Source organism: Mesorhizobium sp. P2_F7, from assembly GCF_056403695.1.
The window spans coordinates 718641-773829 of the sequence record NZ_JBFUFA010000002.1; the positions used below are offsets into that span (position 1 = coordinate 718641).

Annotated in this window: 56 protein-coding genes and 1 tRNA gene (2 of these 57 only partly in view); 29 read left to right on the forward strand and 28 right to left on the reverse strand. The window is 64.0% G+C overall.

Going from position 1 to position 55189, the window contains the following annotated elements; genetic code table 11:
* From AC1DZ8_RS08875 to AC1DZ8_RS08905, 7 genes are all read right to left on the reverse strand, one after another.
* Positions 1–18, reverse strand: partial view of a 3-hydroxybutyryl-CoA dehydrogenase gene (locus AC1DZ8_RS08875; protein ID WP_477305633.1) — the 5' end (the start) only. The gene continues 861 nt to the left of window position 1, outside the view; 18 of the gene's 879 nt are visible here — the first part of the coding sequence; its start codon is at positions 16–18; its stop codon lies beyond the left edge, outside the window.
* A gap of 120 nt (positions 19–138) precedes the next feature.
* Entirely contained in the window at positions 139–1068 is a 930-nt protein-coding gene (locus AC1DZ8_RS08880) for an electron transfer flavoprotein subunit alpha/FixB family protein (protein WP_477305631.1), read from the reverse strand.
* Between the two features lie 23 nt (positions 1069–1091).
* Positions 1092–1841, reverse strand: a complete 750-nt coding sequence (locus AC1DZ8_RS08885; RefSeq protein ID WP_477305629.1) for an electron transfer flavoprotein subunit beta/FixA family protein — start codon at positions 1839–1841, stop codon at positions 1092–1094.
* Between the two features lie 216 nt (positions 1842–2057).
* Positions 2058–2858: a rhomboid family intramembrane serine protease gene (locus tag AC1DZ8_RS08890; RefSeq protein ID WP_477400715.1), complete on the reverse strand. Its 801-nt coding sequence runs from the start codon at positions 2856–2858 to the stop codon at positions 2058–2060.
* 31 nt (positions 2859–2889) lie between these two features.
* A complete protein-coding gene (locus tag AC1DZ8_RS08895; RefSeq protein ID WP_477305625.1) occupies positions 2890–3471 on the reverse strand; it encodes a cob(I)yrinic acid a,c-diamide adenosyltransferase in 582 nt (193 codons plus the stop codon).
* Positions 3472–3490: 19 nt separating this feature from the next.
* Entirely contained in the window at positions 3491–3682 is a 192-nt protein-coding gene (locus AC1DZ8_RS08900; protein ID WP_477305623.1) for a twin transmembrane helix small protein, read from the reverse strand.
* A 23-nt stretch (positions 3683–3705) separates the two neighbouring features.
* Positions 3706–4572: an SDR family oxidoreductase gene (locus AC1DZ8_RS08905; protein ID WP_477305621.1), complete on the reverse strand. Its 867-nt coding sequence runs from the start codon at positions 4570–4572 to the stop codon at positions 3706–3708.
* Between the two features lie 60 nt (positions 4573–4632).
* On the opposite strand from AC1DZ8_RS08905, the gene AC1DZ8_RS08910 reads away from it, so the two are divergent.
* Entirely contained in the window at positions 4633–5484 is an 852-nt protein-coding gene (locus AC1DZ8_RS08910; protein ID WP_477305619.1) for a YihY/virulence factor BrkB family protein, read from the forward strand.
* On the opposite strand, the gene AC1DZ8_RS08915 is transcribed toward AC1DZ8_RS08910, so the two are convergent.
* Positions 5481–6356 carry a DMT family transporter gene (locus tag AC1DZ8_RS08915; RefSeq protein WP_477400718.1) on the reverse strand — a complete coding sequence of 292 codons (876 nt, stop codon included), beginning with the start codon at positions 6354–6356 and terminating at the stop codon, positions 5481–5483. The two genes, AC1DZ8_RS08910 and AC1DZ8_RS08915, sit on opposite strands and share 4 nt — an antisense overlap.
* Positions 6357–6491: 135 nt before the next feature.
* On the opposite strand from AC1DZ8_RS08915, the gene AC1DZ8_RS08920 reads away from it, so the two are divergent.
* A complete protein-coding gene (locus AC1DZ8_RS08920; protein ID WP_477305615.1) occupies positions 6492–6869 on the forward strand; it encodes a hypothetical protein in 378 nt (125 codons plus the stop codon).
* On the opposite strand, the gene gluQRS is transcribed toward AC1DZ8_RS08920, so the two are convergent.
* Positions 6870–7745, reverse strand: coding sequence for a tRNA glutamyl-Q(34) synthetase GluQRS (gene gluQRS, locus AC1DZ8_RS08925; protein WP_477305613.1), 876 nt, complete (start codon positions 7743–7745; stop codon positions 6870–6872).
* Positions 7746–7820: 75 nt separating this feature from the next.
* Between gluQRS and AC1DZ8_RS08930 the strand changes: the two genes are divergently transcribed.
* Together AC1DZ8_RS08930 and AC1DZ8_RS08935 are read left to right on the forward strand one after the other, a co-directional pair.
* Positions 7821–8462, forward strand: a complete 642-nt coding sequence (locus AC1DZ8_RS08930) for a DNA-3-methyladenine glycosylase family protein (protein WP_477305611.1) — start codon at positions 7821–7823, stop codon at positions 8460–8462.
* A 128-nt stretch (positions 8463–8590) separates the two neighbouring features.
* A complete protein-coding gene (locus AC1DZ8_RS08935) occupies positions 8591–9148 on the forward strand; it encodes an HNH endonuclease (RefSeq protein WP_008874122.1) in 558 nt (185 codons plus the stop codon).
* Between the two features lie 152 nt (positions 9149–9300).
* On the opposite strand, the gene AC1DZ8_RS08940 is transcribed toward AC1DZ8_RS08935, so the two are convergent.
* Together AC1DZ8_RS08940 and AC1DZ8_RS08945 are read right to left on the reverse strand one after the other, a co-directional pair.
* Positions 9301–9819, reverse strand: coding sequence for a disulfide bond formation protein B (locus AC1DZ8_RS08940; RefSeq protein ID WP_477305609.1), 519 nt, complete (start codon positions 9817–9819; stop codon positions 9301–9303).
* A gap of 62 nt (positions 9820–9881) precedes the next feature.
* Entirely contained in the window at positions 9882–10466 is a 585-nt protein-coding gene (locus AC1DZ8_RS08945; RefSeq protein ID WP_477305607.1) for a YqaA family protein, read from the reverse strand.
* 205 nt (positions 10467–10671) lie between these two features.
* Between AC1DZ8_RS08945 and AC1DZ8_RS08950 the strand changes: the two genes are divergently transcribed.
* A tRNA-Leu gene (locus AC1DZ8_RS08950) sits at positions 10672–10756 on the forward strand.
* 406 nt (positions 10757–11162) lie between these two features.
* Positions 11163–12986 carry an adenylate/guanylate cyclase domain-containing protein gene (locus AC1DZ8_RS08955; protein ID WP_477305605.1) on the forward strand — a complete coding sequence of 608 codons (1824 nt, stop codon included), beginning with the start codon at positions 11163–11165 and terminating at the stop codon, positions 12984–12986.
* A gap of 157 nt (positions 12987–13143) precedes the next feature.
* Here the strand turns inward: AC1DZ8_RS08955 and AC1DZ8_RS08960 are convergent, their stop codons facing one another.
* From AC1DZ8_RS08960 to AC1DZ8_RS08985, 6 genes are all read right to left on the reverse strand, one after another.
* Entirely contained in the window at positions 13144–14301 is a 1158-nt protein-coding gene (locus tag AC1DZ8_RS08960) for a YncE family protein (protein WP_477305603.1), read from the reverse strand.
* A 108-nt stretch (positions 14302–14409) separates the two neighbouring features.
* Positions 14410–15690, reverse strand: a complete 1281-nt coding sequence (locus AC1DZ8_RS08965) for a GNAT family N-acetyltransferase (protein WP_477305601.1) — start codon at positions 15688–15690, stop codon at positions 14410–14412.
* Positions 15690–17093, reverse strand: coding sequence for a lipopolysaccharide biosynthesis protein (locus tag AC1DZ8_RS08970; RefSeq protein ID WP_477305599.1), 1404 nt, complete (start codon positions 17091–17093; stop codon positions 15690–15692). The genes AC1DZ8_RS08965 and AC1DZ8_RS08970 overlap by 1 nt, the downstream gene beginning before the upstream one ends.
* 270 nt (positions 17094–17363) lie before the next feature.
* Entirely contained in the window at positions 17364–17867 is a 504-nt protein-coding gene (locus AC1DZ8_RS08975) for a hypothetical protein (RefSeq protein ID WP_477305597.1), read from the reverse strand.
* Positions 17868–18040: 173 nt separating this feature from the next.
* A complete protein-coding gene (locus AC1DZ8_RS08980; protein WP_477305595.1) occupies positions 18041–18340 on the reverse strand; it encodes a hypothetical protein in 300 nt (99 codons plus the stop codon).
* On the reverse strand, positions 18318–18590 hold the full coding sequence (locus AC1DZ8_RS08985) for a DUF4242 domain-containing protein (RefSeq protein WP_352557606.1): 273 nt from the start codon (positions 18588–18590) through the stop codon (positions 18318–18320). Before AC1DZ8_RS08985 ends, AC1DZ8_RS08980 begins: the two co-directional genes overlap by 23 nt.
* Positions 18591–18830: 240 nt before the next feature.
* Between AC1DZ8_RS08985 and AC1DZ8_RS08990 the strand changes: the two genes are divergently transcribed.
* Positions 18831–21419 (forward strand): helix-turn-helix transcriptional regulator, encoded by a 2589-nt coding sequence (locus AC1DZ8_RS08990; protein WP_477400723.1) that lies wholly within the window; start codon positions 18831–18833, stop codon positions 21417–21419.
* Positions 21420–21503: 84 nt separating this feature from the next.
* Here the strand turns inward: AC1DZ8_RS08990 and AC1DZ8_RS08995 are convergent, their stop codons facing one another.
* Positions 21504–22076 (reverse strand): TetR/AcrR family transcriptional regulator, encoded by a 573-nt coding sequence (locus AC1DZ8_RS08995; RefSeq protein ID WP_477305759.1) that lies wholly within the window; start codon positions 22074–22076, stop codon positions 21504–21506.
* Between the two features lie 239 nt (positions 22077–22315).
* Between AC1DZ8_RS08995 and AC1DZ8_RS09000 the strand changes: the two genes are divergently transcribed.
* Positions 22316–23278 carry an alpha/beta fold hydrolase gene (locus AC1DZ8_RS09000; protein WP_477305590.1) on the forward strand — a complete coding sequence of 321 codons (963 nt, stop codon included), beginning with the start codon at positions 22316–22318 and terminating at the stop codon, positions 23276–23278.
* Positions 23279–23346: 68 nt separating this feature from the next.
* Here AC1DZ8_RS09000 and secA read toward each other — a convergent pair whose 3' ends face one another.
* Positions 23347–26079 carry a preprotein translocase subunit SecA gene (gene secA, locus AC1DZ8_RS09005; protein ID WP_477305588.1) on the reverse strand — a complete coding sequence of 911 codons (2733 nt, stop codon included), beginning with the start codon at positions 26077–26079 and terminating at the stop codon, positions 23347–23349.
* A 243-nt stretch (positions 26080–26322) separates the two neighbouring features.
* Between secA and AC1DZ8_RS09010 the strand changes: the two genes are divergently transcribed.
* Positions 26323–27240 (forward strand): peptidylprolyl isomerase, encoded by a 918-nt coding sequence (locus AC1DZ8_RS09010; protein ID WP_477305586.1) that lies wholly within the window; start codon positions 26323–26325, stop codon positions 27238–27240.
* A gap of 72 nt (positions 27241–27312) precedes the next feature.
* Here the strand turns inward: AC1DZ8_RS09010 and AC1DZ8_RS09015 are convergent, their stop codons facing one another.
* The 3 genes from AC1DZ8_RS09015 to AC1DZ8_RS09025 form a co-directional block, all read right to left on the reverse strand.
* Positions 27313–28257, reverse strand: a complete 945-nt coding sequence (locus AC1DZ8_RS09015; RefSeq protein ID WP_477305584.1) for a glycosyltransferase — start codon at positions 28255–28257, stop codon at positions 27313–27315.
* Between the two features lie 25 nt (positions 28258–28282).
* Positions 28283–28867 (reverse strand): TetR/AcrR family transcriptional regulator, encoded by a 585-nt coding sequence (locus tag AC1DZ8_RS09020; protein WP_477305757.1) that lies wholly within the window; start codon positions 28865–28867, stop codon positions 28283–28285.
* A gap of 112 nt (positions 28868–28979) precedes the next feature.
* Positions 28980–30128: a caspase family protein gene (locus AC1DZ8_RS09025; protein ID WP_477305582.1), complete on the reverse strand. Its 1149-nt coding sequence runs from the start codon at positions 30126–30128 to the stop codon at positions 28980–28982.
* Here AC1DZ8_RS09025 and AC1DZ8_RS09030 point away from each other — a divergent pair.
* The 6 genes from AC1DZ8_RS09030 (at position 30115) to AC1DZ8_RS09055 (ending at position 33532) form a co-directional block, all read left to right on the forward strand.
* Positions 30115–30432, forward strand: a complete 318-nt coding sequence (locus AC1DZ8_RS09030; RefSeq protein ID WP_477305580.1) for a hypothetical protein — start codon at positions 30115–30117, stop codon at positions 30430–30432. The two genes, AC1DZ8_RS09025 and AC1DZ8_RS09030, sit on opposite strands and share 14 nt — an antisense overlap.
* Positions 30374–31615, forward strand: a complete 1242-nt coding sequence (argJ, locus tag AC1DZ8_RS09035) for a bifunctional glutamate N-acetyltransferase/amino-acid acetyltransferase ArgJ (RefSeq protein ID WP_477305578.1) — start codon at positions 30374–30376, stop codon at positions 31613–31615. The genes AC1DZ8_RS09030 and argJ overlap by 59 nt, the downstream gene beginning before the upstream one ends.
* 29 nt (positions 31616–31644) lie before the next feature.
* Positions 31645–32394, forward strand: coding sequence for a GNAT family N-acetyltransferase (locus AC1DZ8_RS09040; RefSeq protein ID WP_477305755.1), 750 nt, complete (start codon positions 31645–31647; stop codon positions 32392–32394).
* Positions 32391–32810 (forward strand): 8-oxo-dGTP diphosphatase MutT, encoded by a 420-nt coding sequence (gene mutT, locus AC1DZ8_RS09045; protein ID WP_477283384.1) that lies wholly within the window; start codon positions 32391–32393, stop codon positions 32808–32810. The genes AC1DZ8_RS09040 and mutT overlap by 4 nt, the downstream gene beginning before the upstream one ends.
* Positions 32811–32907: 97 nt before the next feature.
* Positions 32908–33222, forward strand: a complete 315-nt coding sequence (locus AC1DZ8_RS09050) for a hypothetical protein (protein ID WP_477400726.1) — start codon at positions 32908–32910, stop codon at positions 33220–33222.
* Between the two features lie 127 nt (positions 33223–33349).
* Positions 33350–33532 carry a Flp family type IVb pilin gene (locus tag AC1DZ8_RS09055; RefSeq protein WP_477309668.1) on the forward strand — a complete coding sequence of 61 codons (183 nt, stop codon included), beginning with the start codon at positions 33350–33352 and terminating at the stop codon, positions 33530–33532.
* A 12-nt stretch (positions 33533–33544) separates the two neighbouring features.
* Here AC1DZ8_RS09055 and AC1DZ8_RS09060 read toward each other — a convergent pair whose 3' ends face one another.
* Positions 33545–34417, reverse strand: a complete 873-nt coding sequence (locus tag AC1DZ8_RS09060; RefSeq protein ID WP_477309649.1) for a methyltransferase domain-containing protein — start codon at positions 34415–34417, stop codon at positions 33545–33547.
* Positions 34418–34472: 55 nt separating this feature from the next.
* Between AC1DZ8_RS09060 and AC1DZ8_RS09065 the strand changes: the two genes are divergently transcribed.
* From AC1DZ8_RS09065 to AC1DZ8_RS09085, 5 genes are all read left to right on the forward strand, one after another.
* Positions 34473–35258 (forward strand): ComF family protein, encoded by a 786-nt coding sequence (locus tag AC1DZ8_RS09065; RefSeq protein WP_477309669.1) that lies wholly within the window; start codon positions 34473–34475, stop codon positions 35256–35258.
* A 28-nt stretch (positions 35259–35286) separates the two neighbouring features.
* Entirely contained in the window at positions 35287–35565 is a 279-nt protein-coding gene (grxC, locus tag AC1DZ8_RS09070; protein ID WP_477309650.1) for a glutaredoxin 3, read from the forward strand.
* A gap of 2 nt (positions 35566–35567) precedes the next feature.
* On the forward strand, positions 35568–36434 hold the full coding sequence (locus AC1DZ8_RS09075) for a carbon-nitrogen hydrolase family protein (RefSeq protein WP_477309651.1): 867 nt from the start codon (positions 35568–35570) through the stop codon (positions 36432–36434).
* Positions 36431–36856, forward strand: coding sequence for a DUF1178 family protein (locus AC1DZ8_RS09080; protein ID WP_477309652.1), 426 nt, complete (start codon positions 36431–36433; stop codon positions 36854–36856). Before AC1DZ8_RS09075 ends, AC1DZ8_RS09080 begins: the two co-directional genes overlap by 4 nt.
* 131 nt (positions 36857–36987) lie before the next feature.
* Entirely contained in the window at positions 36988–37533 is a 546-nt protein-coding gene (locus AC1DZ8_RS09085) for a hypothetical protein (RefSeq protein WP_477309653.1), read from the forward strand.
* A gap of 4 nt (positions 37534–37537) precedes the next feature.
* Here the strand turns inward: AC1DZ8_RS09085 and AC1DZ8_RS09090 are convergent, their stop codons facing one another.
* Positions 37538–38023, reverse strand: a complete 486-nt coding sequence (locus AC1DZ8_RS09090) for a MarR family winged helix-turn-helix transcriptional regulator (RefSeq protein ID WP_477309654.1) — start codon at positions 38021–38023, stop codon at positions 37538–37540.
* Between the two features lie 117 nt (positions 38024–38140).
* Here AC1DZ8_RS09090 and AC1DZ8_RS09095 point away from each other — a divergent pair, with 117 nt between their 5' ends.
* On the forward strand, positions 38141–39031 hold the full coding sequence (locus AC1DZ8_RS09095; RefSeq protein WP_477309655.1) for a DMT family transporter: 891 nt from the start codon (positions 38141–38143) through the stop codon (positions 39029–39031).
* Between the two features lie 5 nt (positions 39032–39036).
* On the opposite strand, the gene AC1DZ8_RS09100 is transcribed toward AC1DZ8_RS09095, so the two are convergent.
* On the reverse strand, positions 39037–39378 hold the full coding sequence (locus tag AC1DZ8_RS09100; RefSeq protein WP_477309670.1) for an MmcQ/YjbR family DNA-binding protein: 342 nt from the start codon (positions 39376–39378) through the stop codon (positions 39037–39039).
* A gap of 20 nt (positions 39379–39398) precedes the next feature.
* Positions 39399–40148 (reverse strand): bifunctional 2-polyprenyl-6-hydroxyphenol methylase/3-demethylubiquinol 3-O-methyltransferase UbiG, encoded by a 750-nt coding sequence (gene ubiG, locus AC1DZ8_RS09105; protein ID WP_477309656.1) that lies wholly within the window; start codon positions 40146–40148, stop codon positions 39399–39401.
* A 373-nt stretch (positions 40149–40521) separates the two neighbouring features.
* On the opposite strand from ubiG, the gene AC1DZ8_RS09110 reads away from it, so the two are divergent.
* Positions 40522–42750, forward strand: a complete 2229-nt coding sequence (locus AC1DZ8_RS09110) for a diguanylate cyclase (RefSeq protein WP_477309657.1) — start codon at positions 40522–40524, stop codon at positions 42748–42750.
* Here AC1DZ8_RS09110 and AC1DZ8_RS09115 read toward each other — a convergent pair.
* Complete coding sequence (locus tag AC1DZ8_RS09115; RefSeq protein ID WP_477309658.1) at positions 42747–43043, reverse strand: hypothetical protein; 297 nt, start codon at positions 43041–43043, stop codon at positions 42747–42749. The two genes, AC1DZ8_RS09110 and AC1DZ8_RS09115, sit on opposite strands and share 4 nt — an antisense overlap.
* On the reverse strand, positions 43040–44878 hold the full coding sequence (locus AC1DZ8_RS09120; protein ID WP_477309659.1) for a CHASE3 domain-containing protein: 1839 nt from the start codon (positions 44876–44878) through the stop codon (positions 43040–43042). The genes AC1DZ8_RS09115 and AC1DZ8_RS09120 overlap by 4 nt, the downstream gene beginning before the upstream one ends.
* Positions 44879–45125: 247 nt before the next feature.
* On the opposite strand from AC1DZ8_RS09120, the gene AC1DZ8_RS09125 reads away from it, so the two are divergent.
* From AC1DZ8_RS09125 to AC1DZ8_RS09155, 7 genes are all read left to right on the forward strand, one after another.
* A complete protein-coding gene (locus tag AC1DZ8_RS09125; RefSeq protein WP_023685777.1) occupies positions 45126–46379 on the forward strand; it encodes an aspartate kinase in 1254 nt (417 codons plus the stop codon).
* An 83-nt stretch (positions 46380–46462) separates the two neighbouring features.
* Positions 46463–48733, forward strand: coding sequence for a phosphoenolpyruvate--protein phosphotransferase (gene ptsP, locus AC1DZ8_RS09130; protein ID WP_477309660.1), 2271 nt, complete (start codon positions 46463–46465; stop codon positions 48731–48733).
* 9 nt (positions 48734–48742) lie between these two features.
* On the forward strand, positions 48743–49822 hold the full coding sequence (gene prfA / locus AC1DZ8_RS09135) for a peptide chain release factor 1 (RefSeq protein ID WP_477309661.1): 1080 nt from the start codon (positions 48743–48745) through the stop codon (positions 49820–49822).
* Positions 49815–50693 (forward strand): peptide chain release factor N(5)-glutamine methyltransferase, encoded by an 879-nt coding sequence (gene prmC / locus AC1DZ8_RS09140; protein WP_477309662.1) that lies wholly within the window; start codon positions 49815–49817, stop codon positions 50691–50693. Before prfA ends, prmC begins: the two co-directional genes overlap by 8 nt.
* Positions 50694–50997: 304 nt before the next feature.
* Positions 50998–51990 carry a DUF4167 domain-containing protein gene (locus AC1DZ8_RS09145; protein WP_477309663.1) on the forward strand — a complete coding sequence of 331 codons (993 nt, stop codon included), beginning with the start codon at positions 50998–51000 and terminating at the stop codon, positions 51988–51990.
* Between the two features lie 209 nt (positions 51991–52199).
* The gene (gene clpB / locus AC1DZ8_RS09150; RefSeq protein ID WP_477309664.1) at positions 52200–54806 is read left to right on the forward strand and encodes an ATP-dependent chaperone ClpB; all 2607 of its coding nucleotides are present in this window, start codon (positions 52200–52202) and stop codon (positions 54804–54806) included.
* A gap of 71 nt (positions 54807–54877) precedes the next feature.
* Positions 54878–55189, forward strand: the 5' portion of a protein-coding gene (locus AC1DZ8_RS09155) for an MmcQ/YjbR family DNA-binding protein (RefSeq protein WP_477309665.1). Its footprint extends 45 nt past the window's final position; the window shows 312 of its 357 coding nt (coding positions 1–312); it begins with the start codon at positions 54878–54880; the stop codon falls past the right edge of the window.

The window sequence follows — 55189 nt, forward strand, 5'->3', positions numbered from 1 at the left end:
CGTCTCGATCTTGGCCATTTGCAGCGATCCCGTCGAAAAGGCCTTTGCGGCCTGCTTTTTGTGCAGTGCAAACTAAAAGGGTGGGGCAGCTTCGTCTACCCCACCCTTTCACAATTTAATACGCTTTGGCAGATAGCGTCAAAGCGCCTTTTGCAGCTCCGGCAGGATGACGAACAGGTCGCCGACCAGGCCGTAATCGGCAACCTGGAAGATCGGCGCCTCTTCGTCCTTGTTGATGGCGACGATGACCTTTGAATCCTTCATGCCGGCAAGGTGCTGGATGGCGCCGGAAATGCCGACGGCGATGTAGAGGTCAGGAGCGACGACCTTACCAGTCTGGCCGACCTGCCAGTCGTTCGGCGCATAGCCGGCATCGACTGCAGCTCGGCTTGCGCCGACGGCGGCACCGAGCTTGTCGGCGACCGGCAGGATGACTTCCTGGAACTTCTCCGCCGAACCCAGCGCGCGGCCGCCCGAGATGATGATCTTGGCCGAGGTCAGCTCCGGACGATCGGTCTCCGACAGCTTGTTCTCGACGAAGGTGGAGAGGCCCGGATTGGCCGCTGCCTTGACGGTCTCGACCGACGCCGAACCGCCTTCGGGCGCCGCCTGGAAGGAAGCCGTGCGCACGGTGATCACCTTCTTGGCGTCGCTCGACTGCACCGTCTGGATGGCGTTGCCGGCATAGATCGGCCGCTTGAAGGTATCGGGCGAAACCACTTCGATGATTTCCGACACCTGCGCGACGTCGAGCAGGGCCGCCACGCGCGGCGCGACGTTCTTGCCCGACGAGGTCGCCGGCGCGATGATGGTGTCGTAAGCGCCGGCCAGCGAGACCACCAGAGCGGCGGTCGGTTCGGCGAGACGCTCGGCCAGTTCGTCGGCTTCGGCGAGCAGCACCTTGCTCACACCCTTGAGCTTGGCGGCGGCGTCGGCAGCGCCCTTGGCGCCCTTGCCAGCAACCAGCACATGCACGTCCGAGCCGATCTGCAAGGCCGCCGAGAGCGCCTTGGCGGTCTGGTCGGAAAGGGTTGCGTTGTCGTGTTCTGCGATGAGGAGAATGGTCATTTTTCTGTTCCTTTCCCGATCGCTTACAAAACGCCGGCTTCGTTCTTGAGCTTGTCGACCAGTTCGGCGACGCTCTTGACCTTGACGCCTGCCTTGCGGCCGCTGGGCTCCTCGGTCTTGATCACCTTCAGGCGCGGCTTGACGTCGGCGCCGTAATCGGCCGGGCTCTTTTCGTCGAGCGGCTTCTTCTTGGCTTTCATGATGTTTGGCAGCGAGGCGTAGCGCGGCTGGTTGAGGCGCAGATCGGCGGTGATGATCGCCGGCATTTTCAGTTCGACAGTCTGCAGGCCGCCATCGACTTCGCGCGTCACCTTGGCCTTGTCGCCTTCGAGCACGACCTTGGAGGCGAAGGTGCCCTGTGCCCAGCCGAGCAAAGCGGCCAGCATCTGGCCGGTCTGGTTCGAGTCGTCGTCGATCGCCTGCTTGCCGAGGATGACGAGGCCGGGCTGTTCCGCGTCGACGACGCCCTTCAGCACCTTGGCAACGCCGAGCGGCTCGGTCTGCTCGTCGGTCTTGACCAGGATGGCGCGGTCGGCGCCCATGGCGAGCGCGGTGCGCAAGGTTTCCTGCGCCTGCTGCGGGCCGATCGACACGACGATGATCTCTTCGGCCTTGCCGGCTTCCTTCAGCCGCAGCGCCTCTTCCACCGCGATTTCGTCGAACGGGTTCATCGCCATCTTGACGTTGGCGAGTTCCACCGCCGAACCATCAGCCTTCACACGAACCTTGACGTTCGCATCCACAACCCGCTTCACGGGCACAAGGATCTTCATTTGCCTGTCACCTCTCCTGAGATATTCGGGCGCGCTATAGCAGCGTGCGCCACTGCAGAGTTGTCGAAAGCCGACATTCCTGACTGAATTCCGGCCAAACGGAATTCTGGCCGGACGGAATTCCTGTCTTCTGCCGCCTAACGGTGGCGTCCTCCGTAGTTGTGGCAGCGCAACACGTCAATATGCCACGGCAGCGGCCAAACCACTCAAATCGGTTCAGTTCTGACCGGAAGCGCCACCCCGGCCCCAGCGCGTCTCCGGTTGCGTGGGTGCGGGATCGGTCGGCGCCGGCGCGGTGGATACGGCGGGCTGATCGGCGGGTTCGGGCTCGCCGTCGTCGCCGGCAAGCAAGGGCACGCCGCGGCTGCGCATAATGAGCACCAGCACGCCGCCGGCAATGATGCCGCCGATATGGCAGGCCCAGGATATCTGGTTTTCGCCGCCGGCGGCAAACATCACCACCTGGAAGCCGATCCACAGGATCAGCGGGATGAAGGCCGGGATGCGCAACGGAATGCGGGCGAAGACCAGCACCCATACCTTCACCCGGGGGTAGAGGACCAGATAGGCGGCGACGACGCCGGCGATGGCGCCGGAGGCGCCGATCAGCGGCGTTTCAGAACTCCAGGCGACGAGTCCCTGGAAGAAGGCGCCGGCAATGGCGCACAGCAGGTAGAAGATGAGGTAGCGAATGTGGCCGAGCGCGTCCTCGACATTGTCGCCAAACACCCACAGGAACAGCATGTTGCCGCCGAGATGGAAGATATCGGCATGCAGGAAGGCATAGGTGATGTAGCTCAGGCTCTCCGGAATGATGACGAACTGGGGCGAGAGCTCGGCCGTGTCGTGGACGACCGAAGGAATGAAGCCGAGGCCGAGCACGGCGGCGTTGTTGAAATTTTCGCCGCCGATCGTGGTGATGAGAAAAACCAGCGCGTTGGCCGCGATCAGGCCGATCGTCACATATTGCAGCCTTATGTGGCGCAACCTGTTGGTGTCGTAAAGCGGGATGAACATGCCCCGGTCCCTCGTCCGCTTTCGAGCAAATTCAGCGGTTCTTGCCGGGCACCCATAACACGTCGGCATTTCCGTTGTCATTGACCGCACGGGCGGCGACGAACAGAAAGTCGGAGACGCGGTTGATGTATTTCAGGCCCTCGCGGTTGACGTGCTCGGCCGGGTCCTGGGCCAGCGCCACCATGATGCGCTCGGCTCGCCGCGCCACGGTGCGGGCAAGATGAAGGGCGGCTGCCGCAGGCGAGCCGCCGTTGAGCACGAAGGATTTCAGCGGCTTAAGCTCCTTGTTGAGAAGGTCGATGTCCTTTTCGACGCGGTCGGTCTGCGAGGCGATGATGCGCAGCGGCTCATAGCCGAGCGGCTTGCCGTCGTCGGGAACGGCGAGATCGGCGCCGAGATCGAACAGGTCGTTCTGGATGCGGGACAGCATGGCGTCGATCGCGGGATGGCTTGCCGCGGTGTGCAGGCGGGCGATGCCGATGCAGGCGTTGGCTTCGTCGACCGTGCCATAAGCATCGACGCGCAGGTCGGATTTCAGCCGGCGTTCGCCGGTGCCGAGGCCGGTGGTGCCGTCGTCGCCGGTGCGGGTGTAGATCTTGTTGAGCTTGACCACGTCGCCTCCCGAACGGCCGTCACTTGCGGGTGAAATACACCACCAGCAGGATCAGCGCCAAGGCCACGGCCTGCAATAGCACACGGGCCTGCATCAGCTTGTTGGAGGTGACGCCGTCGCCGCCGCGCATCATGTTGATGAGGCCGCGAACCAGCACGATCAAGACCGCGGCCATGGCTACAACGGCGAGGATTTTGAGGACGGTGACCATCTGGCGGCTCCAGTTCGTTTCGCTCAGGCGCGCCTGGCAAGCACGCGATAGAGCATCGATGCCGGCAGGATGCGCTTGAGCATGACGCCGATCTTAGCCGGCACTGTTACCACATAGTGCGGGCGTGGGCGCCGCGACAGAAGTGCATGGCGCAAGGCGGCATAGACCACCTCCGGCCCCTTTTTCAGCCGCGAAGAGCTGCCGCCGGCCCGAAGCCGCGCCAGTTGCGCCGCATAGGCGACATGGTGGACGGAGTTCTCGTGGTCGATGTTCTTCAGGAACCAGAACAGCCCGTTGCTGGCGATCTTCGACGTCACCGGCCCCGGCTCGATCAGCGAGACGTGGACGCCGCTGCCGCTAAGTTCCTGCTGCATGCACAGCATCAGCCCTTCGAGCGCGTGCTTGGAGGCCGAATAGGCGCCGCGAAAGCGCACCGGCGCCAGCCCAAGGATCGAGGAACAATGAACGAGGCGGCCGTGTCCCTGGCGGCGCATTACTGGCACGATGCGTTGGGTCAGGTCGTGCCAGCCGAAGAAATTGGCCTCAAACTGCTCCCGCAATGCCGCAACCGGCAGGTCTTCGACGGCGCCGGGCTGTGCATGGGCACCATTGTTGAACAGGGCGTCGAGGCGTCCGCCCGTACGTTCCAGCACCGATGCCAAAAGGGCTGCGATGGAGTCCGGCTCGCGGTAGTCGAGATAAAAGGCCTCGATGCCGTCGGCCTCGAGTGCAGCGATGTCTTCGCGCTTGCGCGCCGTCGCGAACACCCGCCAGCCATCCGCCTTCAGCGCGCGGGCGCAATAAGCGCCGATTCCGGACGAGGCGCCGGTGACGATGATGGTCCGCAACTCTTTCGCCGGCGGCATCGTGGTTTGAGCAAGGGTTGCCATTTGCCACAATCCCTTCCCATATTCGCGGCGTCGAGACAATCGAAGGGAACGCGGCTCTTGATGCGGAATATCGTCGTGCTGCGCCGCGTGCTCTATGACGCGCTTGGCCATTTCAACACCGACGACGGCTGGGCGATGGCCAGCCATCTGGCGATCACCTCGCTGATGGCGCTGTTTCCGTTCCTGATCTTTGCCACCACGCTGGCGAGTTTCCTCGGCGCGCAGGCGTTCGCCGATACCGCCGTGCACCTGGTCTTCGACACCTGGCCCGAGCAGATCGCCAAGCCGATCGCACGCGAAGTGCTCAACGTGCTGACCGTGCGGCGCACCGATCTTTTGACCTATGGCGTGCTGCTTGCCGCCTATTTCGCCTCCAACGGCATCGAGGCGCTGCGCACCTCGCTCAACCGCGCCTACCGCGTCGCGGAGACGCGCGGCATCATCTACCGCCGGGTGCAGAGCATCATTTTCGTGCTGATCGCCACGGCGGGTTTCCTGGCGATCAGCGTCCTTCTGGTGTTCGCGCCGCTGCTCGCGCGGCTCGCGGAAGCCCATATCGAAGGGATCAAACCCTATATGGGCACGATCACGCTGTGGCGGTTCGTCATCGCTTCGACCGTCATTGTCGGCGGGCTGTTTGCCGTGCATTTCTGGCTGCCGGCGGGCAAGCGCCGCCTGGTCTCGATCGTGCCGGGCATCCTGTTCACGCTTGCCGCTTGGCTTATCGGTTCAACCGTCTTTGCCACCTATCTCGATCACTTCTCGTCCTATGTGACGACCTATGCGGGGCTCGCCTCGATCATGATCGCGGTGGTTTTCCTCTACATGCTGTCGGCGATCTTTATTCTCGGCGGCGAGCTGAATGCCGCGATCAGCCGCTATCTCGAAGCGCGCGCCCGGGTCGGGAGTTAAGCTTTGGCTGGCCGAGCCGTGGCCAACCCAACGCCCAATGTCGCGATCGCCATGCCGACAATCTGCACAAGGCTGAGCTGCTCACCGAACAGCGCCCAGGCGATCACAGCGGTGACGGCCGGCACCAGGTAGAACAGCGAAGCGACCTTCGACATCTCGCCGTCGCGGATCATCACCATCAACAGGAAGATGGCGCCGATCGACAGCACCAGCACCAGCCAGGCCATGGCAAAGATCAGCTCGCCATTGATGACGACCGTACGGGTCTCGAGGGCTAGCGAGGCCAGGATCATCAGCGCGCCGCCGCCGATATACTGCCACATCGTCGCCGCCACCAGGTCGCCGCCCGAGGCATAGCGCTTCTGCCAGATGGTGCCGGCGCTCATGCCCAGCACTGAGACCAGCGAAGCGGTCAGCGTTTCCGGCGTAACGCCGCCGCCGAGCGCGCCGAGCTTAGGCCACAGCACGATCACGACGCCTATCAGGCCGACGGCCAGACCGGCCCAGTGCCGCGGCAGGATGGCCTCGCCGAGAAACTTGCCGGCAAGCACGGCGGTGATCAGCGGCTGCAGGCCGACAATCAGCGCCGAAAGCCCGGCCGGCATGCCTCTGTGGATCGCCCAGAACACCGCGCCGAGATAGACGCCATGCATGAGGATGCCGGCGACGGTGGCGTGAAGCGCTTCGGCCCTTGTGGCTCGCTTCGAGCCAAACACGAGCATCAGGCCGGCGAGCAGCAAGGCGGCGATGACAAAGCGCACCGCCAGGAAAGTGAAGGGTTCCGCCCAAGGCATGGCATAGCGTGCGCCGATGAAGCCGGTCGCCCACAGGACGACGAAGGAGGCGGGGATGAACCGCTTGAGACTGTGCATTTTGGGGGAAGCCGTTTCGTGTCCGGGGAGGAGGCCCGATTGGGTGAAGAGTCAACTACGGCAATTGCTCTAATGCGGTTCAATCCGGCAAGCAAAGCTAAACAATTGATCCATAAGCTTATTGGAATGTAATGGGTGGCCGAATTCAAAGGGCGGCGTCGGGGCAATCGACTTCTGTCGACCGATCCGGCGACACGGCGTTTCGGCTTCGACAGGGAAGCGCGCATGCTGTTGCATCTCGACACAAGCTGGCTGTTGATGACGGTCGCAAGCGTGGCCGTGTTCGGTTTCTTCTTCGGCTCAGCGCTCGACGCCATCATGCAGGAGGACGGTTTTGGGTCGACCGGCAACACGCTGCTGTTCACACTTGGTTTTTTCGTCGCGATCATGGTCGCGAACGAGCATGGCATCGTCCTTAGAGATCTGAAGCTCGCGGTTGCCTGGGGACTGGGCGGCGCCTTCGCGTTTATCGGCGCGTTGGCGCTGCTCAAGGCGGGGCTGGCACGGTTATAGCTAGAGACCGACGAGCCGCCTGACATCGTCCGGCGAAGCGCCGGCCTGCCTGAGCGCGGCGATGCCGGTATCGCCAAAACTCTTCGACAATTTACGCCCATCTGGTCCAAGTACCAGTCGGTGGTGGAAATAGTCCGGCTCGCCGAGACCGAGCAGTTCCTGCAGCAGGCGCTGGATGCCGGTCGCCGAATACAGATCCTGGCCGCGTACGACATGGCTGACGCCTTGCAGCGCGTCGTCGACGACGACGGCCAGGTGATAGCTGATCGGGATGTCGCGGCGGGCCAGGATGACGTCGCCCCAGTCCTGCGGACGCGCCTCGACACTCTGCGTCGCCGACAACGTCTCGTCGGTGAACTCGCGCCAGGACAAATCCGTGCCGAGGCGTGCCCGTGCCGCTTCGACGTCGAGGCGCCAGGCGAAGGGCGCATTGTCGGCGATCCGCCGGTGGCGTTCGCTGATCGGCAGCGCCTTGTCGGCGGCGGGATAGAGCGGCACGCCGTCCGGGTCGCGCGGCCAGTCGCGGCCGCGCTTTTCACTGTCGGCGATGAAGGCCCTGATCTCGCCACGGCTCATGAAGGCGGGGTAGACGAGCTCTTCGCGGATCAGCCGGTCGAGCACGGCCTGATAGTCGGCGAAATGCTTGGCCTGACGCCGCACCGGTCGTTCCCATTCGAGACCCAGCCATTCGAGGTCGCGAAAAATGCCGGCCTCGAACTCCGGCGTGCAGCGCGTCGTGTCGATGTCCTCGATGCGCAGCAGCAGGCGGCCGCCGGCGGCGCGCGCCAGCCGCTGGTTGAGCAGCGCCGAATAGGCATGGCCGAGATGCAGTTCGCCATTCGGGCTCGGCGCGAAGCGAAATGTCAGGAGCGTCATGTCTCAGGTGGCAATCGGGTTGTGCAGCGGTTTTGCCAATTGCTACTTTGCTGCTCATCGGCGGACAAGGATACTATGCAACGCATCGCGACACTGGACGACATTGCGCGGGGGCTGGATGCGCTTTGCACAATCGATCCGCGGCTGGAAAAGGTGCGTGGCATGGCCGGCGAAGTGCCGCTGCGGCTGTCGGAGCCAGGCTTCAAAAGCCTTGCCTCGATCATCGTCTCGCAGCAGGTCTCCCGCGCCAGCGCCGATGCCATTTTCGGCCGGCTGGTCAAACTGGTCGATCCGTTGACGCCGCAAGCGATCCTTGCCGCCAGCGAGGACATGTTTCGCGAGGCCGGGCTGTCGCGGCCAAAGCAGCGCGGCCTGATCGCGGTTGCCCAGGCCGTGGTCGACGGGCTTGACCTGCATCACCTTTGCTCGCTCGACGCCGAAGAGGCGATCGCTTCGATGACAGCGGTGCCGGGCATCGGTCCGTGGACGGCGGAAGTCTATCTTCTCTTTGCCGCCGGTCACCCCGATATTTTCCCCGCGCGCGACGTCGCGCTGCAGAGCGCGGTCGGCCATGCGCTGGGCATCGAACCGCGTCCGCCGGAGAAAACACTCATCGCTCTGGCCGAATCATGGAGCCCGTGGCGAGGTGTCGCATCGCGGCTTTTCTGGTCCTATTATCGCGAAACCAGGGGCAGGGACGCCGCGCCACCGGCCTGAAACCGCAAAAAAGCATGAAAATTCTGCATTTTTGCCGCTTTTGACGAGCGACAATCCGCTTCACATCCCTGTCATGTCGGGCTTACAGTATCCGCGCCGATCGGTTCTAGAACGAGGAGGTCAACAAGGTGACGGTTGCCGTATCTCCGGATGGGCTTCCTGCGCTGGTGCTGAATGCGGATTACCGTCCGCTCAGCTATTACCCCTTGTCGCTCTGGTCCTGGCAGGACGCCATCAAGGCGGTGTTCCTCGACCGGGTCAACATCGTCGCCGAATACGAGCACGCGGTGTCTTCGCCGACCTTCTCGATGAAGCTGCCCAGCGTCGTCAGCCTGAAGGCCTATGTGAAGCCGTCGAGGCATCCGGCGTTCACCCGCTTCAACGTCTTCCTGCGGGACCGCTTCCAGTGCCAGTATTGCGGCACGCCCGAGGATCTGACCTTCGACCACGTTATCCCGCGCCATCGCGGCGGGGCGACGACATGGGAAAATGTCGTTGCCGCCTGTTCGCCCTGCAATCTCAGGAAGGGCGGCATGATGCCGGCGCACGCCAAGATGTGGCCGCTGCAGAAGCCCTACCAACCGACGGTGCACGATCTGCACAACAACGGTCGCCTGTTCCCGCCCAACCATCTGCATGAAAGCTGGATGGATTATCTTTACTGGGATGTCGAACTGGAGCCATAGAGTTCGGCAGAAATCCGCCATGCTGGCCGCCTGACGCAGCTTTCTGCGCTTCCGGTGCTCACGTACTCAAGTACGCTCCGCTCCGGTTCTCGAACGCCGCGCCATCCGACTCAGCCTGACAAATTTCTGGACGAACTCTGCGTCGCGCTTGATCAGTCTCTCGCCAAGGCGCCGCGGAAGGCGACGGCGGCGAGGATGAAGCTGGCGATGGCGTTCCAGCCGGCCAGCGACAGGCCGAGGATGCGAAGGGCTGCCTTGTCGCAGGACGGCGGCACGAATTTGTCGAGCGCGTCGAGCACGCCCTTGCCGCCGGTGTCGACCGGGCCGGCGCCGGCGGTGCAGTCGGCCGGACCTTGCCACCAGGCCCATTCGACGCCCGAGTGATAGACGCCGAGATAAAGCCCGTAGAGCATCAGCAGGCCGCCAATGGCGAGCAGGCCGCGCGTCAGCCAGGCGGGCGCGCTGAGCATCGAGGCAATCACGGCCAGCAGCATCAGCGGCGCGCCGATATAGTAGGGCGTGCGCTGCTCTAGGCAGAGATGGCAGGGGATGTAACCGCCAACGTGCTGGAAGGCGAGCGCGGAGCCGACCGTGGCGGCCATGGCGACGGCGAGAAACAAGGCGGTGCGCGTCCGCTGGCGTCCGGTGTCGGCTGTCATCGTAGCTGTCATGTTTCGTCCGTTGAATTCGCCGTCCGCCGGCATAGTCCTGAACCACCGCCCGCCTTGGGCGGTCAGAACGCGTATTTGACCACGATATAGAGCAAAATCAGGGCGGCGGCGCCGGCGCCGACGATCAATCCCAAACGCTTCTCGATGAATTCCTTGATCTCCTCGCCATAGCGGCGCAGCAGCCAGGCAAGAAGCAGGAAGCGAGCGCCGCGCGCCAGGATGGCCGAGACGATGAAGACAAAAAGATTGACGTGAAGGGCGCCGGCCAGAATGGTGACCACCTTCATCGGCGGCAGGTGGGCAGCACCGGATGTGACGAGCAGCACCAGCATCAGCCCGGTGCCGGACGACTGCCACCTCTCGAACGTGTCGAGGCCGCCGAAGTGCTCCAGCATCGGCCGCGCTATCGTGTCGTAGGCATAGTATCCGATCAGCCAGCCGGCAATGCCGCCCAGCACCGACGCAACGGTGGCGGTCAGCGCGTAGCGATAGGCGCGTTCAGGCCGCGCCAATGCCATGGGCAGGTACAGGACGTCGGCAGGTATGAAAAACACCGAGCTTTCGACGAAGGCGATGAAGGCCAGCCACCATTCGGCGGATTTGCGGGCCGCAAGCGACAAGGTCCAGTCGTAAAGTCCGCGAAGCATCGGCTCTCCTAATGCATGTCGCCCAGACGCAACGCGCTTTGATACGGGCCTGTCTAGAAAGATTTTCCGCGCCGCACAATGGCAGGAGCTTCAGGAAACCGAAAGGCGGGCTTTTGCCGCAAGCAGGGCGGGGCGGCGCATTTGGCCAGTTGACGAACAGGCCTCCAACCGTATAGTCCGCGCCCATCCAGGCCCTGCGGCCTGAGCCCCTATGGCGGAATTGGTAGACGCGCTCGACTCAAAATCGAGTTCCGCAAGGAGTGCTGGTTCGATTCCGGCTAGGGGCACCAATTCTCTCCTGGAATTTCCAGTATTGGCACCCACTATGAGGGGTCGCGTCGAGCCTGTGCCTTGGCCGACAGGGCGAAGGCATCCGTCATCAGATTGACCAGTCCGGCTTAGCCCACTTGCCGACCTCATCACCCTCCAAGCGCAAGCGTCTGGGGTGATGCCCGATACAAAAGCACCGCCACGGTGACGTCAGCCGGTTACAAAAACAGGAAATATCTCCAGCCTTCTGGGAGTGGCGTGTCAGCGTCCCCAGAGGCTGCGTGAGCGTGTCGTCGGCTGGCTGTTAGCCTCGACTGGAACGCTCCCGCCTGGCAAGCGCATAGCGAAATCTCGTGAAGGCAACGTCAAGCTGCGTTTCTCCGTTCTGTGTCGGCAACGGGCGGAGACAGGGAGAGATGGGATACCATGCACGTGAGGCGTCTGGAGGTTGGCGGGACATCGACGCGGGGCGGTTCCCGTGCAGGCGCTCGGCTGAGCGGTACAATAGCCACGCAGCGCCACCTCGCAGCGATTCTGGCTTGCGACGTGGTCGGCTATTCGCGCCTGACGGAGCGCGACGAGCGCGGCACGCTCGAGCGATTGAAAATCTACCGCAAGGACCTCCTCGAACCACTGGTCTCCGGGCACCATGGTCGGATCGTCAAGCTCACCGGCGATGGCATGCTGTGCGAGTTCGCGAGCGTCGTTAACGCGGTGACCTCGGCGATGGCGATCCAGCAGGCTCTGGCAGAACATGAGGCGGAGACGCCCAACGACGAGCGGATTCGCTTCCGCATCGGCGTCAATCTCGGCGACGTGGTCTGCGAGGAGGACGGCGACCTTTACGGCGACGGGGTCAACATCGCCGCCCGACTCGAAAGCATCGCCGATCCGGGCACCGTGATCGTCTCGGGCACGGCCTACGACCACCTTCAGGGCAAGCTCGACTTCGGCTTCACGCCGCTCGGCGAACTGCGCCTCAAGAACATCGAGCGGCCTGTGCGCGCCTATCGCGTCGAGACCGACGCCAGCGCCTCGGTGGCGGCGCCGCCTGCCCTGCCCGAGAAGCCCTCGATCGCGGTCCTGCCTTTCACCAACATGAGCGGAGACCCCGACCAGGAATACTTTGCCGATGGGCTGGTAGAGGACATCATCACGGGATTGAGCCGGGTGAACTCCTTCTTCGTGATCGCCCGCAACTCGTCCTTCACCTACAAGGGCCGGGCGGTGGACCTGCGCCAGGTCGGGCGAGAGCTGGGCGTCCGCTACGTGCTCGAAGGCAGCATCCGCAGAGCAGGATCACGGGTGCGCATCAGTGGGCAGCTGGTGGATGCGATCAGCGGACACCATGTCTGGGCCGACCGCTTCGAGGGCGACGTGAGCGACATCTTCGACCTGCAGGACAAGGTGACCGAGAGCGTCGTCGGCGCTGTCGAGCCGAGCATCCGGCTGGAGCAGATCAAGCAGGCGCGCATGAAGCCGACCGACTACATCAGCGCCTATGACCTCTATCTTCGCGCGCTGCCGCGCTTCTACAGCATGACGCGCGAAGGCTTTGCCGACGTGCGCCGGCTCACCAACGAGGCGCTCAGCATCGACCCTGGCTTCAATCTGGCAAAGGGGCTCGGCGCCTATATCCGCAGCGTATCCGTGAGCCAGTGCTGGCATGAGCCCGACGATGGCCGGGTCGCCGTGCGCATGGCGCGCGAGGTACTGGCCGAAGCGCGCGACGACCCTACGAGCCTACGCTTCGCCGCGCAGGTGCTCGCCTACAGCGCGAAGGACTACGAGATGGCGCTGGGCACGATAGAACGATCCCTGCTGCTCAACCCCAATTCGGCGCAGGGCCATACGAGCAGCGGCTGGGTGAACGCACATTCCAGCCGCCCGCTCGTCGCGATCGAGCACTTTCACAGGGCAATGCGGCTGAGCCCGGTCGACCCGGAGAAGGGCATCGCGCTCTCCGGCATCGGCATGAGCTACCTGATGCTCGAGCGCTATGAGGAAGCGCTGGCATGGGGAGCACGCGCGCTGCAGGAGATGCCGAACTACGGCACCTCCCACCGGGTGGTGATCATGGCGCTGGTCAAACTCAACCGGCCGGACGAGGCGCAGGCGGCGGCGCGGCGTCTGATGGAGGCGTTCCCGACCTACACGCTCAGGCTGCAGAGACAGATCAACCCGTGGCGGGACAAGGTGTTCGCCGAGCGTTACGTCGAGGCGCTGGGCATCTCCGGCGTGCCGGAGTGATCGTCGCGGTTGGACGATGCCCTCTGCTGCGCGTCGCGGCCGGCCAGGCGACGTCCCGAAGCGGGACGATGACATTCATCCATAGCCGGTCCAGCATCAGGGCCACGATAAAGCCCATGGCAGCAGCCGCCGATAGAAAAGGCAGAGCAGACGCACCCTACCGCATATTCCCCGTATGGCCCTGCGAATACCGTCCCGGCTGCGGCCAGACCGTCAGGCCGTGCGGTTCGGCGCCGACGCGGAATTTGGTCACGGCGCCGGATGTCGTGTCGATCATGTAGGCGGCACTGTCGAAGCGGCCGGACAGCCATAGTTGTTTGCCGTCGGCGCTGACATTGCCCATGTCGGGGCTGCCGCCGCCGGGGATCGGCCATTGCGTGACGACCGCGCGGGTGGCGAAGTCGATCACCGTTACGCTGCCCGGTCCCTTCGCCTTGCCCTGCTCCATTTTGTGCGAGCCGCGGTTCGAGACGTAAAGCCGCTTGCCGTCGCGGCTGACGACGAAGCCATGGGCGCCGATGCCGGTGGGGATGAAGCCGATCTCCTTGAAACTGTCGCCGTCGACCAGGAAGACACCGTCATTCATCATGTCGGCGACGTAGAACACCTTGCCGTCGGGGGAGAGGCGGATGTCCTGCGGCATGCCCATTTTCGAGAAGTCGAGATGGCCAAGCACCTTCTGGTTCTTCAGGTCGATCTTGGTCACTCCGCCATTGCCGTATTCGCAGGTGAAGATCGCATAGGAGCCATCGACCGAGAAATCGGCGTGGTTGATGCCGGGGCAGTTGGGCGTGGGCAGGGTCGACTTCAGCGCCATGGTCTGGGGATCGCGGAAATCGAGCTGCTCCAGGGCTTCGTCGACGACGATGGCCGCGCTGCCGTCCGGCATGAAATACAAATTATAGGGATCGTCCACGGCAATCTGCGGGCCGGGCTTGCCGGTCATCGGGTCGACCGGCGTCAGGCTGCCGTTCTTGCCGGTGCCATTGTTGGCGACCCAGAGCGTCTTCAAGTCCCACGAGGGCACGACGTGCTGCGGTTTGCTGCCGACGGAGAACCGGTCGACTTCCTTCAAGGTCAACGTGTCGATCACCGTGACGCTGTTGGAGGAGCGGTTCGGCACATAGACGCGCGGCAGCGCGCCCAGCGTGGCCGGGCTGAGATGGCCGGCGCCGGTGTGGCTGTAGATGTTGACGGCCGGCGCGGGCTCGCTGCAATCCTCGGGACAGCTACCCGCCCAGGCGCGAACGGGCAGCAGTGCAAGCAGCAGGACTGCCGCACAGGGACCGGTGTGACGCAAAAAGGTTCTGATCATCAGGATGGCTTGTCGTGAAGGCCGGCCGAAATTGCCGCCGCGACCCATAGCTTGGGTTTTGCCGCCGATCCAGTGGCTTTTCTCAATGCTTCCCGCGGGGTACACGGCTCAGCGCCGTCCCAGCAAACTCTTCATGCGGTTGCGCAGCAGGCGGGCCATGTTGCGGGTCTCGCGGTAGAGGTGCAGCTGCGAGGCGGCCTGGCGGGCGAGGCGGTCGGCATCCGGCGTCAGCCCGATCACCAGCGAGCCCATCGGCTTGCGCTCGCTCCACAGCCGGCTCATCACCGGATGGTCGGGTACGGCGCAGGAATCGGTCATCATGATGTTGGGGTCGTCGAGATGCTGTTTGGTCACCTCGATCATCAGCAGCGTGCCCGGCGAATAGGTCGCCAGCGTCTCGTCATAGGCGGTCTTCCAGGTGTAGGCGACGCCGGCTTCCACGAAGACCACCAGGCAGGCGATGGTGCGGCCGTCCAGCGTCAGCGAATGGATGCGACACATGTCGTGTTCAGCCAACCGGTGTACGGCCTCGCGGGCGAAAGCGGCGCGGAAGCGGTCGATGGCCATGGCGGTGCGCTCGCGGCCTTTCCAGCCGGACGCTTCCAGCGTCAGAAAACTTTCGATGGCATGGCGGATTTCGTCCGGACCGCGCGCCACGACATGTTCCAGTTTGCCGAGATCGCCCAGGCGCCGCTTCAGGCGGCGGAATTCGCGATGGTGATGCGCGCGCAGCGATGCCTTCAGATAGGCCTCGCCGTCGAGCGTACTTTCGAGCACCGGCCGGTCCGCCTTGCCGGTGGTGACCATTGTCAGGCCGCGCGTCTCGGCAACGGTGGCAAGCACGCTGGCCAACGGGCCGTCGAGCCGCATGTCGGGCAGCACGAAGACTTTCGGCAGCTTCAGGTGCGGCCGTGACAGCATGCCGAAGAAGTCCTCGACGACGCCGATCGGGTCGTCGTGGTCGACCAGCGGCGTGCCGATCGGGCCGAACGGGCTCGACCATGTGCGCATGACGGGAACGCCGAGTGGAATCGCCGGCCGTTCGACCGAGAACGGCACCAGCAGGCGCAGGCGGTTGCGGTATTCGTCGCCGTCGCGGATCACCGCCAGCTTGACCTCGCGATCCTCCAGCCGGGGCATGGCCGGCGCCAGGAAGCGCGGGTTGAAGAAGACGTTCGGTTCGATCGTGCGGGTGCACAGATAGTCGAGTTCTTCGACCAGTTCGAAGCCGGCCGAGGCGGGATAGATCGCCAGCTTGCGCTGCGGCCGGTTGTTGGCGAGGATCTCGAGATGCGCCGGATCCGCGTCGCGCGCCAGGCCGGCAAGGCCCGACACCATGGCGCCGGCGGGACCGCCACTGGTTTCCTCGATCAACGGGATGGCGGCCATCAGGCGGCTCTCTTGGCTGCGGGAACGAAGATCAGCATGACGATACCAAGCTTGCGCCAGACGGTGAAGGACAGAGCACTGGCCTCGAAGACCATGGCAAGGCTGGTGGCGATCGCGGCCCCCCACAGGCCGAAGAGCGGGATCAGCACTATGTTGAGGCCGATGTTGAAGGCCAGCGTCATGGCGTACACGGCGGCGCAGATGTTCTGGTTGCCGCTCATCGTCAAAAGGCTTTCGCACGGGCCGACAGCGGCGCGCGCCACGACACCGAACACCAGCAGGAACAGCAGCGGATAGCCGGCGGTGAATTCGGGGCCGAACAGCACCAGCATCGGCTCGCCGAGCGCCAGCACCAGCAGCGCCATCAGCAGCGACGGCCAGAACGTCCACGACACGGTCTCACGGGCAAAGGCGGCGAGCTTCTCCGGCTCGCCATGGGTGAATTGCGCATAGCGCTGGGCAACGCCGGCCTTGACAGAGAAGTAGACGAAATGCACCAGCGCCAGCGTCTTGACGGTGGCGAAATAGACGGCGACGTCGTTGGGTTGCAGATAGGCGCCGACCATCAGCACATCGGCGTTGGTGAGCAGGAAGAAAAAGCTCTCGACCAGGAAGATCGGCAGCGAGACGATGAACCACTCGGCAAAATGCACCTTCATCGGTCCGGTCGGGATGTTCTTGCCCATGCGCAGGGTGACGCCGATGAGCTGACCGAGCGTGGTGGCGTAGGTGGCGGCGATCGAGGCGAAGATCGCGGTCCGGGCGTCGGGCGCATAGCCCATCGCCAGCATCAGCGCCATCAACGCCAGGATCAGCACCGGCCGCACCAGATAGGTCGGCGACAATGCAAACAGCGCCCAGGAATTGGCCCGCGACTGGCCTTGCAGCAGGTCGCCCATGGCAATCATCGGCAGGCAGAACAGGCCGAGGATGAACGGGATGACATAGTAGCTCTCGATCCAGTCCGCGCACAGCCAGACGCCCAGTGCGCCAAGGCCGGCGATTACGGTCGAGGCGATCAGCACGAACAGGCGGCTGGCGACCACGATGCCGCGCAACTCGTCCAGCATGTTGCGTTCGCGGTATTCGGGGATGAAGCGGATGACGGAGGTGTGGAAGCCGAGGCAGGCAAGATTGCCGACGATGACCATCGTCACCCAGACGAGGACGAAAATGCCGTATTCGAACGAGCCCATCCAGCGCGCCATCAGCACCTGGCTGATGAAGGCGATGACGGCGCTGACGATGCGGATGGCAAAGGCGATGAGCGACATGCGCCCGGCTTCGCCGCGCTCGTCGGCGGTGAACAGCACCGCATCGATGCGCCCAAGCAACGGCCCCATGCGCAGCGCCAAGCGCTGTGGCAAGAACCGCCCGGCCGTCGTCGCCGCGGAAAAGCGCACCCCGATGTCTCTCCGTTTTCCGCCTGTTCCCAAGGTTTCGGTGTAGCCGAAACACCTTAAGAAAGCGTGGGCAGGTGCGGGTACGCCGAGCTGCCAAGGACAGTCGCATGTGCAAGGTACGTCAATCGTATGCCGGTGGCAAAACGAAAGGCGAGCGAACGCCGGGGAAGACTGGGGAGCCGGTCGGCGGTTCGCTCGCCCCTCCCCCCGCCAAGGGGGGAAGGCCGGGCACCGGATGCGTCCGGTGCCCGAGGTGCTACAAGGGGAGCGTTACATCCCCTTCATCGCGTCGCAGGACACGTTCGGGTTCATGTCAGCGAAGGCGCCGGTCGGGTTCTGTTTCCAGGCCCAGACATGCAGTTCGTAGAACGGGCCGAGGCCGTAGCGGTTGGGGGCGCTGTTGAAGTTGAACAGCTGGCCTTCGAGCGAGGCCGGGCCCTTCGAGGTGATGTATTCGACCGCTATCAGCTTCAGGCTGCCGTCGGCCATCGGCTCGTACATCACCGCCTCGGGCTTGGCGACATCGACGGCATCGTCCTTGAGATAGGCGCCGTTGACATAGTGGATGCCCATCGCGCCGCCGGTGATGCCGCTGGCGCAAGGGATCGGGGCGTAACCTTCGGCTGTGGCAGCCGCCACATTTTCGAAACGGCTGTTGGCGGCGCGCACCTTTTCGGCCAGCGCATTGGCGTCGTGCGCCTGGGCGGCGGCACCGGCCGCGATCGAGATGGCGGCCAGGGCCGCGAAGCGTGTCGTCCAAAGAGTTATGGTCATGGTCATTCCATTCGTTTGTTGGCGCTTGAGGCGACGGCGACCGGTCGGGCCTGCCGAAACGCCAGCGGCGTTGGTTTAAGGATTGGGTGAGAGGGCTTGTCCGTCCCGGTTCATGGGATGGTTATGCAACTCCGGTTGCCGAGCTTCCGGCGCCGCTAAAACCCCGTGCAAAATCAACGATCCCAAAAGTAGTATTGCCAATATTCCTGCGGCACTTCCCGTTCCGAGAGCCCGATGTCACGCCTCAGATAATCGCCTTCCGGGGGCAGGCGCCGCCTTTCAGACAGATACGCAGGCAGCTTCGTCGCGAACCGCCATAGACGGCCGAGCAGGGAGTGGCCGGTATGTCCCAGGACAGGCCCGGTTTCACCGACCGGCAGGCCATCAGGCAGTTCGTCATGGCCGCGAACGGCAGTTTGATGCTCATCATTGTCGCGACCGAACGCCGGGTCAGAGGTAAAAGTAAGGGTCAAGAACCCGCACCTCCGTGATCTTGTCGACGGGCAGCGAGTTTTTCTGGGCGGTGCTGCGGATCGCTTCGGGCGAGGGCGCGTCGTAGATGCAGAAGCTGCGCTTCTTGTCGGGCGTGACGAAGGACTGGATCCAGGTGACGCCTTTCTCGGCATTGCGCATGACGACGCCGCCCACCGCGCTGGCGCCGATGTCGGTCATCGGTATGTTGAGGCCGTCCGGAAATGTGCGTTCAATCAGATAGCGAGGCATGGAAGGCTTCCTTTTCCATTGATTCACGCTCGATCGGAGCGCGGCTGGACGTTGACCACGCCGGCCCGGCCCGCGCATCGGAACGATTCCCCATATTTGGCGGGACGATTCCCTATATTGGCGTCGTTCTTTGTGGGAAGAGGCACGGCAATGTGTGCAAAGTCACATTGCGGCGCTCTCTTCACGGGCTATCGTGAGCGGCCCGCCATGGTGGGAAAACTCCGATCATACGAGACGATGATGATGCTTCTGGAACGGCAGATGCAGCTGCAGCAACTGGAGACCTTGCTTGGCGATGCAATCGGCGGTCATGGCCGCGTCGCGGTACTGGCGGGGGAGGCTGGCGCTGGCAAGACGGCGCTCGTCGAGGCGTTCGCGGCCCGTGTCGGGCAGAGTGCGGCGACGTTGCGCAGCGCCTGCGAGGATCTGTCGATCCCCGATCCGCTAGGCCCTCTCTACGATCTGGCCCGCGAGGCGCAATGGGCACTGCCGCGCGCCATCGACGCCCGGCATGGGCAGAGACTGCCGCTGTTTTCAGATGCGCTCGACGCCTTCGCGGCAAAGGGACCGAGCCTGCTGGTGATCGAAGACCTGCACTGGGCCGACGACGCGACGCTCGATTTCGTGCGCTTCCTTGGCCGGCGTATCGCCAACACCCAGATTCTGCTCCTGGTGACCGCGCGCAACGATCGCAGCGAAGCCCAGGTCAGGGTCCGCCGCGCGCTGGGCGAAATCCCGGCCGGCAGCGTGGCGCGCATCGAGGTGCCGCTGCTCAGCGAGGCGGCCGTTCTGTCGCTGGCCGATGCGGCGGGGCGCGATGGCGACGCCATCTACCGGGCGACCGCAGGCAATGCTTTCTTCGTCATCGAATTGCTGTGCGCCGAAAACGAAACGGCGTTGCCGGCAAGCGTGCGCGACGCGGTGCTGGCGCGGGCTGAGCGGCTGTCGCCAGGGGCTCGCGCAATGCTCGACGCGGTGTCGGTGTTTCCGCGTCGCGCCGACGCCTGGGCCTTGCAGGGCCTGTGCGGCGTGGCCAGCGCCGGCCAGCTGGCCGAATGCGTCGCCAACGGCCTGCTCGACGATCTCGGCGACGGCTACGCCTTCCGCCACGACATTGCGCGGCGCGCCATCGAAATGATGTTGACGACGTCGCACAGGCGGCAGTTCAACCAGCGTGCCTTGGCTGCGCTGCTCGAAAATGGCGACGTCTCCACGGGCCGTCTGGTGCATCATGCGGTCGAGGCGCACAATCTGGCGGCGGTGCGCGAACTGGCGCCGATCGCGGCGCGCGAGGCGTCGCGCGTCGGCGCCCATCGCGATGCCGCCGGCTACTACGAGATCGCCTTGCAGCAGGCCGACAGCCTGCCGGCCACGGAACGCGCGGAACTCTACGAACGACATGCCTTCGAATGCCACCTCATCGGCAAGATCGCCGACGCGCTCGCGTCGCAGGAACAGGCACGCCGGCTGCATCAAGCCGACGGCAACAGGCTGAAGGAAGGCGACAGCCTGAGATGGCTTTCGAGGCTGAGCGAAATGGGCGATGACCGCGCCGCCGCTGCCGCCTTCGGCGCCGAAGCGGTGGCGATGCTGGAAGCTGCTCCCGCCGGTCCGGAACTGGCCATGGCCTATTCGAACCTCTCCCATCTGGCGATGCTGTCGGAGAAGGTGGAGGACACGTTTTTCTATGGCGAGAAGGCGGCGGCGCTGGCCGAGCGGATGAACCGGCCCGACATCGCTTCGCATGCGCTCAACAATGTCGGCTGCGTCGAGCAGTGGCTGGATCCGGCTGCCGGACGCCTGCGCCTCGACCAAAGCCTTGAAATCGCACTTCAGGGCAATTTCCAGGAGCACGCCGCGCGCGCCTTTACCAACCGCGCCTGTTTCGAGATCACCCAGATGAGCTACGACGCGGCACGCCCGGTGCTCGAGAGCGGCATCCACTATTGCACCGAAAACGACCTCGGCACCTGGCGTGACTATCTCAGAGGCATGCTGGCCGATGTTCAGCTGCGCCAGGGCCAATGGGACGAGGCCGCCGCGACAGCAACCGACGTCATCGACAATGAGCGGACAACGACGGTGGGCCGGCTCCCGGCGCTGCTGGCACTGGCGAAACTGCGACTGCGGCGCGGCGATCCGTCGGCCGAGCCACTGTTTGCGGAAATGGCGCGGTTTGTCGGGAGTGGTGCAGACCTGCAGATGCTGAGTTCATACGCAGCGCTGATGGCGGAGCAGGCATGGCTGGGGCTGACCGACAAAGAGGAGGCGCTGGCGCTGATCGCCCGCGCCGAAACGCCGGTGCGCTCGCGCGCCCATGTCGGCGAACTGGCGCTGTGGCGAACATTGCTCGCTCCCGACATGCCGGCCGGCGACACTGCCGATATGGCGACCCCCTACCGGCTGCTTTTGACCGGCGACTGGCGTTCGGCTTCGGCACTCTGGGCCGACTTGAATGCCCCATACGAACGCGCTCTTGCGCTCACCCTTGGCGACGAAGAGGGGCAGCGGCTGGCACTGGAGATATTCGATGGCCTGGGGGCAAGGCCGGCTGCGCAGCGGCTGCGCGAAATCATGCGCAGGAGCGGCATTGGCGGCATCGCCCGCGGCCCACGCCGCTCGACGCGCGCGAACCTCGCCGGCCTCACGTTGCGCCAGATGCAGGTGCTGCAGTTGATCGAACGCGGTCTGTCCAACAAGCGGATCGCCGAGCAGTTGACGATTTCGCCGAAAACGGTCGATCACCATGTCTCGGCCGTGCTGGGCAAGCTGGACGCGGTGTCGCGCGGTGAAGCGACGGCGGCAGCGCGCGATTCAGGGTTGTTGTGAGAAGCTTGTTCCAAAGTTTCGACTGAGAGGTCAGCGATCCTTCGCGCCCCCCGACCTAGTCTAGTCGAGCGCGGCCGCAGGCAATCACGGCATGAGGCCGGTGGCGCGATACGCCCTGATCGTTCGATCATAGATGCCGATGTCCTGGCAACCGCGCGCCACGAGCTGTGCTCCCTCGATGGCGGCGAAGATCGCCATCGCGTGGTCGCGCAAATCCTGCTCGCTCGCCGCAGGGTTTGCCTGCGCCAGAACCTGGGTGATCCAGCCGACATTCGTCTCGGCAAACTTGTCGACCTCGGTTCGCACCTCCGTGGGAAGGTCGGCGAGTTCCGCGCTCATCATCCCGCACAGGCACATGCGATTGTCATTGGCCAACGCCGAGCGAAAGATTTCCGTATATCTGTCCATGCGCCAGGTCGCGTCGCTGGAATTTGCAAGCAGCTCCGACAGATAGTTGGCCCCATCCTCGGTATAGCGACGCGCCAGCGCGGCCCCCAGGTCGCCTTTGGTGGGGAAGTGATAGTGCACGCTGGCGCTCTTGATCCCGACCTCTTTGGCAAGCTCGCGAAAGCTGAGGGCGTTGTAGCCATGCGCCTGCACTGTCGCTTTTGCGGCCGCCATAACCGCCTCGCGCATGTCAGTTTTCGTTTTAGCCATCTTCATCCTCTGTCTACCACTCGATAGATAGTTGTTGACGCAGAGAAAGGAAAGGCCTAACTGCTGTGTCGTTACCTACCTATCGATAGACAGCTAAAGGACCTTTCATGACAATCCTTGATCGCCCCGGCTTCTGATTCCACTCCGAACTTTTCTGCCAACCACCGGGCAGACCGGTTCTTCTCCCGACCATTCACCAATCCCGCCGCCGCAAGCGGCCTCTTTTCACGGAGTTCACCATGTCCACGATCTCGACACCTGACAGCGCTTTCCGGCGCAACCTCTTGAAAGGCGTCGCCGCTGGCGTCGGCGTTGCCGCTGCCAGCGCCGGTGCTGCCGGTGCAAAAACCCTGGTGCCGGCAAATGCCGGCGAGCCGACAGCGAACCATCTGACCACCAAGGACGGCACCAGCCTCTACTACAAGGATTGGGGCACGGGACCGGCAGTCGTCTTCAGCCACGGCTATCCACTCTCCTCCGATGCATGGGAGGACCAGATGTTCTTCCTGCTGCAGAACGGCTATCGGGTCATCGCCCATGACCGTCGTGGCTTCGGACGGTCAAGCCAGCCGGCGAACGGTTACGATTACGACACGTTCGCCGACGATCTGGCACAACTGGTCAATGCGCTCGACCTCCGCGAGGCGACCTTCATTGGTCATTCGATGGGCGGCGGCGAAGTCGCCCGTTATGTCGGACGCCATGGCCAGGGCCGCGTCGCCAAGGCCGCCTTTGTCTCCGCGGTGACGCCATTCCTGCTCAAGACCGAGACCAATCCGACGGGGGCGCCCAAGGAGGTGTTCGACGGTTTTCGCGCGGCTGTGCAGGCTGACCGTTCGCAATGGAATCTCGACGTCACCATGCCGTACTACAGCTTCAACCGGCCGGGCGCGAAGATCTCCGAGGGCTTGCGGCGAAACTACTGGCGGCAGGGACAGGCAACCGGGCTGCTCGCCGCCTATCACGCACTTGGTGCCTTCTCGGAAACCGATTTCCGCGAGGACCTCAAGAAGATCACTGTCCCCGCGCTTGTGGTGCACGGCAGCGACGATCAGATCGTCCCGCTGGAGATCTCCGGGAACCTGACCGCCAAGCTCATGCCGCAGGCCAAGCTCGTGGTTTACGAGGGTGGGTCCCACGGCTTGCTTCACGTCGATAAGGACCGACTGAATGCCGATCTGCTGACGTTCCTTCGCAGTTGACGCCGCCTGCCTTCAAAAATCGGGGCCGGCCCATAACCGGCCCCGACACCCTAGTCTAGCGGTCGAAATCAGGCAAACGCGCCGTGGCAGTGTTTGTATTTCTTGCCGGAGCCGCAGGGGCAGGCTTCGTTGCGGCCGACCTTGCCCCATGTCGCCTGGTTGTTCGGGTCGCGGTCTTCGGGAGCGACGATGGCGTTGCTCTCCTGGCGGACCAGAAGCGCGGTCTCGCCGCCGCCGAAATCGTCCTCGCCGGTGGTGCCGTCAATGTGGCTGCCGAACATGTCGGGCGCCTCGGGCGGCGGCGCTTCGGCGGCCTGGCGAACCAGTTCGACGCGCATCAATTGCGCGGTGACGGCCTGGCGCAGATTGCCGAGCAGCGCCTGGAACAGCTCGAACGCCTCGCCCTTGTATTCCTGCAGCGGATCGCGCTGGGCGTAGCCGCGGAAGCCGACGACCGAACGCAGATGGTCGAGATTGACGATGTGCTCGCGCCACAGATGGTCGAGCGTCTGCAGCACCACCGAGCGTTCGACATAGCTCATCACGTCGGGGCCGAAGCGCTCGGCGCGCTCCTTGGCGGCGGCGTCGGCGGCTTCGGTCAGGCGCTCGCGGATGTCGTCCTCGGCAATGCCTTCTTCCTTGACCCAGTCCTCGACCGGCAGGTCGAGATTGAGGAATTCGGCGACCTCGGACTTGAGGCCGGCGACGTTCCACTGCTCGGCATAGGCGTTTTCGGGGATGTTCTTGGTGACGATCTCCTCGATGACACCTTCGCGCATCTCGGCGATCGTCTCCGAGAGGCCTTCGCCGTCCATCAATTCGATGCGCTGCTCGAACACCACCTTGCGCTGGTCGTTCGAGACGTCGTCGTATTTCAACAGGTTCTTGCGGATGTCGAAGTTGCGCGCTTCGACCTTCTTCTGCGCCTTTTCCAGCGCCTTGTTGATCCACGGATGGATGATCGCCTCATCTTCCTTGAGGCCGAGCTTCTGCAGCATGCCGTCCATGCGCTCGGACCCGAAGATGCGCATCAGATCGTCCTGCAGCGACAGGAAGAATTTCGAACGGCCGGGGTCGCCCTGGCGGCCGGAACGGCCGCGCAGCTGGTTGTCGATGCGGCGCGATTCATGGCGCTCGGTGGCGAGCACGTAGAGGCCGCCGGCGGCCAGCGCCTTGTCCTTCAGGCGCTCGACATCGGCGTTGATTTCCTTTTCGCGCGCCTCGCGCTCGGGGCCGGCGGGCATGTCGCCCAGTTCGTCCTCGATGCGCATCTCGGCGTTGCCGCCAAGCTTGATGTCGGTGCCGCGTCCCGCCATGTTGGTGGCGATGGTGATGGCGCCGGGCTTGCCGGCCTGGGCGACGATGGCCGCCTCGCGCTCGTGGTGGCGGGCGTTCAGCACCTCGAAATCCTTGAAGCCTTCCTTGCGCAGGCGCTCGGCCAGCTGCTCGGATTTTTCAATGGATGTGGTGCCGACCAGCGTCGGCTGGCCCTTGGCGCGCGCTTCCTTGATTTCCTTGACGATCGCCTTGTACTTCTCCTCGACCGTCCGGTAGACCTCGTCGTCCTCATCCTTGCGGATAACCGGCAGATTGGTCGGGATCTCGGTGACTTCGAGGCCGTAAATGTTGCCGAATTCCTCGGCCTCGGTCAGCGCCGTGCCGGTCATGCCGGACAGCTTCTTGTAGAGGCGGAAATAGTTCTGGAAGGTAACCGAGGCCAGCGTCTGGTTTTCCGGCTGGATCGCCACATGCTCCTTGGCTTCGAGCGCCTGGTGCAGGCCTTCCGAATAGCGGCGTCCCGGCATCATGCGGCCGGTGAATTCGTCGATGATGACGATCTCGTCGTTACGGACGATGTAGTCCTTGTCCTTCTGGAACAGCCGGTGCGCCTTAAGCGCGTTGTTGACGTGGTGAACGATGGCGACGTTCTCGACGTCATAGAGCGACTCGCCCTTGAGCAGGCCGGCCGCGCGCAGCAGGTTTTCCAGCTTCTCGGTGCCTTCCTCGGTGAAGATCGAGGTCTTCTGCTTCTCGTCGATCTCGTAGTCGACCGTGCCGAGCTGCAGCATGAAGGCGTCGATGGTGTTGTACATTTCCGAACGGTCCTCGAGCGGACCGGAAATGATCAGCGGCGTGCGCGCCTCGTCGACCAGGATGGAATCGACTTCGTCGACGATCGCGTAATTGTGGCCGCGCTGGACCATCTGGGCGCGCTCGTACTTCATGTTGTCGCGCAGATAGTCGAAGCCGAGCTCGTTGTTGGTGGCATAGGTGACGTCGGCGGCGTAGGCGATGCGGCGCTCCTCGTCGGAGAGACCGTGGACGATGACGCCGACCGAAAGGCCGAGGAATTTGTAGACGCGGCCCATCCATTCGGAGTCGCGGGTGGCGAGGTAGTCATTGACGGTGACGACGTGAACGCCCTTGCCGGCAAGCGCATTGAGATAGACCGGCAGGGTGGCGACCAGGGTCTTGCCCTCGCCGGTGCGCATTTCGGCGATGCCGCCATTGTGCAGCACCATGCCGCCGATCAGCTGCACATCGAACGGGCGCATGCCGAGCACGCGGCGCGCCGCCTCGCGGGCGGTGGCGAAGGCCGGTATCAGCAGGTCATCGAGGGTGGCGCCGTTGGCGATGTCCTGGCGGAATTTCTCCGTGCGAGCCTGCAGCTCGGCATCGGACAGCGCCCGCATCTCGTTTTCCATGGCGTTGATCGCCTCGACACGCGGCCGGGTCGCCTTGACGCGGCGATCGTTTGAGGAGCCGAAAACCTTACGGGCGAGACCGCCGAGACTGACCATCCAATGGTCCTTTCGATAGAATTCTCAATCTTGAGACAGGCGCCGGCCGGCCCCATCAATTCCGCGTGAAACGCAGACAAACGCAAAAAGCGCCCGGAAAACGGTTCTGGACGCAAAGTCGTTGGACAGATAAGAGGGGGCTCAACTGATGTCAACGCCGCGTTAGCCCTATGGGCAGCGCCAAATTCCGCCACAATCCGGCTGATCTGCAAGCCCGACCAATCCCCCTTGGAGTTAATCTTGATGTCCTTACTGTTTCGCCGTGCGTCGCTCGCCAGCCTTGGCCTGGTCTTCGGCCTGTCGGCTCTTTCGCTGTCGCCTGTCCTGGCCCAGGAAGCCGCTCCCGCCCCGGCCGATGCTGCAGCGCCAGCCGCCGCACCCGTCGACCCCAATGCGGTGATCGCCACCGTCAATGGCGAGAAGCTGACCGAGGCGGACCTTGGGCTTGCCGAGGGTGAACTGTCGCAGCAATTCGCGCAGTTGCCGCCCGAGCAGCGCCGCGCCGCCGCCCTTTCTGCAGCCATCGAGATCCGCGTCATGGCCGCCCAGGCGGTCGCCACCGGGCTCGACAAGGATCCCGAATTCCAGCGCCGCATGGCGTTCCTGCAGCAGCGCGCGCTGCATGGCGAGATGGTCGAGAAGGGCGTCGTCGACAAGGTCACCGACGCCGAGGTGCGCGCCCGCTACGACCAGGAAATCGCCAGCACGCCGCCGGTCAATGAGGTTCATGCCCGTCACATCCTCGTGAAGACGAAGGAAGAGGCCGAGGCGATCATCAAGCAGCTCGACGGCGGCGCCGATTTCCAGAAGCTCGCCAACGAGCACACCAGCGATCCCTCGGGCAAGACCAATGGCGGCGATCTCGGCTGGTTCGGCCCGGGCCAGATGGTGCCGGAATTCGACAAGGCGGCATTCGCGCTCGACGTCGGCAAATACACCAAGGAGCCGGTGCAGTCGCAGTTCGGCTGGCACGTCATCAAGCTCGAGGACAAGCGCACCAAACAGCCGCCGGCGTTCGACGACGTCAAGGACCAGGCCAAGCAGGCGGTCATCCGCGACAAGTATTTCGCGCTGGTCAAGCAGCTGCGCGGCGCCGCCAAGGTCGAAATCCCTGATGCCAATTTGAAGAAGGCCGTCGACACGATGGAAGCCGGCAAGTAGGCCAGCGTCGAAAAGCATACAAAAGGGCGCCGTTCGGCGCCCTTTTCGTTTCGAGCCTTGGCTGGCGGAAAGTCAGCGATAGTGGGTGGAGGCCTTGAACGTCGCCGGATCGCCTGCGGCAAGGGCACCGGTGAATTCGGGGATGCGCACCAGAAGCATCATCGCCCAGAACAGCGGCCAGTCCGTCCAGCGGCAAAACGCCGTGCCGACGGCCTGCGCCGTCTGGCGGTTCTCCTTGAAGGACGTTTTCACCGCCCGCCAGGCGAGGGCCAGCCTTGAGCGCCGGCCTTTCGTCAGCAGATCCATGCGCGCGTATTGGTAGCCCTTGTTGCGCCTGACATCCCAGACGAAGCCCAGGCCCTCATAGGCGTGGATCGAGACCGCCTCGGGGGCCACTTCCATGGTCACGCCATCCCTCAGCATTGCGTGCTGCCGAAGATGGGAGGAAACGAAGGGTCCATGATCGGCTTCGAAGCGATAGCGTTCGAGAACCGGCCGCCGGTACAAAGCGCCATTGTTGCTGACATGGATGATCTGGCCGCTACGGTTGCGGCGTTCGATGAAGCCGCGGTCGAGCAGCGACATCACCCGCATCATCATGGTGTCCTTGTCGTAAGTGGTGCGGCCGGAAATCGCATCGATCGTCGGATTTTTCACGACCGCTTCGTAAAGGATCGCCAGCCATCCGGGCCGTGTCAGGCAATCGGCCTCGACCACGGCGACGAGGTCCTGGCGGCAATAGGCGAGTGCTGCGTCTTTCAGTTGCGAGGACTCGTCGCTGTCATGCGTCGCGACGATCACCGAAGGGCAGGAAAAGGCCGGTTTTCCAGACAGTTCGGCCTCGATTGCCGATGCGTGGCCATGCGGCAGCATGATGATGATTTCAGCCGGAACGCCGCGCGCATCCTGCGCATAAGCGCGCACTGCCCGGCGCAGTTCGTCATCGCCATCTTGTGTCAGATAGTCGGAAACGATGATCAGGCTGACGGGCAGAACCGGCACGGCGTTTTCGGTCAAGTCGCCCCCCGGCGGTTGTCGGCGATCAGCCCGAGATGCCCGATATCACATAGCGGACGGTGGCACGGATTGTAACCTCGTCTTCGTCGAGACGGTTGGTCAAGAGGTGCTTCCAGGCATAGGAAGCCACGAGGTCGGCGACCAGCGCCGCATCGATATCGGCGGCAACCTCGCCTCGCGCCCTGGCGCGCTCGATGATCCGGGCGGTGTGGGACCGACGTCCATCGGCATAGCCAGTCAAGGCCACGGCCGCCGCTTCATCCGACTGCGCCTCGGCGATCAGCGACCGGAACACGCTGCCCGAGGATGTGTCACGCCAGTGCGCGAAGAGGTTTTGGAGGAAACCGACGAGATCGTTTTCGAGATTGCCGGTATCGGGGACGGCGACGCGCTTTTGCCGCTTGTAGACTTCCAGCAACAAGGCCGCCTTGCTCGGCCACCAGCGATAGATCGTGGGCTTGCCGGCGCGTGCCCGCCGCGCGACGGCCTCAATGGAGAATCCGGCGTAGCCGGCCTCGACCAGCACAGCCTCCGCGGCTTCGAGAATGGCCTCGGCGCTGTCGGGATTGCGCCGCGCCCCGATCGATCTGCGCGCCGGATCCTCGCCCATGTCTGTCCTCGCCAACACTTTCGCCGGCAATATAGGTGAGCCGGAACTCAAACGAAACGGCCCGTTTCCAGCGACTTGTGGAAGCAGGCCCGTATTCGCCCCTGGGGGGACTTCAGTTCATCGCTTGCGAGGTTTCCGAGGCGATCCGCCATTGGCCGTCGCTTTTGACAAGGCCGAGCGTGACCTTTGCCTTGCCGGTCATACGCGCCACCGATTTGTTCTTCGGCTGATAATCATAGCTCATCGCGAACACGGCTTCGGCGCGGTCCTCGCCCTGCGACGTCACGTCGAGGCTGCCGGGTTCGAGGCTGAACGACCAGGAGGCAAATTGCGCGAACCAGTCGGTCTTGAGCTTGATGACGGCGTCGCTGTCGTAGCGCGTGCCGAAGATGGTGGCGGAAGGGGCATAGAGCCGCTTGACGGTCTCGCCGATCGCCGCGGCATCGGGCGCCAGATAGTCATCGCGCAGGAATTTCTCGATCGCGGTCTTGTCGTCGCCGACGGAGCGTTCGAGCGCCACGACCTTTGTCTCGGGTGCCGGAGCGACCGGGGGCTTCTGTGCAACCGTCTCGCCGCCGGGCACGAATTCAAACCGTTCGAGCAGCGAACCCTGTTCCCAGGGGCGCTGCCCCTCGCGGGTTTCGGAAACCACGTCGCGGCGCACCGCGATCATCATGTCGTTGATGCTCTGGCCGGGTTCGGCCATGTGCCGCAGCAATGCGGCGGCAAACGGCGAATTGCGTCCCGTTCCGTCCATGGCGACGGCACCTGGGCCCGTCGAGAAGGCGATGAAGGAGCCGCGCGTCGAGTCGAACTGCGCAAGGCCGGCAATCGCCGTCGCCGAGCGCGTGGTGGCGGTGCGGCTCAGGCTGCGGGCAAAGGGATTGTTGCGGCAGGCATCGAGAAACACCAGGCTGACCTTGGTCTGCTGTTCCATGATGTCGAGGACTTCGTCGATCGGCACGGCTTCGAGTTGCAGCTTGACCGGCATGTCGAGCCGGGCGTCGACCGGGACGATGTAGTTGCGCCCTTCGACCTGCAGGCCATGGCCGGCATAATAGAACAGGCCGACGCCGGCGCCTTGCAGCGCATCGGAAAATTCGCCGATCTTGCGCTCGAGCTCACGCTTGCCGAGGTCGTTGCCCTCGATGACGTCGAAGCCGATCGAGCGCAGCTTGCCGGCAATGTCGAGGGCATCGTTGACCGGATTGGCGAGCGTGCCGGCCTCGGCATAGGTGCCGTTGCCGATGACCAGCGCCACGCGCCGTTCCGGCTGCGCATCGGCGCTCAGGAGCAAAAGCCCCATAAACGCCACCGCCAAGATCACCAGCCTGCCCATGGCCGATATCATAACGCCAGAGGCCCCGGTGACGCCAACGGATTTGAAATGCAAGCTTAATCCAAGCTGGCTTGCCGGTACCGGCGGCCAAGAAAACGCCCTTGCGCCGGGCCGTGGTATCGGGCAAACCGGCCTTCCCCAGCGTTTTCCGTCGCCCGAGGTCCCCAATGTCCGCAACGATTTCGCCGCTCGCGCCGAAGAAATATCCCAAAATGCCTGCCATTGAGGGCGTGCGCATCGCCACCGCCGAGGCCGGGATCAAATACAAGAACCGCACCGATTTGCTGGCCATGGTCTTTGACGCCGGAACTGCTGTTGCCGGTGTCTTCACGAAATCGAAATGCCCCTCGGCGCCGGTCGATTTCTGCCGGCAGAACCTTGGCGCCGGCAAGGCGCGGGTGCTGGTCGTCAACTCGGGCAACGCCAACGCCTTCACCGGCAAGAAGGGCCGCGCCTCTACCCAGCTGACCGGCGAAGCGGCGGCCAAGGCCGCCGGTTGCACGCCAGGCGAAGTGTTCCTCGCCTCCACCGGCGTCATCGGCGAGCCGCTCGACACCACCAAATTCAGCCATTTGCTGGCCGGACTGGTCAAGGACGGCAAGCCGGACCTTTGGACCGAAGCGGCCAAGGCCATCATGACCACCGACACCTATCCGAAAGTGGCGACCGCGACGGTCAAACTTGGCGACACCGACGTCATCATCAACGGCATTTCCAAGGGCGCCGGCATGATCGCGCCCGACATGGCGACGATGCTGTCCTTCATCGCCACCGACGCGCCGATCGCCGCCCCCGTGCTGCAGGATTTGTTGTCGCGCGGCACCGCCAAGACCTTCAATGCGGTCACCGTCGACAGCGACACCTCGACCAGCGACACACTGCTGTTGTTCGCCACCGGCACCGCGGCCAAGCGCGGCGCGCCGGCCATCAGCGATCCCAAGGATGCCCGCCTCGGCGCCTTCCGCCGCGCACTTGGCAAAGTGCTGAAATCGCTGGCGCTGCAAGTGGTGCGCGACGGCGAGGGCGCCCGCAAGCAGGTCGAAGTCACCGTCACCGGCGCGAAGTCGGCGCGCTCGGCCAAGCGCATCGCGCTGTCGATCGCCAATTCGCCGCTGGTCAAGACGGCGGTTGCCGGCGAGGACGCCAATTGGGGCCGCGTCGTCATGGCCGTCGGCAAGGCCGGCGAACCTGCCGATCGCGATCTTTTGTCGATCTGGTTCGGCGACAACCGTCTGGCTCATGAAGGCGAGCGCGACCCCAACTATTCCGAGGAAGCGACTTCGGCCTACATGAAGCGCGACGACATCCGCATCCGCGCCGATATCGGCATCGGCCGCGGCAAGGCGACGGTGTGGACCTGCGACCTCACCAAGGAATATGTCGCCATCAATGGCGATTACCGGAGCTGATGGAATTGGCTTCCAGGCATCCGGCAAGCATGCTCGCCATTGTGCGCCGCTACGAGGCGGCGGGTTTTCGCGCCTGGCCGGCGGCGGCCGTCCACTATGACGGCACCTGGGTGGTGCGGCTGACGGCCGGCCATCCGGCCAAGCGGCTGAACTCGGTCAATCCGCTCGATCCCGGCGATACCCAGCACATTGCCGAGCGCATCGGCCGCGCCAGCCGGCGCTTCGATGCCTATGGCAGGCCGCTGACCTTCCGCATCTCGCCGCTGTCGGGGCCGGACCTGGCCAGGCATCTCGACAATGAGGGCTGGAGCACATTCGACGAATCGCTGGTGATGCGGCTGCCGCTGGCGGACGCGCAACTGGCGCCGGCAATGGACCAGATTCCGCTGAAGGATATCAGCCGCTTTCTTGGTGCGTCGCTCAAGGTCAGCGGCTCGGATCCATCGCTTCGGCCGGGGCTTTCGGAAATCATCGGCGCCATTCAACCCGAGGTCGGGCTGTTTGCGCTCGAAGAGGGGGCCGAGCCGCTGGCTGTGCTGATCTGCGTCCATGACGGCGATCTTGCCGGCCTGTTCGAAATCGCCACCGACAAATCGGCGCGCAACAAGGGCCATGGCCGTAACCTGATCCTGTCGGCGCTGAAATGGGCCAGGCTGCGCGGGGCGCGTGAAGCCTGGCTGCAGGTCGAGGCCGGCAATGCGCCGGCGCTGGCGCTCTATCGTTCGCTCGGCTTCGAGGAGGTCTATCGCTACCACTATCGCCGGCCGCCAGGCGCATGAGCGAGATTGCTAAAGGTAAACGCCTGCTCCTGGTCGCCGCCTGCGCGCTGGTCGATACCGATGGCCGCGTGCTTCTGGCGCAGCGGCCCGAGGGCAAACAGCTTGCCGGCCTGTGGGAGTTTCCGGGCGGCAAGGTCGAGCCCGGCGAGACGCCGGAACAGTGCCTGATCCGCGAACTGCAGGAGGAGATCGGCATCGAGACCGACATACCCTGCCTGGCGCCGCTCACCTTCGCCAGCCATTCCTACGATGATTTCCATCTCCTGATGCCGCTCTTCGTCTGCCGCCGCTTTCGCGGCATCGCGCAGCCGAAAGAGGGGCAGGCGTTGAAATGGGTGCGACCAAAGCAGATGCGCGACTATCCGATGCCGCCTGCCGATGCGCCGCTGATCCAGTTCCTCATAGACCTGTTGTGAGCAGAAGCCATTTCGCGGCCTGATTTAGCCAGCGTTAATGGAAGATTTATCTCGTCGTGAAAAATTGCGGCAAAGCGGATTCGCCGGGAGCGATTGCATGAGCCTCGACAGGGAGTGGGATTCGATCCGGCCGGATCGCAGCTTTCGCGCCGCCAATGCCGGCATGAGCATATTGCGCATCACGTTGCTGTTCGGCTCGGCGGCGGTGGCGCTGACCCTGATTGCGGTCCCCATCCTCGACAAACAGATGCGATCGACCAGCCGCGATGCTGTTGCAAACGGCCTGGACACGATGAGCACCGGTTCGATCGGCTCGCGCGCCACCTATACGCTGCGCAGAAGCGTGCTGCAGCCCTCACCCAGTTCCGTCTGCATCATCCGCGCCGACGGCCGGCGCAGCGGTGACTGCTGACGAAGAAGGTGAACAAAAGCTTATTGATTTCCTTAACGCGGGCCCCGTTTCATCGCCTGTTAAGCTTATGCCGTTAACCTTTCTTAACAGGTCGGCGGTATGGTCGTGGCAAGAGGGATCGACGATCATGAAGACATTGTTGCAGCGTTTCTTGGAAGACGAAACAGGCGCCACGGCCATTGAATATGGCCTGATTGTCGCCGTGCTGTCGCTTGCCATCGTCGGCGGCGTCGGCAAAGTCGGCAATGCGATCCAGTTTCTGTTCAGCGACACCAACAGCAAGCTTGCCAACGCCTTTGCCGAGCACTGATCCGGAGCTAAGTCACCGCCCGCCGGGATTTTCCAGTATCGTCTTCAGCGAGACCTTCGCCGAGCCCGGTTTCAAGGGCTTTTGCTGCGAGGCATCGGGTGCCCAGCCCGACATCCAGACAACAGAGAAACTTGCCCTGATCCGACCGTCGGCGTCCGAAAAGCGTTCGGCATAGATTTCGGCGGCACGGGCAAACAGCTTCCGCGCACCCGGCCGCCGGCTGCGATCGGTCAGCGCGCTGGTTTCGCCCATCGCCCTGAGATCGGCGATGAGGTTGAAAAGGGTGTCGTAGCGCACGGTAACCGTTTCGACGTCGGCCACCGGCAGCGCAAGGCCGGCGCGCTGCAGAAGTGCGCCGGCGTCGCGAACATCGGTGAAGGGGATGACACGCGGGCTGGCGCCGCCATAAAGCTCGGTCTCGGCGGCTAGCAGGCTTTCGCGCAGTTCTGAAAGCGTGCCGGAGCCGGCGAAAGCGCCGAGGAAAAGCCCGTCGGGCCGCAGCGCACGGCGGATCTGCACCAGCATGCCGGGAATGTCGTTCATCGCCTGCAACGACAGCAGCGAGACGGCGAGGTCCAGGCTTTCAGGCGGAAACGGCACGGTCTCCAGCGGTGCCAGAAGCCCTGGCTGGCCGTCCAGAAACGCTGCGTCTGCCTCGACGCGCACGATCTCCGCTGCCTTGCCGCTTGCGGCAACCACGTCCGTTGCGTCCGGCGTCTGGCAAAACAGCACGGCGGCCTTGCCGAACCGGCGTTCGACCGCGCCGAGCCGGTCGGCTAGGTCTTCCGCTGCCCGCCGCATCAGAAAATCGGCGCCGGCCACGGGATGGCCCAATGCCCGGCGCTTGTGTGCCAGCCAGAGCTCTGTATCGATGATGGGCTGCAAGGCAAACATCCCTGTCTGTCCGCCTTGTGATATCGTGGCGCGGACGACAAACCACGTGGCCGATCCGGTGATGGAGATCAAGAGCCTGGCTCAAACGATGTTGGACTGGCCGGCACGGGTGCTGTTCCCGCCGGTCTGCGCCGGCTGCCGCAGGCATGTCTCGCAGCCCGGCGTTTTATGTGGCGCCTGCTGGCCCAAACTCAGGCTCCTGGAGAGGCCGTGGTGCGCGGTGATGGGCACGCCATTCACCCACGACATGGGCGAGGGGTTCCTGTCGGCCGAAGCGATCGCCGATCCGCCGCCTTTCGAGCGGGCGCGGGCGGCCGTGGCCTATTCGGGTGTCGCCCGACAGATGGTGCAAGGGTTGAAATACCAGGACCGCACCGATCTCGCGCCATGGATGGCGCGCTGGATGCTGCGCGCCGGGGCCGAACTGATCGCGGACGCTGATGTCGTCGTGCCGGTGCCGCTGCACTGGCGGCGCTTTTTCAGGCGCCAGTTCAACCAGTCGGCGGAACTGGCAAGGGCTGTTTCGCAGCTCAGCGGGTTGCGTTTCTCGCCCTCGGCGATCCGGCGCGTCAAACTCACGCGCCAGCAGGTCGGGCTGGAGCGGCAGGAGCGCGAGGACAATGTGCGCGCCGCCTTCCGTGTGCCGACGGAAGCGGAAATCGAGATCGCCGGCCGCCGCGTGCTTCTGGTCGACGATGTCTACACCACCGGCGCCACTGTGCGCTCGGTCGCCAAGGCACTGAAAAAGGGCGGCGCCGCAGGGGTCGACGTGCTGACCTTCGCGCGTGTCCTGCCGGGGGACTTTCGGGCCGACGAGTCCGCGACTATATAAGATCAGGGAAAGACAGGATTGCAGGCTGATGCTCGATGTGACGATCTACACCCGCATGATGTGCGGCTATTGCGCGGCGGCCAAGCGGCTGCTCGACCGCAAGGGTGTCGCCTACACCGAGCATGACGCATCCTTCTCGCCGGAATTGCGCCAGGAAATGATGTCGCGGGCGCACGGGCGGACCACCTTTCCGCAGATTTTCATCGGCGACACCCATGTCGGCGGTTCCGACGAACTCCATGAACTGGAGGCGCGGGGGCAACTGGACAGGCTGCTTGCCGACGGCTCGACGACACAGAGGGCATGACGATGGGTGTTTTCAAGGCGGCGGCGATCCAGATGCGTTCAGGCGAAAGCCCTGAGCGCAATGCGGTCGATCTGGAGCGGCTGGTGCGCGAGGCGGCAAGCCTGGGTGCTACCTACATCCAGACCCCGGAAATGACCGGCGCGCTGATCCGCGACAAGGAAGCCAGGGCTGCCTCCTTCACTTCGGAAGACAAGGACATCATCGTTTCGACCGCGCGCAAGCTCGCCAGCGAACTCGGCGTCTTCCTGCATATCGGCTCGACCGCCATCCTGCGCGCCGACGGCAAGCTCGCCAACCGGGCGCTGCTGTTTGGGCCGGACGGCGCCACGCTTGCCACCTACGACAAGATCCACATGTTCGATGTCGATCTCGACAATGGCGAGAGCTGGCGCGAATCCGCTGCCTATGAACCGGGCACCGAGGCCGTCGTCGCCGAGATCGATGGCGCCAGGCTTGGCTTTGCAGTCTGCTACGATCTGCGCTTTCCGCAGCTGTTCCGCGCCGAGGCGCTGGCCGGCGCCGACCTTTTGTCGGTACCCGCCGCTTTCACGCGCCAGACCGGCGAAGCCCATTGGCATGTTCTGCTGCGGGCCCGCGCCATCGAGAACGGCGCCTATGTCGTCGCCGCGGCGCAAGGTGGTGTGCACGAGGACGGCCGCGAGACCTATGGCCATTCGCTGATCGTCGATCCGTGGGGCCGCATCATCGCTGAAGCGGCGCACGCCGAGCCTGGCGTGATCGTCGCCGAGATTGACACCGCACAGTCATCGTCCGCGCGCAAAAAAATCCCCAACCTCAAGAACGCGCGCGATTTTGCCGTCAATGCCGGCACGGCAGAAGTGCCGCGGCTGAGGGGCGCAGCCTCGTGATCCGTTTTGCCCTGATCTGCGAGCATGAACACGAGTTCGAGGGCTGGTTTCGCAGCAATGACGATTTCGACACGCAGAAAAGGCGTGGCTTCGTCGATTGCCCGAGCTGCGGTTCGCACAAGGTGCAAAAGGCACTGATGGCGCCGGCGGTCTCCACCGCCCGCAAGCAGGAAACGATTGCGCTGGCCATGGGCGAAGCGCAGAAGCAGGCGCTGGCGCAGCTGAAGGCGATGGCCGAGAAGGTGCGCGAGAATGCCGATTATGTCGGCGACAAATTCGCCGAGGAGGCGCGCAAGATCCATTTCGGTGAAATCGATCCGCGCGGCATCTATGGCGAGGCGACGCTGGACGAAGCCAAGAGCCTCGCCGAAGACGGCGTCGAGTTCATGCCGATCCCGAGCTTTCCGGAGGACCGGAACTGAATTCCAACGGAGCTTCGCGTGACCTGAAGGCAGCAGAGCCGCAACGCGGAATTAGGGGTGTCATCGATCGCCTGGCCCGCCGCGTTCTCGTCAAGCTCAGCGCTCACCACACGGTCGACGGGTTGGTGATTGTGAGCGACAAGGGCGCTGACAAGATCGTTGAGGCGCTCGGCCTTATCAGGGATTTCGACCCGGTACGCTACAAGCATATGCTGCGCGACGTCAGGCAGATTCTCGTCACGACGCTTCCATCCTCGGTTGCTCAATGGGCAGTTGCATCACAGGCCTGCGAACTGGACGAACGCTATCTTGTCCACGAAGACACGACATCCGAGCGCGTTGCATCGTCTATCGTTCATGAAGCCACGCATGCCCGCCTGATGCGATGCGGCATCGGCTATGAAGAGGCATTACGAGATCGGGTCGAGCAAGTTTGCCTGCGCCGGGAGATCGCCTTCGCCGCCAGATTGCCGACCGGACGAGGCCGGCTTGAGGACGTCGAGGCGACACTTGCCGCCATGCCCGATCTCTCGGACGAAGCGATGGCCGAACGTTACCTCGACGGTGTACGGGATGCTCTTCTCTATAACGACTTGCCCAGATGGTTTGTCGGTCTCGTCATGTCCTACGGGCGCTGGCAACACCGACGCCGTTTTGCGCGGCGGCGGGCAGGCTGACCGGCTAGACGCTACTGCCGATCAGCTTTGCAAGCAGGCCAGCTAGCGTGTCGCGTTCGGCAACGGTCAGGCCGGCGAGGATTTCGTGTTCGTTGGCAACGTGGGCGGTCAGGGCCGCATCGATCAAGGCCAGACCGTTTTCCGTGAGTTGCACGACAATGCCGCGCCGGTCGTTGGGGTGCGGGCCGCGCAGGATCAGGCCTGCTTTTTCCAGCCGGTCGAGCCGGTTGGTCATAGCGCCCGACGTCACCATCGTCGCCTCGTAGAGAGCGGTCGGTGTCAGCGCATAAGGCTGGCCGGAACGCCGCAGCGTTGCCAGGACGTCGAATTCGCCGGCCTGCAATCCGAAACGGGCAAATAGCGGTGCGAGGCGGTCGCGGGCGACCAGCGACGAGGCTTCATTCAGCCGCCCAAGCACCAGCATCGGCGAAACGTCCAGGTCGGGGCGCTCCCGTTTCCATTGCTCGACCGCCTTTGCCGCGCGATCCATTTGTCTTACCATTAAATATCTTTACGTTAAGAATCTTTGTGCTATGTTACCTCAAGATACAAGACCGGCGCAGCGCCGCAAGTGCCAATTTCGCAAGTGAGTGGACGAGACGATCCGATGAAATTTCTCTGGGAATCGGCGCTTGGCCTTCTGGTCGTCACCGGTGGCCTGCTCGGCCTGACGCTGCCGTTCGGCAAGCTGGCCACCGCGGCCGGCGTCCCGCCGATGGTCTGGGCCTTCGTCATCTCGTTCGGCGCCGGCAGCGTCCTGTTGTGTGCTTTGCTCGCCAGCGGCCAGCGCATGCGGCCCACCCCGCACCGGCTGCGCTATTTCTTCATCACGGCCGCCGTGTCCTATGCCGCGCCCAATTTGTTGATGTTTTCGGCCATCCCGCATCTCGGCGCCGGTTACACCGGCATCATGTTCACGCTGTCGCCGGTCGTTACGCTGGTGTTTTCGATCCTGCTTGGCGTGCGCCGGCCCAACATGCTCGGCATCATCGGCATCGCCGTCGGCTTCATCGGCGCGGTCATGGTGGCGGTGACGCGCGGCGAAGCCGGCCAGCCGGCTGATTTCTTCTGGGTGCTGGTCGGGCTCATGATTCCGGTCAGCCTTGCCGCCGGCAACATCTATCGCACCGTCGACTGGCCTGAAGGCACCGGCCCGATCGAGCTTGCGGTCGGCAGCCACCTGGCTTCGGCAGCGCTGCTGCTGATCGGCATTCTCGTGCTATTTGGCGTCGGCGCCTTCGCCCCGCTCGCCAGCGTGCCGCTGGTCGTCGTTGCGCAGGTTGCGTCAGCTTCGGCGATGTTCGCCTTCTTCTTCCGGCTGCAGGCGGTCGGCGGACCGGTCTATCTCAGCCAGATCGGCTATGTGGCGGCGGCCGTCGGGCTGTTTGCCGGCACGATCTTTCTAGGCGAGCACTATCAGCTGCTGACCTGGGCCGGAGCGGTCATTATCACCATCGGCGTGATCATCACCACCAAGGCACAAAGCCAGAAGGCGTGAGACGGCTAGATCTGGTTCGCGTCGAAGCGTTTGCGCAGGGTGGGCGGGGCGACGTTTCGCCAGGCTGTTCGAATTGCGCTGCGAAACGTCTGTTCGTCGCAGGCTTCGAGCGTGATCGACGTCCAGCCCTTTTGGCCCCAACCGCCGGGCACCGGCCTGAAAACCGACGGTTCGGCCGCCGCCATCATCTCTTGCTGGTCGCGGTCGAGCTTGACGACGGCGCGGCCGGCTTCGGGCAGCGACACGAAGATGCGGTTGCGGACCCGGAAGTCAGCCTTGCCGAAATGCGATTTCTCGACCGTTTCGGGAAGATCGAGCGCGAGCTTTCGGGCCCTCAGAGTATCCACGGCCGCCAACGCTCCTTCGTTCAGACCGACCCCTTCTCGGCCAGCACCATGTAGTTGACGTCCATGTCCTTGGAGCGCTGCCAGCGGTCGGCGAGCGGGTGGTAGATGACGCCGGTGCGGTCGATGACCGTCATGGCGGCGTTGCCCAGCGCCTTTTCCAGCTCTTCGGGCCGCACCAGCTTGCCGAACTGGTGGGTGCCGCGCGGCAGCCAGCGCAGCACGTATTCGGCGCCGATGATGGCCAGACCGAGAGCCTTCAGCGTTCGGTTGATGGTGGCCACGAACATGATGCCGCCGGGCTTCACCATCTCTGCGCACTTGCCGATGAACAGGTCGATGTCGGCGACATGCTCGACCACTTCCATGTTGAGGATGACGTCGAATTTCTCGCCGGAATCGGCAAGGTCTTCCGCGGTCGTTGCGCGGTAATCGACCGTCACACCGCCTTCGGCCGCGTGCAGCTTGGCCACCTCAATGTTGGTTGCCGATGCGTCGGCACCGACCACTTCGGCGCCAAGCCTGGCCATCGGCTCGCACAACAGCCCGCCGCCGCAGCCTATATCCAGGAAGCGCAGGCCTTCGAACGGCCGCGCCGCGCGCGGGTCACGGCCGAAGCGCGCCGCCACCTGGTCGCGGATATAGGCCAGCCGGACCGGGTTGAACTTGTGCAGCGGGCGGAATTTGCCGTTCGGGTTCCACCATTCGGCGGCAAGGGCTGAGAAGCGTTCGACTTCTCCGGCGTCGATCGTCGATCGGCGGGGCTCTGGCATGGGGCGGGTCTCCTAGAGCATGACCCCGAAAATCGGCTTCGATTTTTTCGGAAAGGATCATACGCAAAATCAAAGTGCTACAGCGTCCGTTGCGCGTCCGAAAGGACGCGCGGCGCTGTAGAGCGCTAGGAAGTCGGGTGCCGGGGCAAGAAAGTCAAGACGGGTTTTTGCGGCTCCTGCCAGAACCGGCCGGCGATGACGCCGCGTCGGCCGGTGTTGTCGGCCGCGACCTGTCAGCGCTTGGCCACCTGATCGCCCATTGGTGCAGCGAGGTTGCTCGCCTCTTAACATCAAATTTACGAGCCTAGCGGTTTTCCAGCGCGCGATCGGGATTTGGCATGTACATTGCTCGTCCGATCATCGAGATCACTTGGTGCGAATCAAGACCCAGATCATTGCGACACTACTGAGCGCTGCGGCCCTGATTGGCCTGGTGGGCGGCATAGCGATATTCTCCCAGATGTCGCTGACCAGATCCCACGCGCTGGCCGAGGCGACAAGCGCCGGGCGGCAACTGGCGGAAGCCATAGCCTTCAAAGCTTCCGATGCGCGGCCGGTGTTCGAGAGGCCCGAGGCGCTACGCGAGTTCGTGACCTCGCAGCACGGCCGTTCGAAACGCGATCTCGTCGTCGTCGATCGCGGCAAGGTCATCCTGGCCGACGTCCCCGGTGAGGAACAGAATGTCGGAACCGTGTTCGAGCACGATCGCGGCAACGAAGTCGCCCGCACGCTCGACGATGGCGAGCCGCGCGACTTCGTCGAAGACAGCGGCGACGTGTCCGAGCCGATCAACCTGGTCGTTGTTCCGATCGAGGACACCCCCGGTAAGGTCGTCGGCGCCGTGCTGTACGAATACACGCCGCTGCTGCGCGCCGTCCAACAGCGGACCAACGACATGCTGTGGCTTGTCGGCCTTTCCACTGTCGCAGCCATGCTGGTTGCCGCGCTCTCCGCTTTCCTGTTGCTCAGCCGTTTCGGCGCCGGCCTTTCCGGCCTCAACCGCGGCATCGAAGCGCTGGCACGTGGCGACGCCGGCTCTCGTATCGGCGGCACGTCCAGGGACGAGTTCGGCCAGTTGGCGCAAGGCTTCGACAGCATGGCGTCGCAGCTCGAATCCTCGCGCCTGCAGCTCGTCGACCAGAAGGCTTACATCGAGGATATCGTGCGCACGGTCGCCGAGGGCATCGCCGTCCTCGACGGCGAGGGGCGGATCGTGTCGGTCAATCCGGCGGCCGCCGACATTGCGGGGCGGCACGCCAGCAAGATCGAGGGGCAGGACTGGCGCTCGGTGCTGGAGATGCGGGGACTGTCGGGAGACAGGCTGACGCCGGGAGCATCCCCGGTCGAACTGGCGCTGGCCACGGGTCGTCGACACCAGAGCGAGGTGCGGCTGGTGAAGCCGGACGGATCGCAGCTGCCAGTGGTCGCGAGCTGCAACCCGCTCAATCGCGCCGATGGCGGCATCGTTCTGACGCTCAGCGACATCAGCGAATTGCGCAGCGCCGAGCGGGCGGTGAACGATCGCGCCGAGGAGTTGGCGACGCTCAACCACGAATTGAAGCAGACGTCGCAAGCCACGACCCGCCTGGTCAAACTTGGAGAATTGCTGCAGGCCTGCGTTACCTTCCATGAGGCGTTTTCGGTCGTCGGCTCGGCCATGCCTGACTTCTTCGACGGCCTGAGCGGAACCGTCCACCTGACCAGCGCCTCGCGCAACCTGGTCGAGGAAATGGCGCATTGGGGCGATATGCGGTCAAGCGTCGGGCAATTTGCCCCGGAAGACTGCTGGGCGCTGCGCCGCGGCCAGGAGCATGTCGCGGGTCCCGGCATGCTGACGCCGCGCTGCAACCACATCACCGAAAATGGCGGTCGCGGCTATGTCTGCATGCCGCTGGCGGCGCAGGGCGAAACGCTTGGCATCCTGCATCTGTGCGAACCCAATGCCGCCGAGAGGCCGCAATGGCTCTCGGAGCGGCAACAGGTGCTGCGCGGCGTCGTCGACACGCTGGCGCTGGCGCTGGCCAATCTGCGTCTGCGCGAGACGCTGCGCCAGCAATCGATCCGCGACCCCAACACCGGGCTCTACAACCGCCGTTATCTCGAGGAGACAAGCAGCCGCGAGTTGAGGCGCCTGCAGCGTTCCGGGCAGCCGATGGCGGTAATCATGCTGGACGTCGATCATTTCAAGCAATTCAACGACACGTTCGGCCATGAAGCGGGCGACCTCGTGCTCAAGCAGGTCGCCGCCGCGCTGCTCGACCACGCCAGGGATAGCGATGTGGTGTCTCGCTATGGCGGCGAGGAATTCGCGCTGATGCTTCCGGGGACGTCGCTCGCCGATGCCGCCGAGCGCGCCGAGGCACTGCGCAAGGCGATCAAGCAGCTGCATCTGGCGCATCGCGGCCGCACGCTCGGCACCATCACGGCCTCATTCGGCGTGTCCGCCTTCCCGGAACTCGGCGCGTCATGGGTCGAGATCGTCAACGCCGCTGATCGTTCGCTCTATCAGGCAAAGGCGGACGGCCGCGACCGTGTCGTTGCCGGACTGGGCAAGGCCGATCCCGACTGGGAACTGTCTACGGCCAGCCAGAGCGTGGGTTAACTCGACAGGGCGACCTCGGCATGTCGCATGTCGACGCTGGCGGGATCGATGGCCCGCATCGCCTCGCAATCGCCTATCTCGGCCATGATCCGTCCTGCGGCAGCGAGAGCCTGCTCGCGGTTGCGCCAGAGCACAACATCGACCCAGCCGCCATCATCCCGCCGGGCCAGGCAGCGGCTGACGAAACCCGGTTGCCGTGCCAGCCAGTCGCTGACCAGGCTGTTGCCGGCGGCGAAGCCCACTTCGGTCCCCGGCTTGAGGCGAAAATTGACGATTTCCAGGGTCTCGGTCATTTCGCGCCCAACACGTCGCGCAGTTTTGCCGCCAGTTGCTCGATGGTGAAGGGTTTGGCCAGGAAATGCACGTCATGGTCGAGCACGCCATTGTGGACCACGGCGTTCTTGGTGAAGCCGGTGGTGAAGATCACCTTCAGCTGCGGCAGGCGCGCGAGCGCCTCCTCGGCGAGCTTGCGGCCGTTCATCACCGGCATGACGATGTCGGTGAACAGAAGCGCGACACCTGGATTGTCCGCCAGTTTCTGCAGCGCTTCGTGGCCGCTGCCGGCATGGATGACGGTGTAGCCGAGTTCGCGCAATGCGTCGGTCGTCGAGGCGCGCACGCGGGCGTCGTCCTCGACAACAAGGACCGTCTCGGTGACCGCTGCGGGATTGTCGTCTCGGCCAGTGGGCAAGACAGGCTCTTCCGCACCGAAGAAACGCGGCAGGTAGATCTTGATCGTCGTGCCTTCGCCGGGTTCGGAGTAGATCTTGACGTGACCGCCCGACTGCTTGACGAAGCCGAACACCTGGCTCAGCCCCAGGCCGGTGCCCTTGTTGACCGGCTTGGTGGTGAAGAACGGCTCGAAGGCCTTCTCCATGATGTCCTCCGACATGCCGGCGCCTGTGTCGCTGACCGCGATCATCACATACTGGCCGGCTTTGACCTCGGCATGGGTGATGGCGTAGCTATCGTCGAGATGGCTGTTGGCGGTCTCGATGGTCAGCTTGCCATTGTCGTCCATGGCATCGCGGGCGTTGACCGCCAGGTTGAGGATGGCGTTCTCGATCTGGCTCGGATCGGCATGGGTTTTCCACAGGCCGCCCGCGAGCACGGTTTCGATGCGGATAGTTTCGCCGAGCGCCCGCCGCAACAGGTCCGACATCCCGGTGACCAGACGATTGGTGTCGACCACTTGCGGCGCCAGCGGCTGCTGGCGCGAGAAGGCAAGCAGCCGGGAGGTTAGATTGGCGGCGCGCATCGCCGCGTCGGCTGCCGCCTCGATGAATTTCGCGATGTCTTGCTCGCCGCGCGCGAGCTTGCGCTGCGCGAGGTTCATGGCGCTGATGATCACCGCCAGCATGTTGTTGAAATCGTGGGCGATGCCGCCCGTCAACTGGCCGACGGCTTCCATCTTCTGCATCTGGCGGATCTGCGATTCGGCCGTTTCGCGCGTCCGGATCTCGTTGCCGAGCTCGATGTTCTTGCGCATCAGCTCTTCCTGGGCGACGGCGACCTCGCGAAAACGGCGACGCGACAGGCGTATCGTGTAGGCGCCAAGCAGGAAGATTGCGAGCAGGGCTGCGAATGAGCCGATGCGCAGCCAGCTCTCGACCCGGTCGGTATGTTCGTCGCGGGCCGCGATGGCCGCGCCGCCGATGCGCCGGATGGTGTCCATGCTGGCCCTGATCTGGTCCATTGCGGCCTTGCCCTGGCCGCCGCGAACCAGTTCCAGCGCTTTCGCCGCATCGCCGCGATCGTAAAGCGCAATCGTCTGCGCCAGTTCAGCCTGCTTCAGCGAAAGCGCGTCCTTGATACGATTGATCTGCTGGACGAGTTCGTCGTCCGGTGCGGTCATGCTGTCGATGCGGGCAAGCTGGCCCGGAATGGCCTCGACCGCCTGCCTATAGGGCTGGAGGTAGGATTTGTCGCCGGTCAGGAGATAGCCGCGCTGACTGGTTTCGGCGTCCTGCGCCAGCGACAGCAGGCCGGACAGGGATTCCTGGTATTCGATGGCTTGGCGCGCCGCTTCGCGATTGGCCCTCTGGCCCTCGACCAGCACGGCGCGCGTGCCGACGATCAACGCCAGCACGGCGAAGCCGATGAACAGCGGCAGCGATTGCCATCTCATGGCATGCCGAAGACGAGCAATCATTTGATATGCCGGACCAAAAGCAGTTCCCCGCGGGCAGCATTTGGTAAGCGGCGGCGGGGCTGAACGCAATATGCCGTCGTCCTGAAGCCGGCAATCCGTGGCCAGCCTTGCGAAACGGCGATCATTTGGCTAAGGAGGCCGCGCATTCAGCGGCCGGCTTCTGTCGGACGCTTTCTTCCCCTTTCGGCCCCGGGCCGGCTTCAGTCAAAGGCATTTCGCTTCCATGGCGCGCATCGTGATGAAATTCGGCGGGACCTCCGTCGCCGACATCGCCCGCATCCGCAACGTGGCGCGTCACGTCAAACGTGAGGTCGATGCCGGCCATGAAGTGGCCGTGGTGGTGTCGGCCATGGCCGGCAAGACCAACGAACTGGTCGGTTGGACGCGCGAAGCCTCGCCGATGCATGACGCGCGCGAATATGACGCCGTCGTCGCCTCGGGCGAACAGGTCACTGCCGGCCTTTTGGCGATCACGCTGCAGAATATGGGCGTGCATGCCCGCTCCTGGCAGGGCTGGCAGATCCCGATCAAGACCGACAATGCGCATGGCGCGGCGCGCATCCTCGACATTGACGGCGCGTTCCTGATCAAGCGTTTCGGTGAGGGCCAGGTGGCGGTCGTCGCCGGCTTCCAGGGCATCGGCCCGGACAACCGCATCGCGACGCTCGGCCGCGGCGGTTCCGACACCAGCGCGGTGGCCATCGCAGCCGCAGTCAAGGCCGACCGCTGCGACATCTACACCGATGTCGACGGCGTCTACACCACCGATCCGCGCATCGAGCCCAAGGCGCGGCGGCTTAACAAGATTTCGTTCGAGGAAATGCTCGAAATGGCCTCGCTCGGCGCCAAGGTGCTGCAGGTGCGGTCGGTCGAGCTTGCCATGGTGCACAGGGTGCGTACTTTCGTGCGGTCGTCCTTCGACGATCCCGATGCACCCGGAATGGGGGATTTGCTCAATCCTCCGGGAACGCTCATTTGCGACGAGGAAGAGATCGTGGAACAGCAGGTCGTCACCGGAATTGCCTACGCCAAGGACGAAGCGCAGATTTCGCTGCGCCGCGTCGGCGACCGCCCGGGCGTTGCCGCCGGCATTTTCGGCCCGCTGGCCGAGGCCAACATCAATGTCGACATGATCGTCCAGAACATCTCCGAGGACGGCAAGTTCACCGACATGACCTTTACCGTTCCGTCCGGCGACGTCGACAAGGCGCTGGCCGTGCTCGAGCGCCTGAAGGCTTCGATCGGCTATGACGTCGTGCAGTCCGAAGCCGGCATGTCGAAGGTCTCGGTCATCGGCATCGGCATGCGCAGCCATGCGGGTGTCGCCGCCACGGCCTTCAAGGCGCTGGCCGACAAGGCCATCAATATCCGGGCCATCACCACCTCCGAGATCAAGATTTCGATACTGATCGACGGTCCCTACACCGAACTGGCGGTTCGCACTTTGCATTCCGTCTACGGTCTGGATAAGCAGTAGCGAGAACGATTTGAGTTGTTGCGTGTGCGCCGGTCGCAGTGGAAACTGCGGCGGGCAAAATTCCCATTGGAGAAGAAGCCGCGATGCGTGATACGGCCAGTGGCCCGCGCGTTCTGCTGAAACGGCTCCGCGAGCTCATGCAGGAGCCGCTGGAGCCGCAGGAGCGGCTTGACCGGATCGTGCGCGACATCGCCTCCAACATGGTCGCCGAAGTCTGCTCGCTCTACGTGCTGCGCGCCGATTCGGTGCTCGAACTCTACGCCACCGAGGGTCTGAACCCGAACGCCGTCCACCTGGCTCAGTTGCGGCTAGGGCAAGGCCTGGTCGGCACGATTGCGGCAAGCGCGCGGCCGCTTAACCTCTCCAATGCGCAGGAGCACCCGGCCTTCGCCTACCTGCCGGAGACGGGCGAAGAGATCTACAATTCCTTCCTCGGCGTGCCGGTGCTGAGGGCAGGGCGCACGCTGGGCGTGCTCGTCGTGCAGAACAAGACCATGCGCCACTACCGCGACGACGAGGTCGAGGCGCTGGAAACCACCGCCATGGTGATCGCCGAGATGATCGCCACCGGCGATCTCGCGCGGCTGACCCGGCCCGGGCTGGAACTCGATTTGCGCCGCCCTGTCAGCTTCACCGGCCTGTCCTTCAATGAAGGCGTCGGGCTTGGCCATGTCGTGCTGCACGAGCCGCGCATCGTCGTCACCAATCTGTTCAACGAGGATAGCGAGGAAGAGGTCCGACGGCTCGAGACGTCGCTCGGCTCGCTCAGGCTCTCCATCGACGACATGCTGGAACGACGCGACGTCGCCTTCGAGGGCGAGCATCGCGAGGTCCTCGAAGCCTATCGCATGTTCGCCAACGACCGCGGCTGGGTGCGCCGGCTGGAAGAGGCGATCCGCAACGGCCTGACGGCGGAAGCGGCGGTGGAGAAGGTGCAAAGCGACATGCGCGCCCGCATGCTGCACATGACCGATCCCTATCTGCGCGAGCGGATGAGCGATTTCGACGACCTCGCCAACCGGCTGCTGCGCCAGCTGATGGGACGCGGGCCGGAGGATGTCGCGGCGTCCTTGCCAAAGGACGCCATCCTAGTAGCCCGTTCGATGGGCGCAGCCGAACTGCTCGACTATCCCAGGGACAAGCTGCGCGGCGTGGTGCTGGAAGACGGCGCTGCCACCAGCCATGTCGTCATCGTCGCGCGCGCCATGGGAATTCCCGTCGCCGGCCAGATGAAGGGCGCCGTTTCCATGGCGGAAAACGGCGATGCCATCATCGTCGACGGCGAGGAAGGCACGATCCATCTCAGACCGCAGCCCGACCTCGAAGCCGCCTATGCCGAAAAGGTCCGCTTCCGGGCGCGCCGGCAGGAAGTCTACCGCGAACTGCGCAAGAAGCCGTCTATGACCAAGGACGGCGTCCAGGTCGATTTGCTGATGAATGCGGGTCTGGCCGTCGACCTGCCGCAGCTGGCCGAGGCGGGTGCTGCCGGCATCGGCCTGTTTCGCACCGAATTGCAGTTCATGGTCGCCTCGACCTTCCCGCGCGCCGAAGCGCAGGAGAAACTCTACCGCGACGTGCTCGACGCGGCGCGCGGCAAGCCGGTCACTTTCCGCACCATCGATATTGGCGGCGACAAGGTGCTGCCTTACTTCAAGGGCGCCATCCAGGAAGAAAACCCGGCGCTGGGCTGGCGCGCGATCCGCCTGACGCTCGACCGGCCGGGCCTGCTCAGGACCCAGATACGCGCTCTGCTGAAGGCCTGCGGCGGGCGCGAATTGAAGCTGATGCTGCCGATGGTTACCGAACTCGGCGAGATTGCCCAGGCGCGCGAGATCATCGACCGCGAGGTCAGGCATCTCTCGCGCTTTGCCCACCATCTGCCGACCAGCCTCAAGCTCGGCGCCATGCTGGAAGTGCCGTCGCTGCTGTTCCAGCTCGACGATCTGATGAAGGCGGTCGATTTCGTCTCGGTCGGCTCCAACGATCTGTTCCAGTTCGTCATGGCGGTCGATCGCGGCAACACACAGCTCGCCAACCGCTTCGACACGCTGTCGGCGCCGTTCCTCAGGGTGCTGAAGCAGATTGCGGACGCCGGCGCGCGCAACCACACGCCGGTGACGCTGTGCGGCGAACTGGCGGGAAAACCCATCTCCGCCATGGCGTTGATCGGCCTCGGCTACCGCTCGATCTCGATGTCTCCGGCTTCGATCGGCCCGGTCAAGGCGATGCTGACCGAACTGCCGCTGGAGGAATTGGAGGCCTTCTTTGCCGACAATCTGATGGCGCCGGCGCATGGGCTGCCGATGCGGGCGCTGCTGCAGGCCTTTGCCGACGACCGCTCCATCCCGCTATAGCATCAGCCCATGGTCAATCTTCCCCGCGAGCGTATGGATCAGGTCGTCAAGCGTTTCGAGATGCTCGAAGCGCAGATGTCGGCCGGGCCGGCGGCCGATGCCTATGTGAAGATGGCTTCGGAGTATTCCGAGCTTCAGGACATGGTGGCCAAGGTCAGGGAATTGCGTGCGGCCGAGCATGAGCAGGCCGACCTCGAAGCGATGCTTGCCGATAAAAGCACCGATGCCGAAATGCGGGCGCTGGCCGAAGCCGATCTGCCCGGGGTCGAGGAGCGTATCGAGGAACTGCAAAAGGATATCCAGATCCTGCTGCTGCCCAGGGATGCCGCCGACGACAAGAACGCCATCCTCGAAATTCGCGCCGGCACCGGCGGCGATGAGGCAGCGCTGTTCGCCGGCGACCTGTTTCGCATGTATGAGCGCTATGCCGCCGAACGCGGCTGGCGCTTCGAGACCGTGTCGGCCAGCGACGGCGAGGCCGGCGGCTTCAAGGAAATCATCGCCACCATTTCCGGCCGGGGCGTCTTTGCCCATCTGAAGTTCGAATCCGGCGTGCATCGCGTCCAGCGCGTGCCGGCCACCGAGGCCAGCGGGCGCATCCACACCTCGGCGGCGACGGTGGCCGTGCTGCCGGAAGCCGAAGAGGTCGATATCGACATCCGCGCCGAAGACATCCGCATCGACACCATGCGGGCCTCAGGCTCCGGCGGCCAGCATGTCAACACCACCGATTCGGCGGTGCGTATCACCCATCTGCCGACCGGCATCATGGTGGTGCAGGCGGAAAAGTCGCAGCACCAGAACCGGGCGAAAGCCATGCAGATTCTGCGCGCGCGGCTCTATGACATGGAGCGCAGCAAGGCGGACGAGGAGCGTTCCGAGGCGCGCAAATCGCAGGTCGGTTCCGGCGACCGCTCGGAGCGCATCCGCACCTACAATTTCCCGCAGGGGCGCCTTACCGATCACCGTATCAACCTGACGCTCTACAAGCTCGACCGGGTGATGATGGGCGAGCTGGACGAGGTCATCAATGCGCTGATCGCCGACCACCAGTCGAAGCTGCTTGCCGATATCGGGCTCGATGGCTGACATCCTGCCCGGCACGCTCGGGCCGCTGCTGCGGGCAGCGTGGGAGCGGCTGGCCGCGGCCGGCATTGCCGATCCGGCGCTGGACGCCAGGCTGATTGTCGAACATTTTTCCGGCACCGACCGCACGCAGGCCATCGCCGAGCCGCAAAGGGCGGTCGACGCCGGTACACTCGCTTCAATCGATGCTGCCTTGCGGCGCCGCCTTGCCGGCGAGCCGGTGCACCGCATCCTCGGCTATCGCGAATTCTACGGTCTGCGTCTTGGTCTGTCGCCGGAAACGCTTGAGCCGCGGCCGGATACCGAAACGCTGGTCGAGGCGGTCCTGCCTTTTGCCAGCGAAACGGCCGAAAGGCTGGGGGAATGCCGCATCCTCGACCTCGGCACCGGCACCGGCGCCATTGCGCTGGCCCTGCTCAGCGCCGTTCCCGCCGCGACCGCCACCGGCGGGGACATTTCACAAGATGCGCTCACGACCGCGACCCGCAATGCTGAGCAACTCGGGCTGGCCGACCGGTTCGAGGCCCTGCACTCCGACTGGTTCGCAAAAGTTTCGGGCCGCTACCATGTAATTGCCGCAAACCCTCCCTATATACCGTCTGAAGACATTGGAAATCTGCAGGACGAGGTCCGCGATTTCGATCCGCACAGAGCCCTCGACGGCGGTGTGGACGGTCTTGGCCCCTACAGAATCATCGCCGCCGGGGCGGCAAGATTTTTGGAAGCACAAGGCAAGATTGCGGTCGAGATCGGCCACACGCAGCGCAATGAGGTCAAAGACATATTCACGGCAGCCGGCTACAGGCTGGCCGGGGCATTTGTCGATCTCGGCGGAAACGACAGGGTTCTTATGTTTGAACAGGGAAAGCCTTGACGCAGTGCAAAAAAGCGCTTGGCAATGCCGGGGAATGCGGCTAGGGTCCGCCTTAACCGGATGAGACGAAGCAGGCAGTGCTCTTAGCGATTCGGTTTTCCTTGGAAATAGCTGCCTTCTTGCGCAAACGACGCCCAAGCTTCGTGCGGGAATCGTCCGGCAAGTGATGTAACCGGAACAGGATGACACGTGGCGCCAACGCAATTGATGCGGGCGAACGCCGGTGAAGAAACGAAACGGCTGGCTGCATGAGCGCCTCCGTTCGTGAAACGTTTTTCGAAAATTTCAAAATGAAGAGAGTCTTATGAGGCCACAACAGCAGAACAGGCGCATGCGCGGTCGCAACAACAATGGCGGCGGCGGTGGCAACAACAATAACAACAACAACAACCGCAAGGGCCCAAATCCCCTGACGCGCAACTACGAGAGCAACGGCCCGGACGTGAAGATCCGCGGATCGGCTCAGCAGATCGCCGAAAAATACGCCACTCTGGCCCGTGACGCGCACAGCTCCGGCGACCGGGTGATGGCGGAGAACTACCTCCAGCACGCCGAGCACTACAATCGCATCATCGCTGCCGCGCAGGCCCAGTTGCCGATCCAGAACCAGCAGCAGAATCGCGACGATTTCGACGACGATGAAGATCGCGACGATTTCGACAATGCCGGCAACGGCAATGGCGGCGAGACGCAAGCTCCGCAGGTCAACAACGGCAACGGTCCACAGCCGACGATCGAAGGCACGCCGGCCGAACTGGCATACGGCCAGGAAACCGGCCGCGAGAACAACAATGGCCGTGACAACAATGGCCGCAACAATAGCGGCCGCGACAACAATGGCCGCAACCGTGATCGCCGCCCCAATGGCGGTTATGGCCAGAACGACCAGCGTGGCGACTATGCCCAGCGCGGCGAGCAGAACAGCCAGCGCGGCGACCAGCAGCGCTTCACCGAAACCCCGGTGCAGGCGGAGGGCGTTTCCGTGGTTGAACCCGAAGCCGAGACCGGTTTCTCGGAGCCGGCGCCGCTGTACGAAAACCTGTCGCCGGCGGCTCTTGCCGCCCGTGCCGAGCTCAATGAAGCCGCTGCCGAGAGCGGCGCCGCCCGCCGCCCGCGGCGTCCGCGTCGCCCGCGCACCAGTGCCGATCATGTCGGTGACGACCAGTCTGGTGGTGACCTGGTTGGTGCCGACCAGCCGAACCGCGTCAGCGAGACCGTTGCAGCCACCGAGGTGGTGGATGCGGCGCCGGCTGAAAGCCCTGCCAGCGACCCGTTCGTCGTCGACGCCAACAACTGACCGAACAAGACGGTGATCCTTGAAACGGCGGAGAGAAATCTCCGCCGTTTTCGTTTGCTCAGGCATGCAATATCCTATGCGGCAAGTCTTGAGCGGCAATGGCTTGCGCCCCATATCTGGCGTGAACTGGACCCGGCTCGGATGAGCGGGTCCGTCACCGCAATCGGATCCGGTGCCGCAAAGCGGGCCGGTGATGGAAGGAGACAGATATGAACCTCGAGAAATACTCCGAGCGCGTCCGCGGATTCATCCAGTCCGCCCAGACCATGGCGCTCTCGCGCAATCACCAGCAATTCACCCCCGAACACATGCTGAAAGTCCTCGTTGACGACGATGAGGGTCTGGCCGCCTCGCTGATCGAGCGCGCCGGCGGCAATATCCGCGACGTCAAGCTCGGCGTCGAAACCGCGCTTGAGGCCATGCCCAAGGTGGAAGGCGGCAACGGCCAGCTTTATCTGGCGCAGCCGCTGGCCAAGGTGTTTTCGACGGCGGAAGAACTGGCCAAGAAGGCCGGCGATTCCTTTGTCACCGTCGAGCGGTTGCTGCAGGCGCTGGCGATGGAGAAATCGGCCAAGACAGCCGACATCCTGGCCAAGGCCGGCGTCACCGCACAGGCGCTGAACCAGGTCATCAACGATGTCCGCAAGGGTCGCACCGCCGATTCGGCGAGTGCTGAGCAGGCTTATGATGCGCTCAAGAAATACGCCCGCGACCTCACCGCCGACGCCCGTGCCGGCAAGCTGGACCCGGTAATCGGCCGTGACGACGAGATCCGCCGCACCATCCAGGTGCTGTCGCGGCGCACCAAGAACAATCCGGTGCTGATCGGCGAACCCGGAGTCGGCAAGACAGCGATCGCCGAAGGCCTGGCACTGCGCATCGTCAATGGCGACGTGCCGGAATCGCTGAAGGACAAGCAACTGATGGCGCTCGACATGGGCGCGCTGATTGCCGGCGCCAAATATCGCGGCGAATTCGAGGAGCGGCTGAAGGCGGTGCTCAACGAAGTCACCGCTGCCGCCGGCGGCATCATCCTGTTCATCGATGAGATGCACACGCTGGTCGGCGCCGGCAAGGCCGATGGCGCCATGGATGCGTCGAACCTGCTGAAGCCGGCGCTGGCGCGCGGCGAGCTGCACTGCGTCGGCGCGACCACGCTCGATGAATACAGGAAGCATGTCGAGAAGGATGCCGCCCTTGCCCGCCGTTTCCAGCCGGTTTTCGTCGACGAGCCGTCGGTGGAGGACACGGTTTCGATCCTGCGCGGCCTGAAGGAAAAGTATGAGCAGCACCACAAGGTGCGCATCTCGGATTCGGCCCTGGTCGCGGCGGCAACTCTGTCCAACCGCTATATCGCCGACAGGTTCCTGCCGGACAAGGCGATCGACCTCGTCGACGAAGCCGCTTCGCGGCTGAGGATGCAGGTCGATTCCAAGCCGGAGGCGCTGGACGAGATCGATCGTCGCATCATGCAGCTCAAGATTGAGCGCGAGGCGCTGAAGGTCGAGACCGACGACGCCTCGAAGGACCGACTCGCCCGGCTGGAGAAGGAACTCGTCGGCCTCGAGGAGGAATCGACCGAGATCACGACCAAATGGCAGGCCGAAAAGCAGAAGCTTGGGCTCGCCGCCGACCTGAAAAAGCAGCTCGACGAGGCCCGCAACGAGCTTGCCATTGCCCAGCGCAAGGGTGAATTCCAGCGCGCCGGCGAGCTTGCCTATGGCAAGATCCCGGAACTGGAAAAGAAACTCAAGGAAGCCGAAGCCCAGGATGGCAAGGCCGGCATGGTCGAAGAGGTGGTCACGCCCGACCACGTCGCCCATATCGTGTCGCGCTGGACCGGCATTCCGGTCGACAAAATGCTGCAGGGCGAGCGCGACAAGTTGCTGCGCATGGAAGACGAGATCGGCAAGCGTGTCGTCGGCCAGGGCGAGGCGGTGCAGGCGGTGTCCAAGGCCGTGCGTCGCGCCCGTGCCGGCCTGCAGGATCCGAACCGGCCGATCGGCTCGTTCATGTTCCTCGGGCCGACCGGCGTCGGCAAGACGGAGCTGACCAAGGCGCTGGCCAACTTCCTGTTCGACGACGAGAGCGCCCTGGTGCGCATCGACATGTCGGAATACATGGAAAAGCACTCGGTCGCCCGGCTGATCGGCGCGCCTCCCGGCTATGTCGGCTATGAGGAAGGCGGCGCCCTGACCGAAGCGGTGCGGCGCCGGCCCTATCAGGTCGTGCTGTTCGACGAGATCGAGAAGGCGCATCCCGATGTCTTCAACGTGCTGTTGCAGGTGCTCGACGATGGACGGCTCACCGACGGGCAGGGCCGCACGGTCGACTTCCGCAACACGCTGATCATCATGACGTCGAATCTCGGCGCTGAATATCTGGTCAATCTCGGCGAGGACCAGGATGTCGATGCCGTGCGCGACGAGGTGATGAATGTCGTCAAGGCGTCGTTCCGGCCGGAGTTCCTCAACCGCGTCGACGAGGTGATCCTGTTCCACCGGCTGCGCCGGCAGGATATGGGCCGCATCGTCGAGATCCAGCTCAAGCGGCTGGAAAGCCTGCTCGTCGACCGCAAGATCGCGCTGTCGCTCGACCAGGAATCGATCGACTGGCTGGCGGCTAAGGGCTACGACCCGGCCTATGGCGCACGGCCGCTGAAGCGGGTGATGCAGAAGGACCTGCAGGATCCGCTGGCGGAGAAGATCCTGCTCGGCGACATCCTCGACGGCTCGACCGTGAAGGTCACCGCCGGCTCCGACCGGTTGAATTTCCGGTCGAAGCCCACCGTGGTGGCGACCGAAGCCGCAGCCTGATCAAGCGCCGCGCGTCCCGAACGGACGCGCGGCGTTTTCTCATGAAATAACAATCCTTTGGCGGGGTGCAGATGACGCTGGACGACTACAACAGCCTCTGCGCCTCGCTGCCGCAGACGACCCACGTCGTGCAGTGGGGCGGCGCGCATGTTTGGAAAGTGGGCGGCAAGGTCTTCGCCATTGCCGGCCATGACCGGGAGGGAAGCGTCTTCGTCACCTTCAAATGTTCTGAAATGGCCTATGACATTCTGAAGGACCAGCCCGGCTGCCGGCCGGCGCCCTATCTGGCCTCGCGCGGCATGAAATGGATCCAGCGTCAGACAAGCCAGAGCATGGATGATGATGCGCTGAAGGACTATCTCGGCGAAAGCCATCGCCTCGTC

Bases quoted from the DNA above. Each gene is read 5' to 3' on its own strand.
- AC1DZ8_RS08880 (WP_477305631.1), bottom strand. From the start codon at position 1,068: ATGACCATTCTCCTCATCGCAGAACACGACAACGCAACCCTTTCCGAC.
- AC1DZ8_RS08885 (WP_477305629.1), bottom strand. From the start codon at position 1,841: ATGAAGATCCTTGTGCCCGTGAAGCGGGTTGTGGATGCGAACGTCAAG.
- AC1DZ8_RS08890 (WP_477400715.1), bottom strand. From the start codon at position 2,858: ATGTTCATCCCGCTTTACGACACCAACAGGTTGCGCCACATAAGGCTG.
- AC1DZ8_RS08900 (WP_477305623.1), bottom strand. From the start codon at position 3,682: ATGGTCACCGTCCTCAAAATCCTCGCCGTTGTAGCCATGGCCGCGGTC.
- AC1DZ8_RS08905 (WP_477305621.1), bottom strand. From the start codon at position 4,572: ATGGCAACCCTTGCTCAAACCACGATGCCGCCGGCGAAAGAGTTGCGG.
- AC1DZ8_RS08910 (WP_477305619.1), top strand. From the start codon at position 4,633: ATGCGGAATATCGTCGTGCTGCGCCGCGTGCTCTATGACGCGCTTGGC.
- AC1DZ8_RS08915 (WP_477400718.1), bottom strand. From the start codon at position 6,356: ATGCACAGTCTCAAGCGGTTCATCCCCGCCTCCTTCGTCGTCCTGTGG.
- gluQRS (WP_477305613.1), bottom strand. From the start codon at position 7,745: ATGACGCTCCTGACATTTCGCTTCGCGCCGAGCCCGAATGGCGAACTG.
- AC1DZ8_RS08930 (WP_477305611.1), top strand. From the start codon at position 7,821: ATGCAACGCATCGCGACACTGGACGACATTGCGCGGGGGCTGGATGCG.
- AC1DZ8_RS08940 (WP_477305609.1), bottom strand. From the start codon at position 9,819: ATGACAGCTACGATGACAGCCGACACCGGACGCCAGCGGACGCGCACC.
- AC1DZ8_RS08945 (WP_477305607.1), bottom strand. From the start codon at position 10,466: ATGCTTCGCGGACTTTACGACTGGACCTTGTCGCTTGCGGCCCGCAAA.
- AC1DZ8_RS08955 (WP_477305605.1), top strand. From the start codon at position 11,163: ATGCACGTGAGGCGTCTGGAGGTTGGCGGGACATCGACGCGGGGCGGT.
- AC1DZ8_RS08960 (WP_477305603.1), bottom strand. From the start codon at position 14,301: ATGATCAGAACCTTTTTGCGTCACACCGGTCCCTGTGCGGCAGTCCTG.
- AC1DZ8_RS08965 (WP_477305601.1), bottom strand. From the start codon at position 15,690: ATGGCCGCCATCCCGTTGATCGAGGAAACCAGTGGCGGTCCCGCCGGC.
- AC1DZ8_RS08975 (WP_477305597.1), bottom strand. From the start codon at position 17,867: ATGACCATAACTCTTTGGACGACACGCTTCGCGGCCCTGGCCGCCATC.
- AC1DZ8_RS08985 (WP_352557606.1), bottom strand. From the start codon at position 18,590: ATGCCTCGCTATCTGATTGAACGCACATTTCCGGACGGCCTCAACATA.
- AC1DZ8_RS08990 (WP_477400723.1), top strand. From the start codon at position 18,831: ATGATGCTTCTGGAACGGCAGATGCAGCTGCAGCAACTGGAGACCTTG.
- AC1DZ8_RS08995 (WP_477305759.1), bottom strand. From the start codon at position 22,076: ATGGCTAAAACGAAAACTGACATGCGCGAGGCGGTTATGGCGGCCGCA.
- AC1DZ8_RS09000 (WP_477305590.1), top strand. From the start codon at position 22,316: ATGTCCACGATCTCGACACCTGACAGCGCTTTCCGGCGCAACCTCTTG.
- secA (WP_477305588.1), bottom strand. From the start codon at position 26,079: ATGGTCAGTCTCGGCGGTCTCGCCCGTAAGGTTTTCGGCTCCTCAAAC.
- AC1DZ8_RS09010 (WP_477305586.1), top strand. From the start codon at position 26,323: ATGTCCTTACTGTTTCGCCGTGCGTCGCTCGCCAGCCTTGGCCTGGTC.
- AC1DZ8_RS09020 (WP_477305757.1), bottom strand. From the start codon at position 28,867: ATGGGCGAGGATCCGGCGCGCAGATCGATCGGGGCGCGGCGCAATCCC.
- AC1DZ8_RS09030 (WP_477305580.1), top strand. From the start codon at position 30,115: ATGACCAGCGCCACGCGCCGTTCCGGCTGCGCATCGGCGCTCAGGAGC.
- argJ (WP_477305578.1), top strand. From the start codon at position 30,374: ATGTCCGCAACGATTTCGCCGCTCGCGCCGAAGAAATATCCCAAAATG.
- AC1DZ8_RS09040 (WP_477305755.1), top strand. From the start codon at position 31,645: ATGCTCGCCATTGTGCGCCGCTACGAGGCGGCGGGTTTTCGCGCCTGG.
- mutT (WP_477283384.1), top strand. From the start codon at position 32,391: ATGAGCGAGATTGCTAAAGGTAAACGCCTGCTCCTGGTCGCCGCCTGC.
- AC1DZ8_RS09050 (WP_477400726.1), top strand. From the start codon at position 32,908: ATGAGCCTCGACAGGGAGTGGGATTCGATCCGGCCGGATCGCAGCTTT.
- AC1DZ8_RS09055 (WP_477309668.1), top strand. From the start codon at position 33,350: ATGAAGACATTGTTGCAGCGTTTCTTGGAAGACGAAACAGGCGCCACG.
- grxC (WP_477309650.1), top strand. From the start codon at position 35,287: ATGCTCGATGTGACGATCTACACCCGCATGATGTGCGGCTATTGCGCG.
- AC1DZ8_RS09075 (WP_477309651.1), top strand. From the start codon at position 35,568: ATGGGTGTTTTCAAGGCGGCGGCGATCCAGATGCGTTCAGGCGAAAGC.
- AC1DZ8_RS09090 (WP_477309654.1), bottom strand. From the start codon at position 38,023: ATGGATCGCGCGGCAAAGGCGGTCGAGCAATGGAAACGGGAGCGCCCC.
- AC1DZ8_RS09095 (WP_477309655.1), top strand. From the start codon at position 38,141: ATGAAATTTCTCTGGGAATCGGCGCTTGGCCTTCTGGTCGTCACCGGT.
- ubiG (WP_477309656.1), bottom strand. From the start codon at position 40,148: ATGCCAGAGCCCCGCCGATCGACGATCGACGCCGGAGAAGTCGAACGC.
- AC1DZ8_RS09115 (WP_477309658.1), bottom strand. From the start codon at position 43,043: ATGACCGAGACCCTGGAAATCGTCAATTTTCGCCTCAAGCCGGGGACC.
- AC1DZ8_RS09120 (WP_477309659.1), bottom strand. From the start codon at position 44,878: ATGAGATGGCAATCGCTGCCGCTGTTCATCGGCTTCGCCGTGCTGGCG.
- AC1DZ8_RS09125 (WP_023685777.1), top strand. From the start codon at position 45,126: ATGGCGCGCATCGTGATGAAATTCGGCGGGACCTCCGTCGCCGACATC.
- ptsP (WP_477309660.1), top strand. From the start codon at position 46,463: ATGCGTGATACGGCCAGTGGCCCGCGCGTTCTGCTGAAACGGCTCCGC.
- prfA (WP_477309661.1), top strand. From the start codon at position 48,743: ATGGTCAATCTTCCCCGCGAGCGTATGGATCAGGTCGTCAAGCGTTTC.
- prmC (WP_477309662.1), top strand. From the start codon at position 49,815: ATGGCTGACATCCTGCCCGGCACGCTCGGGCCGCTGCTGCGGGCAGCG.
- AC1DZ8_RS09145 (WP_477309663.1), top strand. From the start codon at position 50,998: ATGAGGCCACAACAGCAGAACAGGCGCATGCGCGGTCGCAACAACAAT.
- clpB (WP_477309664.1), top strand. From the start codon at position 52,200: ATGAACCTCGAGAAATACTCCGAGCGCGTCCGCGGATTCATCCAGTCC.